We start from the raw sequence: 57671 nt of genomic DNA, 5'->3' as shown, positions 1-57671 counted from the left end.
GAACGCATGAGCGGCAAGCTGATCCTGGTCCGGCACGGACAGACCGAGGCCAACGTCGATCGGCGCCTCGACACCCGACTGCCCGGTGCCCGGTTGACCGCACTCGGCCGGACCCAGGCCCGCACCCTCGGCGAGCGGATGGCGCTGCACCCGCCGACGGCACTCGTGTCGTCGCAGGCGCTGCGGGCCCGGGAGACCGGCGGATTCGTCGAGACCGCGTCGGGGATCGCACTGCAGGTCCGCGAGGGGTTGCACGAGGCGCAGGCCGGGGAACTCGAGGACCGCTCCGATCTCGAATCGCACAAGATGTTCGCGAAGGTGTTCCATACGTGGCACACCGGCGACCTGTCGGCGCGCATGCCCGGCGGTGAGTCCGGCATCGACATCGTCGAACGCTATGTGCCGGTACTGGATTCGCTGCGTGCCGAATACCTGGACGGTGGTGTCGGCGGGGACGTCGTGGTCGTCAGCCACGGGGCCGCGATCCGACTCGTCGGCGCATATCTCGGGGGAGTGCCCGGCGCGTTCGCCGCGGACCGGCACCTCGAGAACACGTCCACCGTCGAGTTGGTGCCCACCGACACCGGATGGCGGTGTGTGCAGTGGGGCGTCTACGCGCCGCCGTTCGACGTCACCCCGCAGCGGCCGTGGTTCGAGGCCGAGGCGGGCGGGGCCGCCGACGACCCGATGGGCTGAGCCGTCACCCCGCCGCGACTCACCCTGCCGCGTCGAGAAGATCGAGCAGGACCCGACGTAGCCGCCCCGGGGCACCGGGCGTCAGCGACGTCCATCGGACACCGTCCGCGGCGAGGCTCGTGCTGCCGACGATCCGCCCGAATGCGGTGTCGAACACCGTCACCGGGCCGTGGATCTGCGGTACATCGCCGTGCCCGTGGGTGAGGCCGACGATCTCGGTGACCGTCGGACGGTCGGCGAGCGCCGGCCCGACGACGGCCGCGTCCGCGCCCCGCACCCCGACCGCGGTCAGGGCGTCGACGGCCCGTCGTGGATCGGTGGCCCGGTCGAGAGCGGCGGCCAGATCCGATGTGGGGCAGTTGATCCCGCTGAACGGTAGGGGTGCGGAGGCGTCGAGCAGATGGGCGAGCGACCCCGCCGGGTCGTCGCCGAGCGCGCGGAGCGTGACCGTGTCGTCGCTGCGGGAGACCAGGACGTCACCGTCGTCGTCGCGGGCCAGGCACGCGCGGTACACCGGCCCGGTGCCGTGCCGGCGCAGCGCGATCTCGCAGCGCGGCCGCGCGAGCGTGCGCACCTGCCGGGCGAGGTCGGGATGCACGGCGGCGCCGTCGACCAACCCGGCGGCGGTGAGGCCGGTGCGGGCGTCGGCGAACACCGCGTCCCGCGCGGCCGGGGAGTCGAAGCGGGGGCCGGTGTCGAGCACGACCGGCAGCACGTCCACGTCCAGGAGATGGACGAGCAGGTCGAGTTCGTCGATGTGCAGTGTCGTCGTCGGCAGCGTCGCCCCGACCGGTCCGATACCCAAGTCGATCACCGCCCGTCCCAGGCCGGATCGCCGCCGATGACCGACGGGATCACGGTCCGGCCGTCCTCGAAATGTTCGAAGCTGCGCAGATAGCCGGGCGTCGCGTGTTCCGTCTCGTCGGAATCGGTGGCACCGCGGTGGGCGCCGATCGGGGCACCACCCACCGGCCCGGTGCCGCGGGTGCCGGTGGCGGCGTCGACGCGGGCGACGTCCGTCGTCGGGCCGGTGGGTGCGGTGGTGCCGGCTCCCGGCCCGGTCCCGATGCCGGGCCGGGACGCGGCATCGGCAGTGCCGGGCGGCGTCGCACCCGCGGCACCACCGGGGGCGGATCCGCCGCCGACACCCGCGGCCCGTGCCGCGACGGACCCGAGCACGCCGCCCGCCGCGACGACCCGTCCCGCCGTCGACCGTGTTGCCGGTGCGGGTGCCGGCGCCCCCGAGCGGCCCCCGAGGACCGGGGCACTCGCCCCGATTCCACCGAGTACGGCCCCACCGAGGTTCGCGGCCGCCGACGTGGCGTGGCCGACGGAGGTCGCGACGGAACCGGCCTGCGACACCGCGGCCGTCACCGCGGGATTCTGCGCGAACGCGGCGGCCGTCGCGGCGACGGTGCGGACCGGGTCGCCGCGGAAATCGTTCTCGAGGCTGCGGGCGGTGACGGCGTCGCCGCCGTTCGGGGCGGCCCCCGAGACGCCGGTGGTGAGCGGGGGCGGCGGCGTGAACGTCGCCGGGGTCGCGACGATGTTCGACGCCACCTCGTACGTTTCCATCACCATCCCGGCCCTGATGTCGAGGGCCCGGTCCGCGGCCTCCGCGACGGCCGCCGACCCGTTGACCGCGCCGCCGGCGGTGTAGGCGGCGGTCTTGGCGGCCTTGACCGCGGTGATCTCGGGCAGGCTCGGCATGGTCAGGGCCGCGGTCGTGTACGCGCTCGCCTCGGTGGACGCCTTGACGGCGGTGTCGGCGGCCAACGCCGCGGTCTGCTGCGCCCACGTCGTGAACGGGGCGATCCGGGTGAGGGCGGCATCGGCGGCCACCCCCTCCCACGCGGCACGCAACTCCTCGCTCACCCGGGTCAGGGTTGCGACGGCGTCGGTGAAGGATTCCGCGAGCGCGGCCCACGCGGGACTCGCCGCGGTCAGCGGGACCGGTCCGGCACCTGCCGTGAGGGTGGTCGAGTTGACGGTTGCGCCGCGCGGTAGCCAGACGACGCCGGTGACACCGAGGGTCATGACGATGCTCTCCGTTTCGGTGGGGTGGTCTACATGCCGGCCGCGAGCGCGGCACCGAGCGTGTGGTCGCCGTCCCGGTAGGCGGCGGCCTGTGCGCGCAACGTCGCCGCGGCGGCCGTCAACTCCTCGATACCGCGGGCCGCGGCGGGGCCGAACGATTCCGTGAGCCGGTTGAAATAGGTCGCGGCCAGCACCGACACCTCCTCGGATCCGGACGGTGGCACGGTCAGGGCGGGGGAGGCGGCGGCCAGCGTGGCCTGCAGGCGGGCGGCGAGCGCATCCATCTCGGCGGCGGCGACGACGAGGGCGTCCGGGTCGACGAACACGTGATCCGGCATGGGGCGGTGACTCCTCGCATCGGGGACGGCTACCGAGGAACGGTCGGGTTCCTCGATTGGTTGGACGCCGGAGGAGGCCGGTCGGTTCCACGTGGAACCGACAAAATTTCGGGGCGGGAAGATCAGCCCCAGCCGAGCTCGTGCAACCGATCCTCTTCGATACCGAAGTAGTGGGCCACCTCGTGGATCACCGTCACCATCACCTCGTGCACCACCTGGTCCTCGGTGTCGCACACGTCTAGCAGCGCGTCCCGATAGATCGAGATGGTGTCGGGCAGCGAACCGCCGTAGTGGCTGTCGCGTTCGGTCAACGCGATGCCCTGGTACAGGCCGAGCAGTGTCGGTTCCTCGTCGTTGTGGGGTTCGACCAGCACGACGACGTTGTCGATCGCCGCCGCGAGCTGCGGCGGGATGAGATCGAGGGCGTCGGACACCAGTTCCTCGAAACGGGCGTCGGACATCGTCACCGGCACGTCAGCCGCCGGCCGGGGGCAGGGGTGCGGCACCGGGCAGCGGCGTCGGCACCGACCGGCCGTCCGGGGCTGCCGGCGGCGGCACGGGAGCCTGACCGTTGATCAGGATGTCGCCCTTCGCGGTGCCGACGATCGTCGCGAAGCCGTTGCCGTCGACCTCCTTGCCGATCGAGCAGTTGATCTTGCGGCTGCCGACCAGCCAGCTGTCGAGATCCAGGTTGTCCCAGAACAGGGTGAGGGTCTTGTCGCGGAGCACGTCGGGCGACCCGAGATAGGCGTTGCTCGCGTCCGTGCACGCCTGCTCGAGGAACTTGTCCTGATCCTCGACCGAGGGCATGCCGCCGGGGAACTGGCTGGCCAGATCGACGACGCCGACCACCTCGAACGCGTGCGGCTGCGCGCAGTCCACCGGATCGGACGGCACGTTCTGGTTGATACCGATGCAGGTGCCCACGGTCCACACCTTCGACTGGTCCTGCTCGGCGACACGGCCCTGGATCGGCAGCAGCGCGCCGGTGACACCGGAGAACTGCAGGCCGCAGCGGATGGTGCGCTCACCGGCCGCCCACCCGGCCTCACCCGGATTGATCAGTCCGACGCTGAACTTGCCCTTCGGGTCGAAGCGCCCGGCCAGATAAGTGTCGACGGCGGGCGCGCACTGCTCGTCACGCAACTCGGAGAACCGCAGCACCCCGGGGAACTTGGATCCGGGTCCGAACTCGATACCGGGATACAGGCTCAGATCGATGTCGGTGGCCACCTCGAACAGGTGCGGCTGCCCGCAGTCGACCTTCTCCAGATCGCTCGCATCGGCCTTCGTCCACGTCAGGCAGTCGCCGGTGGTGGCGGTGCCGAACGCCTCCCCGGCGACGGCGCCGGTGGGCTGCGGCCCGGCCACCGGACTCGGTGCGGGCAGATTGTCGCCGCGGTCGAAACCACCCGACAGGAAGATCGTGGTGATCGCGGCCAGGACCGCACCGATCGCGACCAGCGCGAGGGCGCGTCTGGTGACCGGCGCGGACAGGTGACGGCTCCGCACCGGCGTCTGACCCGACCCGGCGGTCGGCTCCGGCTTCGACTCGAACTCTTCCTCGGACATCTCGTCCATAATGCCTGCAACCGACGCGGACACCGAAGTTTCCGGCTAGGTTCGTCCCACATGAGTGAGGAACATCCCGCCGAATTCGCCGCCGACGTGCAGGAGTTGGCCGGCCGACTGTTCGACATGGCGCGGTCGGGGGAGACGTCGACACTGGCCCGGTACGTCGACGCCGGGGTGCCGGTGAACCTGACGAACGGCAGCGGCGACACCCTCGTCATGCTCGCCGCCTACCACGGACACACCGACACCGTCCGGGCGCTCACCGAGCGCGGCGCCGACGTGAACCGACCCAACGACCGCGGCCAGACGCCGCTGGCCGGGGCCGTCTTCAAGGGGGAGGACGCCGTCGTGGCCGCACTCGTCGACGCCGGCGCCGACCCGGCCGCCGGGCAACCGTCCGCACTCGACGCCGCCCGCATGTTCGGACGCGACGATCATCTGCGGAAATTCGAACAGGGACATTCGGGCAGCACCCGGACCGGGCGGGACGTCACCAAGTAGGGTTTGTGGTCGTGATTGACCTCAAGTTCCTTCGCGAGAACCCCGACGCCGTCCGCACCTCGCAGCGCACCCGCGGTGAAGACCCCGGTCTGGTCGACGCGCTGCTCGAGGCCGACGCATCCCGCCGCGCCGCGGTCCTCGCCGGCGACACGCTGCGCGCCGAGCAGAAGGCGTTCGGCAAGAAGGTGGGGCAGGCGTCCCCCGAGGAGCGTCCGGCACTGCTCGCGGGTTCCAAGGAACTGGCCCAGAAGGTGAAGGACGCTGCTGCGGCGGAGTCCGAGGCCGACGAGGCCCTCGAGGCCGCCCACCGAGCGATCTCCAACATCGTGCAGGACGGCGCCCCCGCCGGCGGCGAGGACGACTTCATCACCCTCGAGACCGTCGGCGAGATCCCCACGTTCGACTTCGAACCCAAGGACCACCTCGAACTCGGCGAGGCCCTCGGCCTGATCGACATGGAACGCGGCGCCAAGGTGTCCGGCTCGCGGTTCTACTTCCTCACCGGCTTCGGCGCCATGCTGCAGCTCGGCATGCTGCAGCTCGCCGCGCAGAAGGCGATGGCCAACGGGTTCACCATGATGATCCCGCCCGTGCTGGTGCGCCCCGAGATCATGCAGGGCACCGGCTTCCTCGGCCAGCACGCCGACGAGATCTACCACCTCGCCGACGACGACCTCTACCTCGTCGGCACCTCCGAGGTCCCCCTCGCCGGCTACCACTCCGGCGAAATCCTCGACCTCACCGGCGGCCCCAAGCGGTACGCCGGCTGGTCGTCCTGCTTCCGCCGCGAAGCCGGCAGCTACGGCAAGGACACCCGCGGCATCATCCGCGTCCACCAGTTCGACAAGGTGGAAATGTTCACCTACTGCAAGCCCGAAGACGCCGACGCCGAACACCAGCGGTTGCTGGCGTGGGAACGCGACATGCTCGACGCGATGGGCCTCCCGTACCGCGTCATCGACGTCGCCGGCGGCGACCTCGGCTCCTCCGCCGCCCGCAAATTCGACTGCGAGGCATGGGTTCCCACCCAGCAGGCCTACCGCGAACTGACCTCCACCTCGAACTGCACCACCTACCAGGCCCGCCGCCTCAGCGTCCGCTACCGCGACGACAACGGCAAACCCCAGACCGCAGCCACGTTGAACGGCACCCTCGCCACCACCCGCTGGCTCGTCGCCATCCTCGAAAACCACCAGCAGGCAGACGGATCCGTCCGCGTCCCCGCCGCACTCGTGCCCTTCGTCGGACGGGAAGTGCTGACGGCGGGGTAGCGGGAGCACGCGGGCTCCGAGGGCTCGCGCACCTTTTCAGCTGAAGGGACCCTTTGTGCGCTCACAGCGCACAAAGGGTCCCTTCAGCTGTTTGTGGGGGAGTTGCGGTCAGCGCAGAATCAGGCAGGTGGTCGACGCCGTCGCGAGGAGTCGGCCGGCGTCGTCGCGGACCTCGGCGCGGGCGGTGGCGGTGGTGCGTCCGGTGTGTTCCGAGAAGCCGTGCACGCGAATGTGTCCCGCGCCTTCCTTGATGCCACGCAGGTAGCGGACGGTGATGTCGAGGGTGGTGTAGCCGACGCCGGCGGGCAGGGTGCTGGCCACCGAGAAGCCCATCGCGGTGTCGATCATGGTGGCGATGACGCCGCCGTGCACGCTGCCCACCGCGTTGTAGTGCCATTCCTGCGGTTCGGCCGTGATCTCGACGAACCCTTCCTTCGCGTCGGTGACGCGGAACCCGAGCGTGCTCGCCGTCGGATGGTGCGGCACGGTGCCGTCGACGAGACCGCGGACGAACTCGAGTCCGCTGAGGTTCCGGTTGGCCTCTGCGATCGGGGCCGGATCGTTCCAGGTGTAGGTGCGCTGACGTTCGTGTGACACCCCGGGGACGGTACCGGGACGGGGTCGGGCGCGACGAGACGCGCGTACCGCGACTGGTGGCAGACGTCGCGAATCGGACTGCTGACCTGCGTAAACATTGCTCGTTAGTGCCGCCAACAAACATTGGACAACTGTCTTGGACAGTTGTTCGACAAAACCGATACACGGACGTGACCGCGTCGTTATGGTGTAGCGGCTCGAGCGGATTTCCTCCCCCTCATCCGCAACTTCTCACCAGGAAGTGGTGCATGCGCAATCCACTACTCCGGCGATACGCCGCGCCCGTCACCGGTGCCGCGCTCGTCGCCGGGACACTGTTGGTCGTCGCGCCGGCAACGGCATCGGCTGCCGATGCCCCGGTCACGACGACGACCAACTTCAAGACCACCTGCAAGGCGAACAACTCGATCAAACAGGTCGTCAAGACGACCGACTCGTCCGTGACGGTCACCGCTCCGACGAAGGTGGAACCCGGTGAGACGTTCACCTACCGCATTCAGCTCGGTCCGTCGTCATACCCGAACTCCGACTCCGGCGCGACGACGACCAACATCTCCCGCATCAAGTTCGACTTCATGATCCCGGACAACGCGACGTTCGTGAGTGCCTCCGTTGCCGGGTCGGGCACCAACCTGGACAACGTGGCACCGGGCGTCCTCCGGATCGACGAATCCGGCAGCCCTTCCGCGACAGGAAAGATCCTCCGCCTGTCCGGGAACAACGAAGTGATCGGCAACGCCCCGTCCGGGAAGACGAACACCGGTGACGAGGGCGGTATCCGAGCCCCCAAGCTGAAGAAGAACCTGAACGGAACGAACAGCAGCAACGGCGACAGCTGGTTCCAGCTTCCGGCTGTCAACGTGACTGTCGTCGCCGGAGCTGCCGGCACGTCGATCCAACCGAAGGTTCGTACTGGCGGTGCGGCGGGCAACTTCAACGCCTTCGAGAATTTCAACACCACACTGCCGAAAGCATCGCTGCTCGGAACTCAATGGGCCAACACCCGATGCACGCCTCGCAACACGGAAGGCGCCGCCCTCAACACCGGCGCCGGCCCGCTGGCGACGATCAATGTCGTTGCCCCGCAGGTGTCGACGACGACGGAGCTGTCGGCCCCGGCCACGGCGGAGACCGGGACCGCGGTGGCGTTGACGGCGACCGTGGCTCCGGCGGGTGCGACGGGTTCGGTGCAGTTCAAGGACAACGGCACCGATATCGGCTCGGCGGTTGCTGTTGCGAACGGCAAGGCGACGCTGAACCATGCGTTCGCGGCGGCCGGCGCACACAAGATCACCGCAGTGTTCACGGCGACCGGGAACTTCACCGGGTCGACGTCGAGTGAGCGCACCGTGACGGTGTCCGATCCGGCTCCCGTCGACGTGGCAACTACGCTCGGCCTGGCGGTGCCGAAGAACGCGGAGACCGGTACCCCCGTCGACCTGACTGCGACGGTCACACCTGCGAACGCGCAGGGTGCCGTCCAGTTCAAGGACAACGGCACCGACCTCGGTACTGCTGTCGCGGTGGCGAACGGTAAGGCGACGCTGAACCACGCGTTCGGGGCGTCCGGTGCGCACGCGATCACCGCGGAATTCATTGCGGGACCAGGCTTCACCGGATCGACTGCGGGTGCAAAGACGGTGACGGTGTCCGATCCGGCTCCCGTCGACGTCGCGACCACGCTCGGCCTGTCGGTGCCGCAGAACGCGGAAACCGATGCTTCCGTGAACCTCACGGCCGCGGTGACGCCGTCGAATGCGCAGGGCGCGGTGCAGTTCAAGGACAACGGCACCGATATCGGTAGCCCGGTGACGGTATCGAACGGGTCTGCGACGCTGCAGCATTCGTTCGCAGCCTCGGGATCGCACAATATCACCGCCACCTTCACCGGCGGCACCGGCTTTGCCGGCTCCACGGCGTCGGCACAGACTGTGACGGTGACCAACCCGCAGGTCCCGGATGCCCAGACCGCCACGGCACTGGCAGCACCGGCGACGGCCGAAGCGGGACAGCAGGTGAACCTGTCCGCGACCGTGGCGCCGGTGCCGACCGGTGGATCGGTCCAGTTCAAGATCGCCGGTAGCCCGGTGGGCGCACCGGTTGCGGTGGACGGCAGCGGCAAGGCCGCCATGCCGTACACGTTCAATGCGGCCGGCTCGTTCGGTGTGTCCGCGGAGTACCTGGGCACCAACGGATTCGCACCGTCGACAGCGTCGTCGCGGACCGTGACGGTGACCGCACCGACGCCGGTCGACGTCGACACGTCGCTGGCACTGCAGGTTCCGGCCACGCTGACCGCGGGTACGTCGGGTGATCTCCGGGCGACGGTGACGCCGTCGAACGCGCAGGGCACGGTCCAGTTCCGGATCGGTGGTACGCCCGTGGGCGCGCCGGTCACGGTGTCGGGCGGCACCGCGACGTTGCCGCACGTGTTCGATGCGGCCGGCAGTTACACGGTGACCGCGGTGTTCACCGGTGGTACCGGCTTCACCGGTTCGGAGGCGGCGGCGCAGGCCGTGACCGTCACCGATCCCACCCCGGTCGACGCGGCCACCACGACGCTGCTGAGCGTGCCGGGCAACGCCAAGACCGGTGAACCGGAGAAGCTGTACGCCACCGTGTATGCCACGGGCACCTCGGACGTTCTGTCGAGTGTCGGCACCGTCGAGTTCTTCGACGGCGGATCGTCGATCGGCACCGCACCGGTGACCGACGGCGTCGCCACCCTGACCCACACGTTCACCGTCACCGGTACTCGCACGATCACGGCGGCGTTCAGTGGCGGAACCGGATTCACCGAGTCGTCGGCTGCCGCGAAGCAGGTGCAGGTGACCGCTCCGACGGTGGCCGATGTGCAGACCGCCACCGTCCTCACCGTCCCCGTGACGGCGGCAACCGGTGCAGCCGTGCAACTCTCGGCTCAGGTGACCGGTGTGGGCAATGCGCCGGTCAACGGCACCGTCCAGTTCTTCGACGGCGACAAGCCGATCGGTGACGCGATCACCGTCGTCGACGGCAAGGCCGTACTGAACCACGCCTTCACCGCGGCGGGAACCCGCACCATCCGCGTCGTCTTCAGCGGCGGCCAGGGCGTCGCGGACTCGACGTCGAGCACTCAGACGATTCAGGTGACCGGCAGCACCCCCGGCGGCTTCGGCAGCCTCGGTGATCTGCTCGGCGGCCTGAACTTCGGGTCGTAGGTACCAACAGAGTTCCAGGCGAGGCCCCGACCTCCGGGTCGGGGCCTCGCCTGAGGGCCTTCCGCACACGAGACGTGGGCGGCAGGTCGGATGCGCTTCATGGTCGGGATGGCGTGCGTCCAGCGGCGACGAGAGTCGCCACCGAGATCAGCACGACAGAAAGGAAAACGAATGTCTCGATCAAGGATGCGAACACTTGTATCGACCGTGGCTGCGGGAGCAATGACCGTGGCGGCGGTCGGTGTAGGGCAGTTGGCGCTGGGCGGAGCTGTCGCATCGGCGGCTCCGACCTCCGCGACGGTCGCGAACAGCAATATCCGGGCCACCAAGACGGTCGAGCCTGCTGTTGCCCAGCCGGGTGACACCGTCACGACGACGATCACGTTCAAGTCGACAGACGGTGGAACTTGGGGTCTGGCCAGTTCCCCTGACCGTTACCTCGAGGACTTCACCGACTACCCGCCGGCGGGCTATGTGCTGCAAGGGGTTACCGCCAGTGTGCCGCGTGGCACGGGTGGCAGCGTCAACAACCCTGCCCCGTACTCGGGGACCCCGACACAGAATGCGTCCAACGGGTCGGTGAAGTTGTCGTGGACGACTCCGTCGCTCACTCTCGCCAAGATCGGCGGAAATGCGAGCAACACCAACCCCACGCTGACCTTCACGTACAAGGTGGCCGAGGATGCTGCCCCGGGTTCGCGTAGCTCCGGAATGTCTTTCAGTGTCAGCACGTTCAGCAACAACCCGCAGACGTTCAACCCGACGAGTGGGCTCGAGGTATCGGTCGAGGCGAAGCCGTCGACCACGACGGTCACCGTGCCCGACAATGCATCGGCGGGTACTTTGGTGAGTTTGACGGCGAATATTTCCCCCGTATGGGCCACGGGAACTGTTCAGTTCAAGGCCGACGGAGCGGATATCGGTGCACCGGTTGCGGTATCGAATGGCGTGGCGACGCTGTCCCATGCGTTCACGGCGTCCGGTGCACATCCGATCACCGCAGTGTTCACACCGAGCGGACCGAGTGTTACCGGCTCGACTGCGCCCGCGCAGACGATCACCGTCGCCGATGTGACCACCGCTCTGTCACTCTCCGCCCCTGCGACCGCAGTGTCCGGCACCGAGGTCGCGCTCACTGCCGACGTCACGCCGGCGAATGCGGCGGGCACGGTGCGGTTCGAGGACAACGGCACGGCGATCGGTTCGCCGGTGACGGTGTCGAACGGTAAAGCCGTTCTGCCGCACACCTTCACGTCGTCCGGTGCGCACAGCATCACCGCCGACTTCGTCGGAGCCACCGGCTTCACGAACGCGTCGGCGTCGGCACAGAGCATCACCGTCGCGGCTGCCGACGTGACCACCACGACGACCCTGACTGCCCCGCAGTCCGCCGTCACCGGCACCCCGGCCACGCTGTCGGCCACCGTGTCCCCGGCACCGACCGCCGGTACCGTCCAGTTCAAGAACGGCGTCGACACCATCGACGGACCGGTGGCTGTCGTGAACGGTGTGGCCACGCTCGAGCACACGTTCGTGACCGCCGGCTCCGCGTCGATCACCGCCGAATACAGCGGTGCCGCCGGATTCCTCACGTCCGCGTCGACCCCGAAGTCGGTGTCGATCACCGATCCTGACGTGGCCACCACTCTGGCGGTGACCGGTTCGAGCACCGCCACCACAGGTGAGGCCACCTCCCTGTCGGCGACGGTCACCCCGTCCACCGCGCAGGGCGCCGTCCAGTTCACGATCGACGGCACCCCTGTGGGCGCCCCGGTCACCGTCTCGAACGGCACCGCCACCGCGCCGCACACCTTCGGTGCCGCCGGCACGTTCGACGTCGCAGCTGCGTTCACCGGTGCCACCGGGTTCGGGAACGCCACCGCGCAGGCGCAGTCCGTGACCGTCTCGAACCCGGTTGTGCCGGACGCGGACACCACCACCACGGTGACCGTGCCGACGACTGCCACGACGGGTGTGACGGCGACGCTGTCCGCTTCGGTGACGCCCGTCCCCGCGGGTGGCACGGTGCAGTTCACGGTCGCCGGCGTCAACGTCGGCACCCCGGTGTCGGTGGACGCCTCGGGACATGCGAGCCTGCCGTACACGTTCAACGCCTCCGGTGAGTTCGCGGTGGCGGCGAAGTACTCGGGCGCAACCGGATTCACCGGATCGGCCGCGCAGTCGAAGACCGTCACCGTGACCGACCCGGCACCGGTCGACGTCGACACCTCCACGCTCGTCGGCGTTCCCGGTACCGCGACCACCGGTGCCGACACCACCCTGTCGGTGACCGTGCAGGCCAAGACCGGCACCGCGGTGCCGTCCGGCTCGGTGCAGTTCCGTGACAACGGCAGCCCCCTCGGCAGCCCCGTGACCCTCGACAACGGTTCGGCGTCGCTGATCCACGCCTTCACGACCGCGGGTACCCACCAGATCTCCGCGGTGTACACCCCGGCCGCCGGGTTCGTGGGGTCGACGTCGACGCAGCGCCCGGTCGTCGTGTCGGCGCCGAACCCGACCGACGTCGATTCGTCGGTCGTGATCACGTCGACGCAGCCGGCGACGGTCGGCACCGCGTTCACGGTGAAGGCTCAGGTCATCGGCGCGGACACCCTGCCGGGCACCGTGCAGTTCTTCGACGGTGCCGTCGAGATCGGGCAGCCCGTCGCAGTCGTGAACGGCATCGCCGAGCTCACCCACATCTTCACGGCGAGCGGGCCGCACCAGATCCACGCGGTGTACTCGGGTGGCCCCGGTGTCGCCGGCTCCACCTCGCCGGTGCAGGTCGTCGATGTCACCGCATCCGGCGGTGGCGACAGTAACGGTGACGGTGCGGGCACCGGATCGCTCGGCAGCCTGAGCGGACTCCGCTTCGGTTCCTGATCGGCACTGACTTCCGGTGATATGGCCCCTGCCGTACGGCAGGGGCCATGTCACGTCTCGCCAACTGTCCTGTATCGATTCCGTGACAATCTTGGACGTACGTCCTATAGAGTGATCGTCGTCTCGAAGTCCCGTGGGGTACGGGCGTTCGAAACATGGCGGCCGACCGGATTGTTCCGGTGCCGTCGAGTCCGTGCTCTGAGGGGAGGAAGGGTGGATCGGACAGCACTCCGGATCGGCAGGCTCACTGCGATTCTCGGTCCCGACGTCCCGAATCGGTCGACGAGCAAACATTCGGATAACAATCCCGGATCGGGCGGCGATGTCCTGCTCGACACACCACACGTTGCGGCGCCCGGACCGGACGCCGAGCAGGTTCTCTCCGAGAGGAAATGCATGTCTGACAAGAATGTTCGCCGGGTCGTCGGCGGGTTGAGTGCGTTCGCCATCGCCGCGGGCTTCGCCGTGACGGCGGGTGTCGGGGCGGCGAATGCCGAGTCCAAGTCCGTGCCGTGGGACGACGCCGGCCGCCACTTCACCCGGACGATCAGCAACGTGACGCCGACCGTGGGCGAGACGATTACCTCGACGACCAGGCTCGAACGGACACGCTCGGTCGAGAACGTGTACGCGATGAAGGACGTGCACCCGACCTGCCTCGAGTACGTGCCGGGTTCGGCGAAGGTGAACGGACAGGCCCGGACCCCGGAGAGCACCGGTGCAGATTTCGTGCGGGTCGAGGGCGGCCTCACCGAATGGCCGGTGCAGCCGCGCGGCGGTGCACTCAACCCGAAGTCGTGGACCCTCGAGGTGTCGTACGTGGTCGGCGAGGGCTGCGATCGTGGCACCGCGCTGATGACGACCGCGCACATGGGCGGCGGCCTCGGCGACGGCACCTACCAGGACAAGGGCCCGACCATCTCTGTCGCCAAGAGCAACACCACCACGAGCCTCGGCGCAGTGTCGGGCGCGAAGGTCGGTGAGGTGACGAAGCTCAGCGCCACCGTCGCCGGCGGTATCAAGGGCGATCCGGTCGACTTCTACGTCGGCAACAACAAGGTCGGTTCGGGCACGCTGAACGCGCAGCGCACCGCCACCTTCGACTGGACACCGTCCATCAAGGGCACCGTGTCGGTGCAGGCCAAGTTCGCGGGCACCGCGAAGTCGAACGCCTCCGAGTCAGCGGCGCAGAACGTGAACGTCACGCAGGCCAACGTCGCCTCGTCGACGACCCTCGCCGCGGTGTCCGGGGCCAAGGTCGGTCAAGGGTCGGCGCTGACGGCCACCGTGACCCCCGCAGGCGCGGGCGGCACCGTCGAGTTCAAGGACGGCTCGACGAGCCTCGCCAAGGTCTCGGTGGATGCCGACGGCAAGGCCACCTACCAGTGGACTCCCACCACGGTCGGCAGCCACACCATCACCGCGGAGTTCTCCGGCCGTGACGGCGTGAACGCCTCCACCGCCACCGGTATCGTCGTCGAGGTCGCCGAGAAGCCGGCCGAGAACGCGGACTCAAAGACCGAGGTGACCGCCGGTGGCGGCAAGGTCGGTGTGGCACAGACTCTCTCGGCCAAGGTGGCCGGCGCTGCGGGCGGCATCGTGACCTTCAAGGTCGGTGACCGGGTCGTCGGCACCGCGAACGTCGGCAACGACGGCAACGCCTCGATTTCGTGGACCCCTGCGGCGGCGGGCGACTTCATCGTCACCGCCGAGTACTCCGGCACCAACACGGTCAACTCCTCGTCCGACACCGCCTCGGTCGTCATCGCCCAGGCCGACAACGGTGGTGACGGCGGCACCGACGGTGGCGACACCGGCACCGGCAGCCTCGGCTCGCTCGGCAACATCTTCGGATCGCTCACCGGAATCTTCGGCTCGCTCGGACGCTGATCGCGCCGAGTTCGCCGGCTCTACCTCGGCCCGAGGGGATTTCGATCCCCTCGGGCCGGTTTCACGCTCGGGGCCACCGAACGGTAGCCCGCTGGAAGGAAATACATGCTCGACAACAACGCCCGCCGGATCGTCGGCGGGCTCAGTGCATTCGCGGTCGCCGCAGGATTTGCCGTGACGGCCGGGGTAGGTGCGGCGAACGCGGAGTCGAAGTCCGTGTCCTGGGACGACGGCGGCCGCCACTTCACCCGGACGATCAGTAACGTGACGCCGGCCGTGGGGGAGACGATCACGTCGACCACCAGGTTCACCCGCTCGGGCGGCGTCGAATACCTGTACGCGATGAAGGACGTACACCCCACCTGCCTGGAGTACGTCCCGGGTTCGGCGAAGGTGAACGGCAAGACTCGGACCCCATCACCTGCTCCGGATGCGGCCTCGGTGCGTGTCGAAGGCGGCAAGCTCGACTGGCCGGTGTATCCGAATGCCTCCCCGGACTCGTGGACCCTCGAGGTTTCGTACATGGTCGGCGAGGGTTGTGACCGCGGCACTCCACTGATGACGACCGCACACATGGGTGGCAGTTCGGGCAAGGACGGCACCTACCAGGACAAGGGTCCCACCCTCACTGTCGCCAAGGACGCCACGACCACGACGCTGGCCGCGATCCCGTCGGCCCGTGTCGGCGAGCCGGTGTCGCTGTCGGCGACGGTGTCCGGTGCGGCGGAGGGTGATTCGGTCGAGTTCTTCGACGGCGAGACGAAGCTCGGCTCGGTGAAGTTGGATGCGTCGGGCACGGCCACGTTCTCGTGGACTCCGGCGACGAACGGCACGCACGAGATCCAGGCTCGCTATGTGGGTTCGGCGACGGCGAATCCGTCGCAGGCGCAGGCACAGTCGGTGTCGGTGGTGTCGCCGACGAGTACGACGGTGTCGGGTCCGGCGGATGCGACGACGGGAACCCCGGTGACGTTCACCGCGTCGGTCACCCCGGCGGGCGCGCAGGGGCGGGTCCAGTTCTCGGACGGTCGCGAGAACATCGGCGGCCCTGTCGATGTCGTGAACGGCACCGCGACTCTCGCGCACACGTTCACCACTGCCGGTGGCCGCAGTATCTCGGCCGAGTTCCTGGCCGGTTCGGGCTACGTGAACTCGACCAGCGCTCAGGCACATTCGGTGACTGTCACCGATCCGATCGTCGCCACCACGATGACACTGGATGGTCCCGCGACCGCGGAGACCGGCACCGAGATCGACCTCACTGCGACTGTCGACCCGGCCGACGCGCAGGGCGCCGTCCAGTTCACCGACAACGATGTCCCGATCGGCGCTCCCGTCACCGTCCGTGACGGCAAGGCCGTTCTGCCGCACACCTTCACTGCGGCGGGCGCGCACACGATCGGTGCGACGTTCACGGCCGCGGCCGGTTACCGGGATGCGTCCGCCGAGACCCGCACCGTGCAGGTGTCGACTCCGGTCGCCCCGGACGTCGACTCCACGACCGTCGTCACCGTCCCCGTGACCGGCACGATCGGTACGTCGGTGACCCTGTCCGCGACGGTCGCCCCGGTCGACGCGCAGGGCACCGTCCGGTTCTACGACGGCGACACCCCGATCGGTGACGCCGTCCCCGTCGTGGACGGCACCGTCACCGTGCAGCACACCTTCACCACTGCCGGTGAGCACGTGATCATCGCGCGCTACAGCGGCGGCGAGGGTGTGGAGCCGTCGACGTCCACCCCGCAGTCGATCCAGGTGACCGCAGCCGGCGACAACGGCAACGGTGACAACGGCGGCAATGACACCGACAACGGCGGCAACGACAAGGACAACGGTGGCGGCAACACCGGCAGCCTCGGTTCGCTCGGCAACATCTTCGGTTCGCTGAGCGGCATCTTCGGCGCGCTGTTCGGGGGCTCCACCCGCTGACCCGACCACGCGCACGATGTGAGGCCTCCGACCCCGGTCGGGGGCCTCGCTCGTGTCCGGAACCGGCTACGCTGCACCCTGTGGAACCCTTCTACCGAACGATCATCGGAGTTGCCCGCGCGATTTTCGCAGGCCAGGGACTGAAGTTCACCGTCTCCGGTGAGCAGCACTTTCCGGCGACGGGAGGTGCGGTGGTGGCGATCAACCACACCGGGTACATGGATTTCACGTATGCCGGTCTGCCGGCCCGCCGGGTCAAGCGGTACGTCCGGTTCATGGCGAAGAACGAGGTGTTCGTCAACAAGATCTCGGGCCCGATGATGCGCGCCATGAAGCACATTCCCGTGGATCGGGCCGCCGGATCGGATTCCTATCGGGCAGCGGTGCAGGCGTTGCGTGACGGTGAACTGGTGGGGGTGTTCCCGGAGGCGACGATCAGCCGCAGCTTCGAACTCAAGGAGTTCAAGTCCGGTGCGGCGCGCATGGCGATCGAGTCGGGCACCCCGGTGATCCCGATGGTGATCTGGGGTTCGCAGCGGGTGTGGACCAAGGGATTCCCGAAGCGGCTGGGCCGCACCAACACTCCCATCACGATCGCCGTCGGCGATCCGATCGCCCCGTTCGAGCCGGTGTCGGAGATGACGGCACTGCTGCACACCCGCATGGAGGAGATGCTGCTCGGGGTGCAGGCGCACTACGAGCATCCGGCCGGCGAGTACTGGGTGCCGGCCCGACTCGGTGGTGGCGCCCCGACTCTCGAGGAAGCGAACGAGATGGATGCCGCGGAGGCGGCCACGAAGGCTGCCCGGCGCAGCAAGGAGACCGAGGGGAACTGAAGGCAGTGGATCGTCCCACGGATCGTCCCACCCTCGTCGCCAGCGACGTCGACGGCACCCTGATCGACGACGACGAACGCGTCACCCCCCGCACCCGCACGGCGGTGGCCGCCGTCGTCGCATCCGGGACGCCGTTCGTGCTGGCGACCGGCCGTCCGCCCCGCTGGCTCGGACCCGTCGTCGACGGTCTCGGTTTCGCACCACTCGCGGTGTGCGCCAACGGCGCCGTCCTCTACGACGCCGAGCACGACCGGGTCCTCGGCGCGTCGACCCTGCCGGTCGAGACCCTCGCCTGGATCGCCGACCTCGTCGAGTACGAACTTCCGGGTGCCGGACTGGCCGCAGAACGCATCGGCGCCACCGCCCACGACACCGCGACACCGCAGTTCGTCAGCGCCCCCGGATACGAGCACGCCTGGCTCAACCCCGAGCACACCGAGATGGCGCCGGAGGACATGCTGTCGTCCCCGGCGATCAAGATGCTCATCCGCATCCCCGGGGCGGACAGCGCCGCGATGGCCGCGATCCTGCGTCCCCTGGTGGGGGAGCGGGCCGACCTGACCTACTCGACGAACAACGGACTCGTCGAGGTGTCCGCGCCTGGTGTCACCAAGGCGTCCGGGCTGCAACTTGCGGCGGATCGTCTCGGCGTCGACGCGTCCGGCCTCGTCGCGTTCGGCGACATGCCCAACGACATCCCCATGCTCGAGATGGCCGAGCGTGGTGTCGCGATGGGGAACGCGCACCCCGAGGTGAAAGCCGCCGCCGACGAGGTGACCCTCGCCAACACCCGCGACGGTGTCGCACGCGTCCTCGAACGACTCTGGGGGCACTAGCCGAACGGTACGCGAAAAAGACTCGGCCCCTCCATCGGAAAATGAAGGGGCCGAGTCTTTTTCGTGTGAGGGCGTCAGTTGATCTGCACCGGCGCCTCGGACGCCACGTCGGCTGCGGGAGCCGGGGCGGCCGGGGCAGCACCCGGGGTGTTGAAGACCGTGGTGACCTGACCGGTGGCCTCGTCGAAGATCATCGAACCGCGCTCGAAGTCGCTGCGGAAACCACCGTCGACCCGGTACTCGTCGCTGATCGGCAGGCCGATGTCGCCGAGGACGCCGCCGGCCGACTGCCACGACTGGAAGATCTTGCCGATCACCGTCATCACGCCGCCGAGCGGGGACGTGACGAGCGCACCGTTCTGGAAGAACGCGTAGACCTGGCCGGTCGCGGTGGTCAGCAGTCCGGTCAGAGCGTCACCGAGCATGCCGCGGTTACCACCGAGGGAGAGCCACTGCCGCGCAATCGGATTGGAGTCGGCCATCGACAGGATGCTGTTCACGATCTGAGGGATCTGCTGACTCGGATCCGCCGAGCCGGCACCCGGCTGCGGCGCCGGATTGTTGCCACCCGAACTCGGGTTCGTCGGCGGGGTGCTGCCGCCGAGGTTGCCGCCGGTGTTGCCACCGTAGTTGGCGGCCGCGATGTCGCGGATCTGGTCCATCTGCGCGTACGCCGCGCCGCCCGGGCATTCGGTGTAGCCGACATCGCGGTGCGCGAAGATGGTCGGCAGCTGGACCTTCGTACCGATCGGGTACTTCGTGAACGACGTGCCCTCCGAGTACATGGTGACCTGGCCCTTGGGGTTCAGGCCCGCAAGCTTCAGACGCCATCCCAGGTACTTGCCGACGGACTGGATCGTCGCGGCCGGGGCCGGCTCGTTCACGAAGTTGCCCATCATCGCGATACCGACGGTGTTCTCGTTGAAGCCACCGGCGTGCGCGCCCTGGACCGGACGGTCGAGCCCACCGAAGCGGCCCTCGAAGATCTGGCCGTAGCGGTCGACGAGCACGTTGTAGCCGATGTCGCACCAGCCGAGGGTCTGCGCGTGGTACGCGTAGATGCCGCGCACGATGCCCACGGACTGCTCACGCGTGTAGTTGTTGTTCTCGGCCGTGTGGTGCACCGTCGCGCCGCCCGTCGAGTCGTCGTAGACCGGGGCCTGGCAGCGGATGCGTTCGTCGGCGCCCCACGCGGAACGCGAGATGACACTGATGCCGTTCACCGACGTCGGTGTCGCGATGTCCGAGATGCTCGAATCCTGCGGTCCCGTACCGGGATTGATGAGGACGGCGGTGATGTCCTCCGCGGTCGGGGTGGCGGCGTGCAGCGGCTTCGACACCGCAGCCGGCGTGTATCCGAGCGGCTGGCCGGCGGCCGGGTCGACAGCGGGCGCAGCCTCGGGAGTCGGCACAACCTCGGGAGCGGCGGCCGGAACGTCGGCGGCAGCCGGCGCCGTAGCAGCGGCGGTGGGCGTCACCAGGATCTGCACGGTGTCGGTCTCGCCGACGAACACCGGATCGGTGCCCTGCTTGCCGTCCGCGGTCGCCATCTGGGCGCTGCCGCGGTCGATGACATCGGGGCTGAACCACTGGCCCCACGATCCGTCGGCCAGCTTGGCGCGGATCTTCGTGACCGTCGCATCGAGGTTCGCGGCGGTGAGCGCCACCATCGAGAACGGTTCGTCGCGGGTGATCTCCTTGACCGTCGCACCGAGCTGCTGCGCCGGATCGGGGACGACGGAGTCGGGTGCCGGTGTCGGCTCGGCGATGTCGCTCGGTGCGGTGGGCGCAGTCAGCGACGGAAGTTCGAGCGAGCCGCCGCCGGGCAGGGGAATCTCGGTGGGAATCGGTAGGTCGCGCAGCCGGATGTCGGGGATGTCGAGTCCGGTGAGTTCCTTGACCGGGATCACGATGTCCGGCACGGCCGCGAGCACGATCTCCGAGATCTGCGTGGGGACCACCTGGGTGGCATCGCTCGCGGACCGCACGTCCGACGTGTCGCTGCCGAGTGCCTGGACGGCGAACGGTGTGGCAACAGCCACGGCGGCCACTGCGGCCAGAACGATGGAGTTCTTGGGACGACGGTGCGGCAAGGCGAATTCTCCTCGTGTTGGTGCGCGGGGTGTCTTCGTGCGCTGCGAGCGACCTTTCGGCCGATCCGATCCCGAAGGGGCCGGGGTCCGGACTGAATCCTGGGGGCTGCCCGGGAGGGCGTCCACAGATCACCCGAGGATGTCTGCAACTTGTGATGCTTATGTTACCGATGTGATTGCCGTTACATGTGTGGCTGATGTTGCCAACATCGGCCACTGTTGCCACACTAGTCGCAACTTCCCTAACGCTCAACCTTAACTTGAGCCTTTGGGTCCCCCGAGTCTCCGCCCTGAATCGAGGAGTGGCGCATGACCGAATCCCGACTTCGCACGATCTTCGACCGTGGTGTCCGCACCCGCCGGAGACGGGGGACGTCCCCCGCTCTCGGCCGGGCCGTCGCCCTCGGCCTCGCACCGGCCCTCGCGGTCGGCCTCGCCGTCGCGGTGATCGCGAACCGTGACGCCGACGCCGAGATCGTGCCCGTCGTCGCCGCCGACACCCCCATCACGCTCAACGGTCACGGTTACGGCCACGGCCGCGGCATGGGACAGTACGGCGCCTACGGGTACGCGAAGAACCACGGCTGGTCCGCCGAACGGATCGTCGACCACTACTACGGCAACACCAACCGCGGCCAACTGAACGATCCGTGGGTCACCGTCCGGCTCCTCGGCCGCGACGACAAGCGTCTCGACGTGTACGCGCAGGCCGGACTCAACGTCGCCGGCCGGTACTTCGGGCCGAACGCGGCCGCCCACGTCACCCCCACTCATGGCGGCGCCGACGTCACCGTCACCGACGGCTGCAACGGCCGCGAACTCTGGCGCGGCTCCACCGGTCACCCGTGGGTCGACCCGGTCAACCCTGGCGGCAACCGCCCACAGAACGAACACCTGCGCCTGTGCGACGGCAACGTCCCCTACCGCGGCGCGATGGGCGCCGTCCGCGACGGTGGCGGCGCCTGGCGCACCGTCAACCGCGTGCAGATGCAGGACTACCTGTACGGCGTCGTGCCCGCCGAGTCGATCCCGTCGTGGGCCGATTCCGGCGGCATGCAGGCGCTGCGCGCCCAGGCCATCGCTGCCCGCTCGTACGCCGCCGCCGAGAACCGCTACGGCTACGCGCAGACCTGCGACACCCAGTCCTGCCAGGTGTACAGCGGCTCCAACCGGGAGGACGGGCGCACCACCAACGCTGTCGACACCACCGCCGGCACCGTCGTCATGCGCAGCGGCCGCGTCATCGCCACCGAGTTCTCGTCGTCGTCCGGCGGCTTCACCGCCGGCGGCGTGTTCCCGGCCGTCGTCGACGACGGCGACACCGTCTCACCCAACCGCAACTGGTCGCAGACCGTCACCGCCGGCCGGATCGCGGATGCGTTCGGGGTGGGGGAGCTGATCTCCTTCGAGGTGATCGGACGCAACAATCTCGGCGCCGACGGCGGCCGCGTCACCAAGGTCCGCGTCGTCGGGACGAACCGCACCGTCGACGCATCCGGCGACGATGCCCGCTGGAAGCTCGGCCTCAAGTCGGACTGGTTCACCGTCGGTGGCGCACCCGCACCCGGCCTGCCGAACATCCCGGGCCTGCCGCCGCTGCCGGAACTGCCGCTCGGCTCCCTCGAGTCGATTCCGCTCCCGCAGCTGCCGCAGATCCCGGGCCTGCCGCCGCTGCCGCCGATCACCGCCGAATCCCTCGAGTCGATCCCGCTGCCGCAGATCCCCGGCCTGCCGGTGCTGCCGATCGCGGAGGTTACCGACGGCGGTGCCGTCACATCGGCTACCGACGTGACCGCCGACGGGCCGAACGACCTGGCCGCCGTCGCCGGCGAGTCCCCGATCGATGCCAAGTACCGGGAACTCGGCGGACCTCGGAGCGTGCTGGGGGAGTCGACGGGCCCGGAACTGATGCTCGTCGACGAATCCGGCACGTTCCGCTCCTACGTCGGCGGCACGATCGTGTGGACGCCGACGCTCGGGGCGCGGGTCGTCGACGACAGCGTCGTCGTGCAGCAGATTCCGCAGGACGCCCCCGCCTGATCGACCCGTCACGCCGTCTCCTCCTCGCCGTCTTGACATTGACGCAGCGTCAACCGACACGCTGGGTCGTACCGACGAGGACCGAGACGGACAGGGAGGAGACGGCGTGACGGACGAATGGCCCATCCAGGACCTGGCCCGGATCACCGGGGCCACCAGTCGGACACTGCGCCACTACGACAGTGTCGGCCTGCTCGCCCCCAGCAGGATCGGGGCCAACGGCTACCGGTACTACGACCGGGCCGGCCTGCTGCGGCTGCAGCGGATCCTGCTGCTGCGCGATCTGGGGCTGGGGTTGGCCGCGATCGCCGACGTCCTTGCCGGCGGCACCGACACCGTGGCCGCCCTCGGCACGCACCTCGATCTGCTCGAGCAGGAACAGGAGCGGCTGCAGCGCCGGATCGCGTCGGTGCGCACCACGCTGGAGAAGACGAGGAGAGGCGAGCCGCTGATGGCCGACGAAATGTTCGACGGGTTCGATCACACCCGGTACGAGGACGAAGTGATCGAAAAGTGGGGCGAACAGGCGTACCGGGACAGCAACGCCTGGTACCGGTCCCTGTCCGACGACGACCGCGCCGGGTTCCGGCAGCGGCAGCAGGACATCGCCGCCGACTACGGTCGCGCCCACGCCGCGGGCCTCGCCCCCGACAGCCGAGAGGTGCGGGAGATCACCCGCCGCCACTACGACTGGGTGACCGAGGGCTGGCAGGGACGCCGGCCCGGCGCCGATGCGTTCGCCGGGCTCGGTGACATGTACGTCGCCGACGGGCGGTTCGCGGCCGTGTACGACCGGCACGGCACCGGGACTGCCGCATTTGTCCGTGATGCGATGATCGCGTTCGCGGTCGACATGTAGTGCTGTGCGCCTTTCTGGTAGTCCCGGCCACCAGAAAGGCGCACAAGCGGCGAAGTCGCCTACCCTGTCTGTCGTGACTGCCGCCAGTACTTCCGCGAAGACTTCCCCGAACGAGTCCCAGTACGACCTCATCGTCGTCGGATCCGGTTTCTTCGGTCTGACCGTCGCCGAGCGGGCGGCGACGCAGCTCGGTAAGCGGGTGCTCGTCGTCGAGCGTCGACACCATCTGGGCGGCAACGCGTACTCGGAGGCCGAACCCGAGACCGGCATCGAGATCCACAAGTACGGTGCGCACCTGTTCCACACGTCGAACAAGCGGGTGTGGGAGTACGTCAACCAGTTCACCGACTTCACCGGCTACCAGCACCGCGTGTTCGCGATGCACAAGGGGCAGGCCTACCAGTTCCCGATGGGCCTGGGCCTGGTCTCGCAGTTCTTCGGCAAGTACTTCTCGCCCGACGAGGCGCGTGCGCTCATCGCCGAGCAGGCCGCCGAGTTCGAGACGAAGGATGCGTCGAACCTCGAGGAGAAGGCGATCTCGCTGATCGGCCGCCCCCTGTACGAGGCGTTCGTCCGCGACTACACCGCCAAGCAGTGGCAGACCGACCCGAAGAACCTGCCCGCCGGCAACATCACCCGACTGCCCGTCCGGTACACGTTCGACAACCGCTACTTCAACGACACGTACGAGGGTCTGCCCGTCGACGGCTACACCGCGTGGCTCGAGAACATGGCGAAGGACGAGCGGATCGATGTCCGCCTGGACACCGACTGGTTCGACGTCCGCGACGACGTCCGCGCCGCGAGCCCCGACGCCCCCGTCGTGTACACCGGCCCGCTGGACCGCTACTTCGACTACGCCGAGGGCGAGCTGGGCTGGCGCACCCTCGACTTCGAGACCGAGGTGCTGACCGACTGCGGTGATTTCCAGGGCACCCCGGTCATGAACTACAACGACGCCGACGTGCCGTTCACCCGCATCCACGAGTTCCGCCACTTCCATCCGGAGCGGGACTACCCCACGGACAAGACGGTCGTCATGCGCGAGTTCTCCCGCTTCGCGGAGAACGGCGACGAGCCGTACTACCCGATCAACACCCCCGAGGACCGCGCCAAGCTCGAGGCGTACCGCTCGCTGGCCAAGACTGAGGCGGCGTCGTCGAAGGTTCTTTTCGGTGGCCGTCTGGGCACCTACCAGTACCTCGACATGCACATGGCGATCGCCAGCGCGCTGTCGATGTTCGACAACACGCTGCGCCCGCACCTCGAGTCGGGTGAGGCGCTCGCCGGGGACCTTGCGTGACCGCGCTGCTGCAGCGGGTACTGCTGCCCCGCTCCGGTGAACCCCTCGACGTCCGCAGCCTCTACCTCGACGAGTCCGGCCGCAACGCTCACCGCACGCACGCCACGTCGCGGACGTCCGCGACGATCGGCGCCGAGTCCGAGGTGTCGTTCTGCAGCTACTTCAACGCCTTCCCGGCCAGCTACTGGCGGCGGTGGAGCATCCTCGACTCGGTGCTGCTGCGCCTCGACCTGACCGGTCACGGCCGCGTCGACGTCTACCGCTCCAAGGCCGACGGCTCCCGAATCCATGTGGAGGGCAAGGAATTCCGGGACGGTGACGTCGAGTTCGCGGTCGACCTCGGCCCGTTCGAGGACGGCGGCTGGATCTGGTTCGACATCACCACCGACGCCGCCGTCGACCTGCGCAGCGCCGGCTGGCACGCCCCGATCGACGCCCCCGGTGAGGGGCGCGTCGCCGTCGGCATCCCCACCTTCAACCGCCCCACCGACGCCGTCAAGGCGCTCGCCGCGCTGGCGTCCGATCCGCTCGTGTCCGACGCGATCGACGCCGTCATCATGCCCGACCAGGGCACCCGCAAGGTGCGCGACGAACCCGGCTTCGACGCGGCCGCCGCCGCACTCGGCGACAAGCTCACCATCCACGATCAGGGCAACCTCGGCGGCTCCGGCGGCTACAGCCGCATCATGTACGAGGCGCTGAAGACCACCACCAGCCCCTACATCCTGTTCATGGACGACGACATCGAGATCGAACCCGACTCGGTCCTGCGGGCGCTGGCGATGTCACGGTTCGCGAAGTCCCCGATCCTCGTCGGCGGACAGATGCTCAACCTGCAGGAACGTAGCCACCTGCACACGATGGGCGAGGTCGTCGACCGGTCCGTCTTCATGTGGTCTGCGGCCCCCAACGTCGAGTACGACCACGACTTCTCCAGCCGTCCGCTCAGCGACCGGGACACCTCGAAGCTGCTGCACCGCCGCATCGACGTCGACTTCAACGGCTGGTGGATGTGCATGATCCCGCGCGTCGTCGCGGAGGAGATCGGCCAGCCCCTGCCCCTGTTCATCAAGTGGGACGACGCCGAATACGGGCTGCGGGCCCGCAAGGCCGGCTACCCGACGGTGACGATGCCCGGTGCCGCGATCTGGCACATGGCCTGGTCCGACAAGGACGACGCCATCGACTGGCAGGCCTACTTCCACCTGCGGAACCGGCTCGTCGTCGCCGCGCTGCACATGGACGGGGACGCCCGCAGGCTGATCGCCGACACCGTCAAGGCCACCGCCAAGCACCTGCTGTGCCTCGAATACTCGACCGTCGCGATCCAGAACCTCGCGATCCAGGACTTCCTGGCCGGCCCCGAACACGTCGCCGAGCTGCTGCCGACCGCGCTCGGCACCGTCCACGCCCTCCGCAAGGAGTACCCGGACGCCGTCGTGGTGCCGTCGTCGACGAGCCTGCCGATGTCGTCCGGGGCCGACGTCGGTGCGGTGGGGGAGCCCGCCAACCCGCTCGCGAAGGTCGTGCGGCTCGGCCGGGGACTGCTGCACAGCGTGAAGAAGGTCAAGCCCGAGCACCACGAGACGCCGCAACTCAACGTCCCGACGCTCGACGCCCGCTGGTTCCTGCTGTCGCAGGTCGACGGCGTCACCGTCACCACCGCCGACGGCCGCGGCGTCGTCTACCGCAAGCGGGACCCCCGCGTCGCCGCCCGCCTGTTCAAGGAATCGCTGCGCCTGCGCCGCGAACTCGCCGACCGGTTCCCGGACCTGCAGCGCGAGTACCGGGCCGCCGCACCGGAGCTGATCAGCAAGGAGAGGTGGGAACGTGTCTTCGGCATCTGAGGTGAAGATCCTGCAGGCCGTGCAGGGCACGATCGGGGCCCGGCCGGCCGTCGTCACAGCGGCCCGCGGCCTGTCGCACTTCGGGGAACACGCCCTCGGCTGGGTCGCGGTCGCCGGTGTCGGTGCCGCCCTCGACAAGCCCCGCCGCCGGCAGTGGGCCGGGGCCGCGGTCGGCGCCGTCGGCGCGCACGCCGCCTCCATCGTCATCAAGCGCATCGTGCGCCGGCCCCGCCCGAACGACCCGTCCGTGCAGGTCAACGTGTCGACGCCGAGCAAGCTGAGCTTCCCGTCGTCGCACGCCACGTCCACGACGGCTGCCGCGGTACTGCTCGGACGGCTCACCGGGCTACCCTTGCCCGCGGTGCTCGTGCCCCCGATGCTGCTGTCGCGGCTCGTGCTGGGCGTGCACTACCCGACCGACGTGCTCGCCGGGTCCGCCCTGGGAGCAGCCTCGGCCGCAGTGGTGCTGCGTGCCGAGCGGAAGTTTGGAGAGAGATGAGCGAGCACCCGACCGAGGTCGCCGGACCGCCCAAGTCGTTGCCGGCCGGCATCGTCAAGGCCGTCCGCCCGCGGCAGTGGGTCAAGAACGTGCTCGTGCTCGCGGCACCGCTCGCAGCCGGGTCCGTCACCGACCCCTCCGTCCTCCTGCCGGTCGCACTCGCGTTCGTAGTGTTCTGCATGGCGGCGTCGGGCATCTATCTCGTCAACGACGCGATGGACGTCGAGGCCGACCGGGCGCATCCGACCAAGCGGTTCCGGCCCATCGCGGCCGGTGTGCTGCCCGTCAACCTGGCGTACGGCATGGCCGTCGTCCTGCTGGCCGGGTCGATCGGGTTGTCGTTCCTCGCGAACTGGCAGCTCGCGGTCGTCATGGCCGTCTACATCGCGATCCAGCTCGCGTACTGCTTCGGCCTCAAGCATCAGGCCGTCCTCGACATCTGCATCGTCTCGTCCGGCTTCCTGATCCGCGCGATCGCCGGCGGTGTCGCCGCCTCGATCCCACTGTCGCAGTGGTTCCTGCTGATCATGGCGTTCGGGTCGCTGTTCATGGCGGCCGGTAAGCGGTACGCCGAACTGCAGCTCGCCGAACGCACCGGCGCGAAGATCCGCAAGTCGCTCGAGTACTACACCGGCACCTACCTGCGGTTCGTGTGGACGCTGTCCGCGACGGCCGTCGTGCTCTGCTACGGCCTGTGGGCGTTCGAGCAGGACCGGGCGAACGACACCAACATGTTCGCGATCTCGATGGTGCCGTTCACGATCGCGATCCTGCGGTACGCGGTCGACGTCGACGGTGGTGAGGCGGGGGAGCCGGAAGAAATCGCACTGGGCGACCGGGTGCTCCAGTTCCTCGCGATCGCCTGGATCGGAGTAGTAGGTGTCGCTGTCTACCTCGTCTGAGCCGACCCGCACAGCCGACGAACCCGCAGCACAGCCGCGTCACCGCGACGCCGGGCTGCCGCGCGCGGTGTTCGTCGGCGGTGTGGTGTTCACGGCCCTGCTGTTCGCGTGGGGTGCGTGGCAGCGCCGCTGGATCGCCGACGACGGACTGATCGTCCTGCGCACGGTCCGCAACCTGCTCGCCGGCAACGGCCCGGTGTTCAACGCGGGCGAACGGGTGGAGTCGAACACCAGCACCCTGTGGACGTACCTCGTGTACGCGCTGGGTCGGCTCACGCAGGCCCGCCTCGAATACGTCGTGCTGGGACTCGCGCTCGCCCTGTCCGTCGCCGCGCTCGTACTGGCGATGATCGTCGCGAAACGCCTGTACACACCGATGCTCGGGACGTCCGGCACCACGCTGCTGCTGCCCGCGGGCATGCTCGTCTACATCGCGATCGCCCCGGCCCGCGACTTCGCGACGTCCGGCCTCGAAACGTGCCTGGTCCTGTTCTGGATCGCACTGCTGGTCCTGCTGCTGCTGCGGTGGGCGCAGACGGAGCGGCCGTCGACGGCGTCGATCCTGGTGCTCGCATTCGTCGCGGGCCTGTCCCCGCTGGTGCGACCGGAGATGACGATCCTCGGTGCGGCCGCGCTCGGCATGCTGGTCCTGTCGACCGGCATCGACCGGCGGGTACGGATCGGGATCGTCGTGGCCGCCGGGCTGCTGCCGGTGGCCTACCAGGTCTTCCGGATGGGCTACTACGGCCTGCCGTACCCCAACACCGCGGTGACGAAGGAAGCCGCCGGCGCCAAGTGGGGGCAGGGTTTCGCCTACCTGTGGAACCTCGTCGGCCCGTACGCGCTGTGGCTGCCGCTGCTGCTCCTCGTGACCGCCGCCGCGTTGTGGCGACTGCGCGACGCGCGCCCCGCCCAGGAATCGCCCGGCGGCGACCTCTCTCGAATCCACCGCTTCCGCACGTGGCTGCGCACCCCGTCGGCGGTCGTGGTGTTCGTGCTCGGTGGGGGATTCGTGCTCGCCACGTACACGATCCGCGTCGGCGGCGACTTCATGCACGGTCGTACCCTGCTGCCCGCCCTGTTCTGCCTGCTCCTCCCGGTCGCCGTCGTCCCGGTGCGGTTGCCGAACCGCGGGGACCGCGGGGACCGCCGCGTGACACTCGTCGCCGCGGTCTCGTCCGGCACGTGGCTGGTGCTCGTCGGCTGGGCGCTGTGGTCCGCGACCGTGCCCGGCATGCCGAACGGCACCGTCGTCGGGCGCAGCGGCATCGTCGACGAGCGCGCGTTCTATTCGCTCGAGACCGGTCGCACGCATCCGATCCGTGCCGAGGACTACCTCGACTTCCCGCGGGTGCGGGCCATCGCGAAGGCTGTCGGCGACACCCCCGACGGCGGTCTGATCGTGTCCGCCGGCGCCCACGACATGATGTTCGTGGTGCCGCCGCCGAATCCGATCCCCGATGGTGGTGCCGGGCACACCGTGTTCTTCCCGATGCTCGGGATGGCGTCGATGAACACGTCGCTCGACGTCCGTGTGCTCGACAACATCGGTCTGTCGAATCCCATCGCGGCGCACACCGACCGACTGCCCGACGGGCGCATCGGACACGACAAGAACCTGCCGGCGGACTGGGTGGTCGCCGACACGGGGATGGTCCCGGTGCATCCGTGGCTGCCGCCGTTCATGGACGAACGCTGGGTGGCGGACGCGCGTACCGCGCTGTCGTGCCCGCAGACGCAGGACCTGCTCACGTCGTACCGGTCGGAGTTGACGTGGGCGCGGTTCAAGCAGAATCTGCGTCAGGCGTTCGAGTTCGCCGACTACCGCATCGACCGGGTGCCGGCCTACGAGATCCAGCGGTGTGATCTGGGGGAACCACTGTCCTGACCGGGCCCGTCCGGGCGTGTCGTGACGGTCTCCGTCGTGTAACGCTCGGCTCCGGTTGTGCGATGAACACGCGGATCGACCGGTGTTCCCGACGAGTCCGCGTTGCCGTATCGAGGGCATTTGTCTGTATGCACCGTGTGACATAAAGTCCACCGAACGCTGTGTGACCTGAAACAGGATCGTCATCGCCTCCGGTAGGGAGGCGCCCCCGGGTCCTCGTTCCCCGACGGAATCCAGTCGGCGTGCTCCCCGGAGCGGTGCCGCAGACGAAGACGAAAAGAGAGCAGTATCCATGCGTTTTGATCGACCGAAGCTGATGCAGCGCCTCAAGCGTCGCCTGCTCGGCGTGTCCGCTGTCGCGCTCGTCCTTCCGGTGGTGGCCGGCGTCGTCGGCGCCTCCGTGGCATCGGCTGCCCCCGTCGCCCATCGGGCGCCCGCCGGTGGCTACGAAGAGGTCTTCGTCCCGTCGACGATGGGCCAGATCAAGGTTCAGATCCAGTGGGCGTCCCGCGGCGGTGACGCGGCCCTCTACCTGCTCGACGGCCTGCGCGCCCGTGACGACGCGAACGCCTGGAGCTTCGAGACCAACGCGTTCGACCAGTACCGTCTCGACAACGTCAGCCTCGTGATGCCGGTCGGCGGCCAGTCCAGCTTCTACACCGACTGGTACGCGCCGAGTAACTTCAACGGCCAGGAGATCACGTACAAGTGGGAGACGTTCCTGACGCAGGAACTGCCCGCCTACCTCGAGACCCGCGGCGTCTCGCGCCACAACAACGGCGTCCTCGGTCTGTCGATGGGTGGCTCGGCGGCCCTGACCCTCGCCGCGTACCACCGTGACCAGTTCAAGTTCGCCGGTTCGTTCTCGGGCTACCTGCACATCTCGGCCCCCGGCATGCGTGAGGCCATCCGCGTCGCGATGCTCGATGCCGGTCGCTTCAACGTCGACTCGATGTGGGGCCCGCCGTGGAGCCCGAGCTGGCTGCGCAACGACCCGTTCGTCTTCGCGCCGAAGCTCGAGGGCCTGTCGATGTACATCTCGGCCGCGAGCGGTCTGCCGGGCAAGTACGACAACCCGAAGAAGCCGGTCGAGTACTTCAACGCCGCGACCGCGATCGGCCTGGAAGCACTCGCCCTGGTCAACACCCGCGTGTTCCAGCTCAAACTGAATTCGCTGAACATCCCGGCGACCTACAGCTTCCCGGCGACCGGCACCCATGCGTGGGGCTACTGGTCCGACGAACTGTGGAAGGCGCGCCCGCAGATCCTCGACGCGCTGAACGCCTGGTGATCACACCTGTGACATGACACGACACGCCTCCTCCCGCACCGATGGTGACCGGGAGGAGGCGTTTCGCGTTCGGGTGGAATCCCGTTCCGCCCGGTTCGACCGGAAAAATTCATCTACTGCCCCCGCGGGGCAACCCGGATTCGCCGCCTTCTCCGTGTAGTAAGGATGCGACGATCCCGGCCTCGCGGAGGGGCCCGCCACGAAGGAGAGTTGTCCCGATGCGATCAGGTCTCGAGCGGTCGCCGTACCGCGCTGGTGCCGGAGGTAGATGGCGTAGACGGGCGCTCGGCGTTGCCGCGGCCGCGCTCGTCATGCCGGTGGCCGCCGGTCTGACAACGGTCGGGACCGCCGGTGCGCAGTCCTTCGGCACCCCGGGTGCCCCGTCGACCGTGCAGGTCGGCGGCGAGCCCACCGTCAGCCGGGTCGACTGGCTCACCGACCGCCGCGTCGCGCTGTGGGTGAACTCCCCGTCGATGGGGGTTCCGATCCAGGTGCAGATGCTGCTCGCGCGGGACTGGAACGCCAAGTCCGGTGAGAAGTTCCCGGCGGTCTTCATGCTCGACGGCATGCGCGCCCGCGACGACGAGAACGGCTGGACGCTCGACACCGACGCCGAATCGTTCTTCGCCGACAAGAACGTCAACGTGGTGCTGCCGATCGGTGGTAACTCCAGCTTCTACTCGGACTGGATCGACCAGAACAACGGCCAGAACTACAAGTGGGAGACGTTCCTGACCAAGGAACTCCCGCCGATCCTCGAGGGCCAGTGGCGGACCACGCAGGACCGCGGTGTCGTCGGCCTGTCGATGGGCGGCACGTCCGCGATGGCGCTCACGGCCCGCAACCAGGGCTTCTTCAAGTTCGCGGGCTCACTGTCGGGCATCCTCACGACCACGACGCTCGGTATGCCGCAGGCCATCGCATACGCGATGCAGGACGCCGGCGGTTTCGACGCCGACGCGATGTGGGGCAACCCCGGCAGTGATGCGTGGGACGCGCACGACCCGTACGTGCTGGCCGAGAAGCTCAAGGGTGTCAGCCTCTACGTCTCGAGCGGCAGCGGCACCACCGGACCGTACGATCAGCCGTCCGGCATCCCGGGTATCAGCACCAACTATGCGGGCATGGGCCTCGAGATCCTGTCGCGGCTGACGTCGCAGACGTTCACCACCAAGCTGCGCAAGCTGAACATTCCGGCCACCGTCAACTACCGCCCGTCGGGCACGCACTCGTGGCCGTACTGGGAGTTCGAGCTGCATCAGCTGTGGCCGCAGCTCGCGAACACGCTCGGTGTCGCGGTCGACAAGCCGGCGTGCAGCGTGGGCGGGGCCATCGGCCCGGTCGCGAACGGCGGCACCTGGATCGGTGACTGCCTCACCGGCGAGTACTCGGTGCCCGGCGGTGTCGCACAGGACTTCCGCTTCGGTCGGATCTTCGCCGGTAACGACGGTGCGCACGCCGTCGCGGGCCGGATCGGCGGCGCCTTCCAGGGTGCGGGCGGTTCGGGCGGTGTGCTCGGGATGCCGACCACCGGTGAGCACGGCACTCCCGACGGCCGTGGCCGCTTCAACCACTTCCAGAAGGGGTCGATCTACTGGTCGCCGCAGTCCGGCGCGCATCCGGTGACCGGTGCGATCAAGGACGAATGGTCGAAGCAGGGATGGGAGGGCGGCCCACTCGGCTACCCGAACGCCGACCAGAAGAAGATCCAGGGCGGGGACGGGGTGACGCAGGGCTTCGAGGCCGGTGCGATGTACTCGAGCCCGCAGACCGGCACCAACGCGGTGCAGGGCCTGATCATGGACAAGTACGGTGCCCTCGGCTACGAGGCCGGCTGGCTGGGCCTCCCGGAGACCAGCGAGAACAAGATCAAGGACAACGGCCGGTTCAACCGTTTCCAGAACGGCAACATCTACTGGAGTCCCGCGTCCGGTGCCTGGTCGGTGAAGAACGGTCCGATCTTCGAGGCATGGGCGGCCGAGAACTACGAGAACGGACGCCTCGGCTACCCGATCTCCGACCAGTTCGAGATCCCCGGTGGAATCCAGCAGAACTTCAAGCACGGCGTGATCACCGTCAAGGACGGCAAAGCCTCCATCGGTTGATCGTGAACTGACCAACGTGCGGGCGGTGACCGGATTCACGATCCGGTCACCGCCCGCACGCCATCTGTAGCCTGTTCGAGGAGTCGGGCACCTGCCGGTATGTCCGGCACGGGCGTCGATACGACTCCGACACGACGCAGCAACCTCGAGGACTGATATGTCGAACTTCACCCGTAATCGTTCCGTGCCGTCCGTCGTGGCCCGCACCGTGGCCGCCGGTGCGCTGAGCCTCGTGGCCGGCGGCCTGCTCGTCGCCTGCGGCGGCGACGACTCGTCGGCGACGGGAAGCCCGACGACCACCACGGTCGTGGCGCCGAGTCCGTCGAAGGCGCCCGCGAAGAGCGAATCGGTGCAGCAGTCGTCTGCCGCCCCGGCCCCGGCGGCCACGTCGCAGGCCGAGAGCGAGCCCGCAGAGCAGCCGCAGGCCGTGCCGAGCGACTTCCCCGGCCCCACCTCCCTGCCGATCTCCTCCCGCGGACAGAACTTCCTCGACGCACTGAAGAAGGAAGGCGTCACGCCCGGCACGGACGGGGTCATCGCGATCTCGACGGCCGACTACATCTGCGCGGCCGAGCAGGCCGGTAGTTCGGAGGACGAGATCACGACGTTCGTCACCGCGGCCGTCGGCAGCGAAGCGAGCGCATCCGGTCAGGAGATGAGCCAGGACCAGGCGACCAAGAACGCGAAGGTCTACATCCGGGTCGCGCAGGCGTCGTACTGCGGCAAGTGACGAACGGCAAGTAACGGCGGGTGAGTGTGAGCGGTGAGGAGCGGCAGACGGTGAGTGGACGGCGGGGACGGAAACGGTCGGGGTTCGTCGTACTGGCGATCCTGGTTCTGCTCGTCGTGCTGCTGGCGGTCTGGTATCTGCTGGCCGGACGGGTGCCGACCCCGGCCCCGCCGACCCCGCCGACCCCGCCGGGGCCGACGCCGCCGGCCGCGCAGCCCGCGGACTGTCCGGACGTCCAGGTGATCGCGGTGCCGGGCACGTGGGAGTCCAGTGCCACCGACGACCCGTACGCCCCGACGGCGAATCCGGCGTCGCTCATGCTCAACGTCACCCGGCCGCTGCAGGACCAGTTCTCGCCGCAGCGAGCCGACGTGTACACCGTCCCGTACGTCGCGCAGTTCTCCAATCCGATCGCGTTGCCGCCGGACGGCCAGGAGTCGTACAACAACTCGCGGGCGGCGGGGACGGCGGCGACGCTCGACCTGATCGAACGTCGGCACGCCGAATGCGCGTTGACGACGTACCTGCTCACCGGGTTCTCGCAGGGCGCGGTCATCGCCGGTGACGTCGCGGCCCGTATCGGTGCCGGTGACGGCCCGGTGTCGCCGGACCTGGTGCTCGGGACCGGTCTGATCGCGGACGGCCGCCGTGATCCGGCGGCCGCGCCGACGATCGGTCCGCCGGTCGCCGGGGTCGGTGCGGAACTGTCCCTCGCGGGCTTGAAGATCCCGGGGATCACGATGACCGGGGCACGCCCGGGCGGTTTCGGTGCGCTCGGTGACCGGGTTGTCCAGATCTGCGCTCCCGGCGACGGCATCTGTGATGCTCCGGTGGAGGCGCTCAAGCTCGGGAACTGGCTCAGCAGTGCGGCTCGGCTCGCCGAGTACCACAACAATCCGGTGCATGCGCAGTACAACTCGTTCGTCGTCGACGGGAACGGGACGACCGCGACGCAGTGGATCACGACCTGGGCGAGTGAGTTGATCGATGCGGCCCCGAAGCCCGCGCACGAGTAGCGAGTTCGCCGGGTTTCCGCGTGTCTGCCCGACTCTGCCCGAACCGGTCACTCGAGGGCCGTGTGGGCGGTAGTGTCCGTCCTCGCGGCCCGATGACGGGTATGCAGGCGTGTGACGAGGAAGAAGGCATCGATGGGGGCCACCGACGGCACGGGTCCGTAACGTGCGGGCGACGACGTCGATGTCACAAGTGGGGTTGTTCCCGACTCGGGTGGACGTGTTCGTGCCGGTCATCCCCTCGCTCCGACACGAGTGGGCCAGTGCACATCTGTAACATGTTTCTGGTTTCGAGCCGATGGGTCTACCCCGTAGGTGGGTCGCCTGTGTCCGGGTTGCCGCGAGTCGCTACAACTGGAAGAAGTAGGGATGAGCAGTGGAAACCGGCAGGCGGCGCCGATGTGTACCGACCAGTACGACAACATAGTGACAAGTACCGAAAAGTACCGACAAGTAGTGACCATGCGAATGAATCCGCGCGGCGAAGGAAGTCTGGGGCGCAACCATGTCGATTGACGGTTGTGTGATCGCTTCGACAGGAGAAGGAATGAACGCGATGTTCGACGACTACCTCGACGAACAGGGGCAGATCCGGCTCGAGCCGGATCACACGCTGATCGACTACGTCGACGAGCACACGCGCAACAACGCAGGCGAGTTGGTGTACCGGTACATCGATTACTCGCGTGAGCGTGACGGTGAGGCCCACGAGATCACGTGGGGCCAGTTCGGTCTGCGTCTGCGTGCGGTCGCTGCCCGCCTGCAGCAGGTGACCCAACCGGGGGACCGGGTCGCGATCCTCGCGCCGCAGGGCCTCGACTACGTCGCGTCGTTCTTCGCCGCCATCCACGCCGGACGCATCGCGGTGCCGCTGTTCGATCCGGACGAGCCCGGCCACACCGACCGTCTGCACGCGGTCCTCGGTGACTGCGAGCCCGCCGCGATCCTGACCGCGACGTCGTCCGCCGCCGGTGTGCGCCAGTTCTTCCGTGCCCTGCCCGCTGCGAAGCGTCCCCGCATCATCGCGGTCGACGCGATCCCGGACAGTGTCGGCGAGACGTGGGTGCGTCCCGAGGTCGGCCTCGACGACATCGCGTACCTGCAGTACACGTCCGGGTCCACCCGCACCCCGGCCGGTGTGGAGATCACGCACCGCGGTGTCGCGACGAACGTGCTGCAGATGGCCGATTCGCTCGGCCTGAGCCGCGAGTCGCGGGGCGTCACCTGGCTGCCGCTGTACCACGACATGGGTCTGCTGACGGTGATCCTGCCCGCGCTCGGCGGCCAATACATCACGATCATGAGCCCGCGTGCGTTCGTGCAGCGCCCGTACCGCTGGATCAAGGAACTCGCCGCGGTCTCCGACGGTGCCGGCACGTACGCGGCCGCCCCGAACTTCGCGTTCGAGCACGCCGCCGTGCGGGGTCTGCCGAAGGACGGCGAGCACCTCGACCTGAGCAACGTCCTCGGCCTCATCAACGGCAGCGAGCCGGTGACGGTCGCGTCGATGCGCAAGTTCAACGAGGCGTTCGCGCCGTACGGTCTGCCGAAGACCGCGATCAAGCCGTCGTACGGCATGGCCGAGGCGACGCTGTTCGTCTCCACCACCCACCCGGACGACGAGGCCAAGGTCGTGTACGTCGACCGGAACGAACTCAACGCCGGCCGCATGGTGTGCGTCGACCAGGACGCGCCCGGCGCCGTCGCGCAGGTCGCGTGCGGTGCGGTGTCGCGCAGCCAGTGGGCGACGATCGTCGACGCGGAGACCGGCACCGAACGTCCCGACGGGCACGTCGGTGAGATCTGGCTGCACGGCGACAACATCGGTCAGGGCTACTGGGGACGGGAGCGGGAGACCGCGGACACGTTCCACAACAAGCTGCTGCAGCGGCTGGCGGACGGTTCGCACGCCGAGGGCACCCCGGAGGACGCCGACTGGCTGCGCACCGGCGACTACGGCGTGTTCGTCGACGGCGAGCTGTACATCACCGGCCGCGTCAAGGACCTGGTGATCGTCGACGGCCGCAACCACTACCCGCAGGATCTCGAGTACTCGGCGCAGGAGGCCAGCTCCGCGCTGCGCCCCGGGTTCGTCGCCGCGTTCGCGGTGCCGGCCAACCAGCTGCCGCCGCAGGTGTTCGAGAACTCGCATTCGGGTCTGCAGTTCGACGTGGACGACGCCTCCGAGCAACTCGTCGTCGTCGCCGAACGCGCCCCCGGCGCCGGCAAGGCCGACCCGCAGCCGATCGCGGACGCGGTCCGGGCGGCGGTGTCGTCGCGGCACGGTGTGACCGCCCGCGATGTCCTGCTGGTGCCGGCCGGATCGATTCCCCGTACCTCGAGTGGCAAGCTGGCTCGTCGGGCGTGCAAGGCCGCGTACATCGAGGGGACGCTGCGTGGCGGTCACCTGCAGACCGCTTTCCCGGACGCGGTTTCGGAATAGTCCCTTCCTGACGGATATCCTGGTGAGTTGATGGCTGAACACGAGATGACGGTCGCGCAGCTGCGCGAATGGCTGCGCAACTGGATCGCGGAGGCCACCGGGCAACCGGTGTCGGCGATATCCGACGACCGGCCGATGGAGGAGTTCGGTCTCTCCTCCCGCGACGCGGTCGCGTTGTCGGGTGAGATCGAGGATCTGGTGGGCATCACGCTCGCGGCCACGGTCGCGTACCAGCATCCGACCATCGCGTCGCTGGCCACCCGGATCATCGAGGGTGAGCCGGACGTCCCCGAGGACACAGATGCGTACTACGCCGGTGGTGTTCCCGCGGGGCAGTCGCACGACATCGCGATCGTCGGTGTGGCATCCCGGTTCCCGGGCACGGGCCACACGCCGCAGGAGATGTGGCGGCTGCTCATCGAGGGCCGGGACGCGGTCACCGACCTGCCCGAGGACCGTTGGACCGAGTTCACCGCCGACCCGTACGTGGCGGCGGCCGTCGAGAAGGCCGCCACCAAGGGCGGCTACCTCGACGACGTGGCCGGGTTCGATGCCGAGTTCTTCGCGATGTCGCCGCTCGAGGTGCAGAACGTCGACCCGCAGCAGCGGCTCGCTCTCGAACTGGCCTGGGAGGCGCTCGAGCATGCGCACATCCCGGCCAACGAGCTCAAGGGCCGGAACGTCGGTGTCTTCCTCGGCTCGTCGGCCAACGACTACCAGTTGCTCGCGGTGAGCGATCCGGCGTCGGCGCACCCGTACGCGTTGACCGGTACGTCCACGGCGATCGTCGCGAACCGCGTCTCGTACTTCTACGACTTCCGCGGCCCGTCGATCGCTCTGGACACGGCGTGCTCGTCGTCGCTCGTCGCGGTCCATCAGGCGGTCCGCAGCCTGCGGTCGGGCGAGTCGGAGATCGCGCTCGCCGGTGGCATCAACATGCTCCTCGCGCCGCCCGCGACCCTCGGGTTCGACGAGGGCGGTGTCCTCACCGCGGACGGCAAGATCAAGGCGTTCTCGTCGGATGCGAGCGGCATCGTCCGCGCCGAGGGCGGCGGTGTCGTCGTCCTCAAGCGTCTCGAGGACGCCGAACGGGACGGCGACACGATCCTCGCGGTCGTCGCCGGATCCGCCGTCAACCAGGACGGTCGCTCCAACGGCCTGCTCGCCCCCAACCCGGACGCGCAGGCCGACTGCCTCCGTCACGCCTACCGGGACGCGGGCATCGCCCCGTCCGGTGTCGACTACATCGAGGCGCACGGCACCGGCACGATCCTCGGCGACCCGATCGAGGCGGACGCCCTCGGTCGCGTCGTGGGCCGCGGCCGGGACGCCGAGAAGCCGGCACTGCTCGGTTCCGCGAAGACCAACTTCGGGCATCTCGAGGCCGCCGCGGGCGCCGCGGGCCTCATCAAGGTCGTCCTCGCGATGCAGGAGGACGTCATCCCGGCGTCCCTCAACTACGCGGGCCCCAACCCGTACATCCCGTTCGACACGGCGCACCTGCAGGTCACTGCGGAGCCGACGGCGTGGCCGCGCTACACCGGCACGGCCGTCGCGGGCGTCTCCGGATTCGGTTTCGGCGGCACCAACGCGCACATCGTCGTCCGCGAGTATGTGAAGACCCCGGTGTCGGCGGATGTTCCGGCGGACCTCGACCACGAGACCACCACGATCGAGGCCGAGGCCGAGCGGATGCTCACCGAGGCCGCCGACTCCGTCGGACTCGACGAATCGACGGCGCCCACCGCGGTGCTGCTGCCGGTGTCGGCGTCGATGCCGTCGCGTCGCCGCCGGGCCGCCGAGGACCTGGCGAACTGGCTCGAGACCGAGGCGGGCAGCCGCACGCCGCTCGCCGACGTCGCCCGCACCCTCGCCAAGCGCAACCACGGCCGCTCCCGCGCCGTCGTCGTCGCCAAGGATCATGCGGAGGCCGTCACGGGTCTGCGCGCCGTCGCCGCCGGTAAGCCGGCCCCCGGCGTCCTCACCGCCGACGCGCCCGCCACGAAGGGCCCGGTGTGGGTGTTCTCGGGCTACGGGTCGCAGCACCGCAAGATGGCCAAGCAGCTGTACCTGGAGAACCCGGTGTTCGCGGCCGCCGTCGACGAGATCGACGCGCTGATCGAGGACGAGGCCGGCTACTCCATGCGGGAGAAGTTCCTCGACGACGCACTCGACTACGACGTCGAGACGTCGCAGGTCGGCATCTTCACCATCCAGGTGGCGCTCGCGCAGACGCTGCGGCACCACGGTGCCGACGCGTCCGCGCTGGTCGGGCACTCGATGGGGGAGGCCGCGGCCGCGTACGTCGCCGGTGGTCTGTCGCTCGAGGACGCCGTCCGCGTCATCTGCTCCCGCTCGCGGCTCATGGGCGAGGCCGAGGGCCTGCTCGAGGGCGACGACATCCGTCTCATGGCGCTCGTCGAATACAGCGCCGCCGAGATCGAGAACGTCCTGCCGGACTTCCCGCACCTCGAGGTGTGCGTCTACGCGGCCCCCACCCACACCGTCATCGGCGGCCCCGAGCCCGAGGTCAACGCGATCGTCGCGCGCGCCGAGGCCGAGGAGAAACTGGCCCGGGTCCTCAAGACCAAGGGCGCGAGCCACACGTCGCAGGTCGACCCGCTGCTCGGGGAACTGGCCGCCGAGCTGGCCGGCATCGAACCGCATCCGCTGACCGTCGGCCTCTACTCGTCCGTCGACCAGGACACCTTCTACCCGGCCGGGCACGCCCCCGTCCACCCGGTCGAGTACTGGACCAAGGGCCTGCGGCACAGCGTCTACTTCACCAACGGGGTGCGCGGTGCCATCGACGCCGGTCACACCACGTTCGTCGAACTCGCCCCCAACCCGGTCACCCTCATGTCCGTCGCCGCGACCGCGTGGGACGCCGGTGTCGCCGACGTCCAGCTGATCCAGACCCTCAAGCGCAAGGAGGACGAGCCGCTCGGTGTGCTCACCGCCCTCGCGCAGCTGTACGTCCACGGGCACGCCGTCGACCTGCCGTCGCTGCTGCCCGCCGGGACGTTCGCCGATCTGCCGCGCACCGCGTTCCTGCGCAAGCGGCACTGGATCGACGCGCGGGTGTCGTCGTCCGGCAACACCCGGGTGCCGGGCGCGCACGTCGCACTGCCCGACGGCCGGCACGCGTGGGAGGTGCAGGCGTCCGCCGTCACCGATCCGAACGCGCTCGTCGTCGCGGCCGCATCCCAGCTGTTCGCGGACGTCGCGCTGACCGGTGCCGTCGCACACGGTGAGGTTCCGGCGTCCGGCACCCTGACCACTACCCTCGTCCCGCATCTGGGTGGGGCGTCGGTGCAGGTGCACGCCAAGACGACCGCCGGATTCACGCTGCTGCTCGACGCCGTCGTGTCGTCGGGTGAGGTGCTGCCCGAACCGGTGCTCGCCGCTGCCGCGCAGCCGAGCGTCTCCGACGAGATCGCGACCGAGACCGTCGAGTCCTTTGGGGACCGCTGGGATCCGGAGAGCTCGCAGACCCTCGACGACCGGCTGACGCTCATCGTCGCCGAGTCGATGGGGTACGCACCCGAGGATCTGCCGGGTGAGATCCCGCTGATCGAGCTGGGCCTGGACTCGCTGATGGCCGTCCGGATCAAGAACCGCGTCGAGTACGAGTTCGACATCCCGCAGCTGCAGTTGGCCGCCGTCAAGGACGCGAGCCTGCACGACGTCGCCAAGTACCTGCGGTACGCGGTGGAGAACCGTGACGAGGTCGAGGCGCTCGCAGAGCAGCAGCAGGCCGAGAAGGACGCCGGTGAGACGGTGTCGGCCCCGGAGCTTCCGGAGTCCACCGAGCCTGCCGACGTTCCGGCGGCGACCGGGGAGATCGACGTCCCGCCGCGTGACGCCGCCGAACGCCTGACGTTCGCGTCGTGGGCGGTGGTGACCGGCAAGTCGGCGAAGGGCATCTTCGGGGCCCTGCCGGCCGTCGACGACGAGACCGTCGCGAAGCTGGCGGCCCGGCTCACCGAGCGGGCGGGCGGCGAGGTCACCGTCGACGAGGTGCGCGGCGCCGGCACCATCGAGCAGCTCGCCGAGACGGTGCGGCAGCACCTCGAGGACGGGCTCAAGATCGACGGCCTGGTCCGCACGCTGCGCCCCCGCCCCGAGGGATCCGACGCCGTCCCGGTGTTCGTGTTCCATCCGGCCGGCGGATCCACGGTCGCGTACGAGCCGCTGCTCAAGCGGCTGCCCGCGCACACCCCGATGTACGGTCTCGAGCGGGTCGAGGGCCCGATCGACGAGCGTGCCGCCGCCTACGTGCCGTTGCTGCGTGAGATCCAGGGCGACGGCCCGTACGTGCTGGCCGGCTGGTCCCTCGGTGGCGTCCTCGCCTACGCGGTAGCCCGCCAGCTCCACGACCAGGGTGCCGACGTCCGGATCGTCGGCCTCATCGACACCGTCATGGCCGGTGAGAAGGTCGAGGACACCCCCGACGAGATCCGGGCCCGCTGGGACCGGTACGCGAAGTTCGCGAAGAAGACGTACGGCGTCGACGCACCCCTGCCGCTCGACCTGCTGGCGCAGGCCGGCAGCGACGAGGAACAGATCCAGCTGTTGATGGATCTGCTCAAGTTCAGCGGCGCGCAGATCCCCGGCGGCATCATCGAGCACCAGCGCACGTCGTGGCTCGACAACCGCGCCATCCAGACAGCGGACCTGCAGCCGTACGACGGCAACGTCGTGCTGTACATGGCGGACACCTACCACGAGGACGCGATCAATCTCGAGCCCTCGTTCGGGACGCGTCAGCCGGACGGCGGCTGGGGCGAGTCGGCGAAGAACCTGGAGGTCGTCTACATCGGCGGCGACCACATCCAGATCGTCGACGAACCGTACATCGGCAAGGTCGGCGCGGATCTGTCCGACAAGCTCGCCGAGATCGAGAAGCGGAGCAACTGAGTGAGCACCACCACCGCAGCCAAGCTTGCGGAACTGTACGAGAAGCTCGAGCAGTCGAAGGCCCCGGGCAACCCGAAGGCGATCCAGAAGCGCAAGGACAAGGGCCTGCCGACGCCGCGGGAGCGGATCGACATGCTGCTCGACCCGGGCACGTTCGTCGAACTCGGGCAGCTCGCCCGGCAGCCCGGTGACGCGTCCAACCCGTACGGGGACGGCGTCGTCACCGGTCACGGACTGGTCGACGGCCGCCCGGTTGCGGTGTTTGCACACGACCAGACCGTGTTCGGCGGCGCTGCGGGCGAGATCTTCGGCCGCAAGGTCGCGGCCGTCATGGACTTCGCCATCAAGATCGGCTGCCCGGTCGTCGGTATCAACGAGTCCGCCGGCGCCCGCATCCAGGACGCCGTCACCTCGCTCGCCTGGTATGCGGAGATGGGTAAGCGGCAGGAGCCGCTGTCGGGCATGTGCCCGCAGATCTCGATCATCCTCGGCAAGTGCGCCGGCGGTGCCGTGTACGCGCCGATCAACACCGACATCGTGATCGCGACCGAAGAGTCGTACATGTTCGTCACCGGCCCGGACGTCATCAAGTCCGTCACCGGTGAGGACGTCAGTCTCGACGAGCTCGGTGGCGCCCGCAACCAGGCACAGTACGGCAACATCCACCACGTCGCCGCCGATGAGAAGGCCGCATTCGAGTACGCCCGCCAGTACCTGAGCTACATGCCGTCGAGCTGCACCGAGCAGCCCCCGATCGTCAACCCGGGCCTCGAACCGGAGACCACCCCCGACGACCTCGAGCTGGACTCGTTCATGCCCGACGCCGACAACGCCGGCTACGACATGCACGACATCCTCATCAAGATCTTCGACGACGGCGAATTCCTCGAGGTCCGCGCCGAATCCGCGCAGAATGTCATCACCGGTTACGCCCGCGTCGACGGCCGCCCGGTCGGTGTGGTCGCGAACCAGCCGATGCACCTGTCGGGTGCACTCGACGCCGACGCATCGGACAAGGCCGCGCACTTCGTGCGGGTGTGCAACGCCTACGACATCCCGCTGGTGTTCGTCGTCGACACCCCCGGCTTCCTCGTCGGTGTCGAACAGGAAAAGGTGGGCGTCATCAAACGCGGCGGCCGCTTCCTGTTCTCGTACGTCGAGGCGTCGGTGCCCAAGGTGACCGTCGTGGTCCGCAAGTCGTACGGCGGCGGCTACGCAGTCATGGGCTCCAAGCAACTCGGTGCCGACGTCAACTTCGCGTGGCCCACCGCTCGCATCGCCGTGATGGGCGCCGAGGGCGCCGTCAACATCATCGGCCGCCGGCAGCTCGAAGCCGCCGGGGACGGCGCACCCGCCCTGCGCGCACAGCTCGTCAACTACTACAACGAGCACGTCGCGACGCCGTACATCGCCGCCGAGCGCGGCTACATCGACGCCGTCATCGAACCGTCCACGACCCGCCTCGAAATCCGCAAAGCACTCACACTGCTGCGCGGCAAGAAGGTGTTCAAGAATCCGCGCAAGCATCATCTGCTGCCGTTCTGACCTGCGTTTTCAGCTGAAGGGACCCTTTGTGCGCCTGGAGCGCACAAAGGGTCCCTTCAGTGTCGGGGGTGTCCCGTTCGGGCCGCATCCGGACCGGTGGCCGCGGCCGGGAGCGCGCCAGTTCGTAGTGGGCACGCAGATCGGACAGTGCGCGTTCGGGTGCGTCCCGGAGCTGTCGCGGGATCACCGCCAGGACGATGATGCCGGCGCTCTGCATGCGCGCGTGTCGGGCCACGGTGGCGTCGTAGTCGTCGGGGGAGAGATGCCAGTCGAGGGAGTCCACCTCCCAGGCGAGGGCGACGTCGTCGATCCATCCGTCGGGTTGGGCGATGAACTCCCCGGCGTCGGATTCGATCACTCGATTGAAGTGCATGTCCGGCAGGCCGCTGCGGAGCCAGAGCGCACGAGCGTCGGACTCGGCGACGGAGCGGACGCCGGCGCTGACTTCTTTCAGAATCTTGCGCGGAAGCCCGGACCCACGGTTGCTGCCTGCTTCGAGTTCGCGGGCGAGGATCGCCGGCGTGGTGTCGCCGCGCTGCACGACCTCGGCGATCAGGGCGCGTGCCGCTGGAGTGGTGGTGCATCGGCGGGCTGCATCGAGGACCGCGCGGGACAGCGGACTGCATGCCAGTTTGCCGCGCATCGTCGGTCGAGGCAGTCGGATGGTCCGTTCCACGACCAAGTACCCCGTCGACTGGACGCGCCGGGTGTGAGGGATCAGGACGTGGACGTCGGAGATGTGCTCGGAGGTGCGATAGCCGTGTTCGGCGAGGGCCGCCCGGCCCGTCAACATGGCTCCGGTACCGCAGTAGATCAGCGCGGCGGTGCGTCGCTGCAGTTGAGTCGGGGTCCCGTTGTGGAGCAGCACGAGTCCGGGCAGAATCCGCTGCCACGGTCCTTCGGGCCGACAGCGGAAGCTGATCGACGACCCGGATATCCCCGTTGCGAGTAGGTCACGCACACGCACGATGTCGTGGACGGACAGTTGCCGAAGCTCGTCGATGCTCATGTTCCAGTACCGGATCCCCATGGCGTCATCATGCTGGCCGGTCGGCCCGGAGAACGCCGGAGAAGGCTGCCCGCGAGTTTCTCTGTGGATGAACGAACAGCTGTGGATAAACAAGCTGAAGGGTCCCTTTGTGTGCTCCAGGCGAACAAAGGGACCCTTCAGCTGAAAAGAGGACGCGATCTACGGTTCGTAGACGCGCATGGTGCCGGGCGACCAGAGTCCGCTTCGGGTGATTTCGGTGGTGTCGATGTGGGCGGGGCGGGCGTGGGGGTACCAGCGGTCGTAGCGTTCGAGGCTGCCCCAGTCGCGGGCCCAGTTGTTTTTCAGGTAGGTGGGGATGGCGGTGGCGCCGGCGAGCATTTCGGTCCAGCCGAGGGGTCCGCCGTTTTCGAGGGATTGCCAGGTGTCGGTGGAGCTGACGGCGAGGGGGCGGTCGGGGAGGATCCGGTATTCGGGCATTTCGGCGATGCCGTAGCGGTGGTCGAAGGGGCGTTGGCAGGGGAATTGGAGGCCGACGGCCCAGTCGAGGAGGACGGGGTGTTCGGTGCCGACGACGTCGCTCAACGAGTGCAGGGTGGGGACGCGCGGCGGGGTGAAGGCGAGCCATTGGTCGCCGGTGAGGTTGGGGTCGCTGGCGTTGATGCGGATGACGTCGGTGTCTGTGGGGAGGGCGTCGAGGGGGATGCGCAGGTTACGCCAGGAGGGTGCGGGGCCGATGTCGTGGGGTTGGTAGGCACCCTGGAGTTCGACGGTGCCGTCGGGGAGACGTTTGCCGTATTCGAGGGTGAGGTTCTGGCCGTAGTTGGTCTGTCCGGTGATCTGGTCGACGGAGTGGATGCGTCCGGCGGCGGAGACGACGACGAGGGGTGTGTCGTCGCTGCGGTCGGGGAGTGCGTACCAGCTGGAGACGACGGCCGCGGGTTGTTGGATGCCGTCCTGGTAGGAGCCGAGGACGGGGGTGCGGGCGGGGTCGAGTCCGTAGGGCAGTTTGACGGTGCTGCCGTTGATGCCTTGGGTGCCGATGCCGCCGGTGGTGCCGGCGCCGGCGCCGGTCTGGAAGTTGCCGCCGATGCTCTGGCTGTCGGTGTTGCCCATGCCGGCTTTGACTTCGACGAAGTCGGCGGTGAGGTCGGCGGGGACGCCGTTCGGGGTGAAGCCGACGGGTTTGCTGCCGGCGAGCGGGTCGGCGGGGTCGGCGAGGGGGTTGTTCGGGTCGGCGACGGGGGTGAGGGCGCCGGCGTTGGGGTCTTCTTCGACGAGGACGTCGTCGGCGAGTCCGCAGGTGCGTCCGGCGACGGCGTCGATGTTGGAGCGGGCCAGCGAGTACGCGGGGTATTGGGAGACGGCGCCCTTGAGCATGGATGTCACTTCGAACAGCACCATGATGCCGGCGACGACGGTCAGGGGTGCGGCCGCGAATTTACGGATGCGGCGACCCTTGGGGCTGGATGCTTTTTCGGGTGGCGGCGCGTAGCCTTCGCGCAGGTACTGCCAGGCGACGAGGGCGATGGACAGTCCGAAGAGGACGAGGAACAGGGTGCTGGATTCGCGGCCGTCGAATTGGACGGTCTTGTCGAACCAGGGGACGCCGTACGCGGAGACGTACCAGTAGCCGTTGATGCCGGAGAACGACAGTGCGAGCACGAACAGCAGTCCGGCGAGGAACACGGTCCGGTTGCGTCGCGATCGTAGGGCGCTGGCGGAGACGACGACGGCGGTGAGTGCGGCCAGGGATCCGGCGATGCCCGCGTAGGCCCCGAAGTGGTGGGTCCACTTGGTGGGGTTGAACATCATGAAGAAGATGGTGCCGAACACGATGCCCATGAGCCGCCAGGACGGTCCGGCGGCGATGCCGGGGATCCGCTTGCGGCGCAGGAACACGAACAGGGTCGTGAACAGGCACAGCAGCAGGGTCAGGAACGCGAAGCGGCGGGCCAGTGAGCCGTCGGTGGTCTGGACGAACAGGAAGTAGTAGCGCTGGTAGTCCTGGAACCATTCGAGGCTGGGTCCGATGATGGTGCGGACGCGGGTGGCTTCCATGACGGCGGCCCAGGTTTGGTCGGCGAAGACGACGGTGAGGACGAGGGTGCCGGCCGCGGCGAGCGGCAGTAGTTGCGACAGGGTGCCGATGTGCTGGCGGCGGCGGACGATGAGGCGGGTCAGCGGGCGCACCCCGGCGAGCAGTGCGGCGACGCACATGAGGCCGGTGGGGGCGGCGGCGAGGGTGAAGGCGCCGACGAGTGCGGCGACCGCGGCGGGCAGCAGGCGTCCGGTGGCGATGGCCCGTTCGATGGAGCACCAGGTCAGCAGGGCGCCGACGGCGACGATCGGTTCGGGGCGCAGGCCGTTGTTGTAGGGCAGCCAGAAGGCGAGGAACACGAGGCCGCCGGTCCACAGGGCGACGGTGTTGGTGCGGACGGCGCGGCCGAGGCGCGGCACGACTTCGCGGCTGATCACCATCCAGCACACGACGGCGGCGATCAGGGCGGGCAGGCGCATCCAGGGGCTGGCGGTGGAGATCTTCGCCATGGCGGCGAGGACGTCGTAGTACCAGCCGAAGGGGGCTTCGGGGACGCCGAACCAGCGGAAGTAGTTGGCCATGTAGCCGGCGTGTTCGGATGCGCGGGCCATGGTGAGGAGGTAGCCGTCGTCGGAGGTGTTGGCGCCGAAGAAGTGCCAGCCGACGAGGGTGCCGACGACGACCGCGTCGACGCCGGTGAACTTCCACCAGCGGGCGGGCAGGAAGCGGCGGGCGTGGCGGCCGTCGACGCTGTCGAGTCGGTGCAGTGCGACGAGGGAGATGATCGTGGACAGCACGGCGACGATCATCGCGACGAGCTTGATCAGGGTGGGTGTGGACGAGAACCGGGAGTCGACGTCCATCGTGAAGTTCAGGCCGGGGACGGTCCGGCCGGTGAGGTCGGAGAAGACGCCGACGACCTGTGGGCGGTAGTCGAACGGCATTTCACCGACGAGGGGTTCCCCGGAGTCGGTGGTGAGGCCGACGAACTGGGCGGTGGTGCCGGTGACGTCGGAGGCGATCGCGATTTCGCGGCACTGTCCGGATTCGACGTCGCTGCGGGGGGCGGAGGCGACGATGACGTTGCGGTTGAGCACGTCGACGGTGTCCTGTGACACGCGCACGAACATCGCGTTGACGGCGGCCTTCTCGCCCTGCGCCGGTGCGGTGGACAGCAGGATGCCGCCGGTGTCGGGGAGTTCGGTGACGGCGCGGCACGGGATGGTCGCCTTCAGGGACACCGGCACCTGCGACATCAGGGGTGCTTCGATGTCGGTGACGGCGCCGTTCTGCGGCCACGACACGGTCGCGGCGGTCTGGGTGACCGGTAGGAACGGGGTGGCCAGCGCCAGTAGGACCCCGACGAGGCCGGTGACGACGGCGATCAGTCGCGCTCGGCGGACGTCCGTGTCACGGGTCGGCGAAGCCGGGGGTGGAGCGCTGGCTTCGGGACCGGGCGCGGGGGCTGTCACTACGTCGGGCACGGTTGTCGATCGTAGGCGAGATCGTTCCGTTACCCGAAAACGGTGGATGTGCTCTCAGTTTGTTCACAGCCTGGTCAGGCGGGTGGTGTGTTCCGGATCGGGCCCGGTGACCACAGGCCGGAGCGGGTGGTCTGTTCGACGGTGACGGTGGCCGGTTGCGTCGACGGGTCGATCGGGGTGAACCGTTCGAGCGAGCCCCAGTCGCGGCGCCAGTCGTCGTCGAGGTAGGTGGGGATCGTTTCGGTGTGCAGGAGCAGTGGGGTCCAGCCGAGGGGGCCGCCGCCGATCGCGTCCTGCCACGCGTTGGTGGCTTGGGCGCCGACGCGGTCGGGCAGGATCCGGTAGTCGGGGATCTCGGCGACGCCGTCGTGGTGGTCGAACGGCCGCTGGCAGGGGAATGCCAGGCCGACGGACCAGTCCAGTAGGACGGGTGCGGCGCTGCCGACGACGGTCTGCAGGGTCTGCAGGTGCGGGACGCGGGGCGGGGTGACGGCGAGCCACTGGTCGGGGGCGAGGCCGGTGTCGGAGGCGACGAGGCGGACGGCGTTCGCGTCGGCGGGTAGCTGGTCGAGGGGGACTCGCAGGTTCCGCCACGACGGGGCGGGGCCGATGTCGATGGGGGCGATGCGGCCGCGGGGGTCGACGCGGCCGTCGGCGCCGCGGGTGCCGTACTCGACTTCGAGCAGTGGACCGGGGGTGACGATGCCGTCGGGGTCGACGGAGTGGATGCGGCCGGCGGCGGCGATGCCGAGGATCGGGGTGGCGGTGTTGCGGTCGGGGAGTCCGTACCAGCCGGTGACGAGGTCGGCGGCTTGTTGGGTCCCGTTCTGGTGGCTGCCGAGGACGGGGGTGGTGGCCGGGTTCAGGCCGTACGGCAGGGTGACGCTGCTGCCGTTGATGCCGGCGGTGGTTTCGGTGCCGCCGCTCGTGCCGGCCTGGGTGCCGGTCTGGTCCTGGTCCTGATTCGGGGACTGGGTGCCGGTGTCGACGCTGTTGGCGCCGCCGGTGGCGACGTTCTCCTTGTCGGCGGTGAGGTCGCCGGCGACGCCGTTCGGGGTGAATCCGGTGGATTCGGTGGCCCCGAACGCGGCTGCTCCGGTGGTGTCGGTGGGACGGTTCAGCAGGGTCAGTACGCCCGCGTTCGGGTCGGTTTCGACGAGGACGTAGTCGGCGAGCGCGCACGTGTTCCCGGTCAGTGACCGCAGGTTGGATTGGGCGATCGAGTACGACGGGTACTGCGCGACGGCGCCTTTGAGTAGCGACAGCACCTCGAACAGGACGACGGCGGCCGCGGCGAGGGTGAGTGGGGCGGGTGACCAGCGTCGGATGCGGGCGAGTCGGCGCCCGTTTCCGTGCGGGCCCGCAGTCTCGTACGGTTCGCGCAGGTGGAACCAGGCGGCGAGCAGCAGTGCGAGCACGGTCAGTCCGAGGAACACGGTGGAGAAGCCCTTGCCCATGATCATCGGCGGCTTGTCCCACCAGGGGACGCCGTAGCTGGAGACGTACCACCAGCCGTTGGAGCCGGTGAACGCGAGCGCCAGGATGAACAGGACACCGGCCGCGAACAGGGTGCGGTTGCGTTTGGAGCGCAGGCTGGCGCCGGCGACGGTGACGGCGGCGAGGGCGGCGACGGATCCGGCGAGTCCGGCGTACACCCCGAAGTGGTGGGTCCACTTGGTGGGGGTGAAGCTCATCAGCAGCAGCGACGCGAAGATGATGCCGAGGATGCGGCGGGACGGTCCGGCGGAGGTGCCGGGGATGCGGCCGCCGCGGCGCAGCATCATCATCACGCACACGACCAGGCACAGCAGCATGACGAAGACGCCGAAGCGGCGGGCCAGGGAGCCGTCGGGGGAAATGTTGAGTAGTGCGTCCCAGCGGACGCGTTCGTCGAACCAGGCGACGTTGGGGCCGATGGCGGTGCGGACGCGGGTGGCCTCGAGCACGGTGGCGAGGGTCTGGTCGGCGAACACGGCGACGAGGACGACGGTGCCGGACGCGAGGACCGGTGCGAGTTGCGCGGTGATGCCGGCGGTGCGGGCGCGGCGGACGAGGACCTGCACGATCGAGCGGGCGCCGGCGATGAGTGCGGCGATCGCGATCATGCCGGACGGTCCGGCGGCCAGGGAGAACGCGGCGATCAGGACGGCGACGGCGGCGGGCAGCATGCGGCCGGTGGCGATGGCGCGTTCGATGGAGCACCAGGTGAGCAGGGCGCCGAGCGCGATGATCGGTTCGGGGCGCAGGCCGTTGTCGAACGGCATCCAGAAGGCCAGGAAGACGAGGCCACCGGTCCACAGCGCGACGGTGTTGCGGCGGACGGTTCGGCCGAGCCGCGGCAGCACCTCGCGGCTGATGATCATCCAGCAGAGGATTCCGGCGATCAGGGCGGGCAGCCGCATCCACATGCTGGCGGTGCTGACCTTGGTGAACAGCACCAGGACGTCGTAGTACCAGCCGAACGGTGCTTCGGGGACGCCGAACCAGCGGAAGTAGTTGGCCATGTAGCCGGCGTGTTCGGACACCCGGGCCATGGTCAGCAGGTAGCCGTCGTCGGAGGTGTTGGCGCCGATGACGTGCCACACGGCGAGCCCGCCGATGACGACGCCGTCGATGCCGGTGAACTTCCACCAGCGGGCGGGCAGGAAGCGGCGGGCACGGCGGCCGTCGACGCTGTCGAGGCGGTGCAGGGCGACGAGGGAGACGAGCGTCGCGAGGCCGGCGCCGATCATGGCGACGAGTTTGATCAGGGTGGGGCTCGACGAGAACCGGGAGTCCAGGTCGGCGCGCACATCGAGGCCGGCGGGCGGGGTGCCCTGCAGGTCGGTGAAGATGCCGACCATCTGCGGCCGGACGTCGCCGGTGACGGTGGTGGCCTGTTCGTCGGTCAGTCCGGTGACGGCGGCGGTGGTACCGGTGGCGTCGGAGGTCACGACGATGTCGGTGCAGCCGCGCATCTTGTCGAGGGGCAGTGACAGCAGTGCGGTGTCGCGCAGGATCGCGCGCAGCCGGGCCGGTTCGGTGTCGGATGCGGCGTCGACCTTGACGACCAGGCCGTCGGCTTCGGCGCGTGCGGCCTGCGGGGGCGCGGTCGCGACGAGCGTGCCGCCGGTGTCGGCGAGCTGTCCGACGGCGGTGCACGGGACGGTCACGTGCAGGCTGTGCGGCGTGTACGACACGAGTGGCGCGGAGGCGCTCGTGAGGGTTCCGTTCTGCGGCCAGCTGATCGACGCCGCATCCTGTTTCACGGGCAGGAACGGGGTGGCGATCGCGAGGATCGCGCCGAGGACGCCTCCGATGATCGCGACGAGCCGGGCGATCCGTACATCGCGGGTGGGGGCGGGGGCGGTCGAGACGGCGGGCACGAGGATCGACTCTAGGTGAGGGCGGTCATCGGGTCAGGTTCCGCAGGTCCCAGACCCAGACGCCGTCGATGTGGGTGCCGTCGACGCCGAGGAGTTGTTCGACGGTCGCCCGCAGTGCGCGTTCGTTCTTGCCGGGCGGCAGGACGACGACGTCGGCGTTCCAGAACGTCAGGTCGGCGCGGGCGGCGGCGCGGGTGGCGTCGTCGATCGGCGGGACCTGTCCGGTCTCCCGTGCCTGGGCGAGGAGGAGTGCGGTGGGGCGGTCGTCGGGGCCGTACTTGCCGGTGTCGTCGGGGCCGGCGGGTCCGACGAAGTAGCCGCCGGCGATGGGGTAGCCGAAGTTCTGCCGCACCTGCCATTGCAGTGCGGTGGCGTCCTCGGGCCGCGGGAGGGGGACGGTGACGACGGAGCCGTCGGTGACGTAGGACCGCCAGGTGCCGTCGGCGAAGAACGCGGGTGCCGGGGTGCGGTGCGCGACGTCGGCGGGGGTGGGGGCGAGGGGTAGGAGTGCGACTGCGAGCCAGCCGAGCCACAGCAGTGTCGTCGAGCGTTGCCCGTCGCGTCCGGCGGCGACGGCCCGGTCGGTGCCGACGGCGAGCAGGATCGCGATGGCGGGGATGGCGCCCATCGCGAAGCGGGATTCGAGGACGGATTCGAGGAGCGGCAGTTTCGCGACCAGCGCCCAGGGCAGGGTGATGCCGGTGTCGGTGTGGGCGATCGACAGTTCGACGCCCATCGAGATGACGGACATGACGGCGGCGGTGACGGCGGCGGCCCGGGTGATCGGGATGCGGCGCAGCCACACGGCGGTCATGGTGGCGAGCAGGATCAGCGGCCAGCCGAAGAAGGCGTTCTCCTCGGTGGCGTTCATGGACAGTCCGGCGGCGGAGCCGGGGTCGCCGGCGAGGGACTGGGTGGGGAAGCGGGTGAAGGCGTTGGCGTCGTTGCCGACGGGTCCGTGTTCGATGGAGTGGTAGCTCTGCGGGCCGAGGAACTGCCACCACAGCGGGAACGCGACGATGACGAGGGCGACGACGCCGCCGATGCACAGGCCTGGGAGGCCGCGGCGGGCCGCGGCGATCGCCGCACCGGGCTGTGACGCCCCGTAGGCGAGCCCGAAGACGGCGAACGCGATCGCGTAGATGAGCAGCGGTTCTTCGCCGAGGAAGATCTGGTAGGCGACGGCCAGGCCGAGGAGCACGCCGTGGCGGATCGGGTGTGTGCCGCTGCCGAGGCGGATCACGAGCAGGGCGATGACGGGCAGCAGGAACAGGGCCACGAAGTTGGGGTGGCCGTTGGTGTGGGAGATCATCGCGGGCGCGAATCCGCAGAAGACGCCGCCGACGGCGGCCGCGAACCGGGATGTGACGACGTGCCGGGACAGCAGCCGGTACCAGGCGGTGGCGGTGCCGGACAGGCCGAGCGTGAGCGCGAGGGTGAAGGTGACGGCGGGACCGAACAGCAGCGTGACGGGGGCGAGCGGGATGCTGACGCCGAACATGGCGGTGTTGGCCATGAGGTTCACGCCGAGCGGATAGTTCTGCAGTGTGCTGGCGAGCGGGTTCTCGAGGTTCGCGAGCGAGTGGGCGGTGACCGCGAAGAACCATTCCCACATCGTCTGGTCCTGGCCGCTCGACGCCAGGTAGCCGTCGCCGAGATGCCGCCACTGCCGCCACAGCACGAACACCGCGAGGGCGACGAACGAGAGTGTGGCCGCGGCGTCGGCGACGGTGATCCGTCGTCGACGGGTCCGTTCGGGTGCGACGGTCGTGGTGGTTGCGGCAGTGGTGTCGCGGGGATGCCCCTCGATCAGGCCCAGGGTCTCGCTCACGCATCGCCCCCTTCCGGTTCACGTGACGGTGGGGCGTGGTGCCGCCCCTCCGTCGGTCGGCCGGACGCGAGATTACCGCAGCAGGCTGGGGGTTATCTGTGGGAAGTGATCGTCCTGGAATGAGGGACGGACATAGCGGTCGGCAGGGTGGGGAGTTTCCGGACGACGGCGTCGAACCGGCCGGGTCTAGGGTGGCTCGTATGCCGGTGGGGTCCCCGATGTCGGACGTGTTGCGTCGCGCCGGGGTGCGTGATGTCCGCGACGACGGTACGACGCGGGCACTGTATTCGTCGGATGCGTCGTTGTATCGGGTGCCGCCGCGGGTGGTGGTGTTTCCTCGGGCGGTGGACGAGGTGGCGGCGGTGTTGGACGTGTGCCGCATCGAGGGTGTGCCGGTGACGGTGCGCGGGGCGGGGACGTCGATCACGGGTAATGCGGTGGGGTCCGGGGTGGTGCTCGATTTCAGCCGGTATCTGAACCGGGTGCTCGACATCGACCCGGATGCGCGGACGGCGGTCGTGGAGCCGGGTGTGGTGCAGGCGAGTCTGCAGCGGGCCGCGGCGCCGCACGGGTTGCGGTTCGGGCCGGATCCGTCGTCGCAGAACCGGTGCACGATCGGCGGGATGATCGGCAACAATGCGTGCGGGACGCGGGCTCTGGGTTACGGGCGCACGTCCGACAACATCGCCGGATTGGACGTGCTCACCGGGTCCGGTGTCGAACTGTCGCTGCCCACACGGCATTCGCCGATCCTCGACGAACTGCGTGATGTCACCCGTACCGGTCTGGCCACGATCCGGACGGAGTTCGGCCGGTTCGGCCGTCAGGTGTCCGGGTATGCGCTGGAACATCTGTTGCCGGAGAACGGGTTCGACGTCGCCCGGTTCCTCGTCGGCAGCGAGGGCACGCTCGGTGTCGTCACGCGGGCGACGGTGCGGCTCGTGCACGATCCGTCGCATCGGGTGCTGGTGGCGCTCGGCTACGACGACATCGCGTCCGCCGGCGACGACGTCATGGTGGTGCGCGGGTTCGCGCCGACGGCGTGCGAGGGCATCGATTCGCGACTGGTCGATGTGGTGCGGGAACGTCGGGGTCCGCAGGCGGTGCCGCCGCTGCCGCGGGGTGCGGCGTGGTTGTTCGTGGAGATCGCGGGCGACGAGCGCGGCGAGGTGCTCGCCCGGGCGGGCGGCCTGGCGACCGGTTCCGCGGCGGTCGATGCGCTCGTCGTGGAGGATCCGGACCGGATTGCGGCGTTGTGGCGGATCCGCGCGGACGGGGCCGGGCTGTCGGCGCGCAGTCCGGCGGGCCGGCCCGCGCATGCGGGTTGGGAGGACGCCGCGGTCCCGCCGGAGCGGATGGGCGACTATCTGCGCGAGTTCGACGCCCTGCTGACCGAGTTCGCGATCACGGGCCTGCCGTACGGGCATTTCGCGGACGGCTGCCTGCACATCCGGCTCGATCTGCCGTTGGACCGTCCCGGCGGCACCGACGTGTTCCGACGTTTCCTCACCTCGGCCGCCGAGTTGGTGGCCCGCTACGGGGGGTCGCTGTCGGGGGAGCACGGTGACGGCCGGGCCCGCAGCGCGCTGCTGCCGATCATGTATTCGCCGGACGCGTTGCGTCTGTTCGGGGCCGTCAAACATGTCTTCGACCCCGACAATCTCCTGAACCCGGGGGTGCTGGTGGATCCGCGGCCGGTGGACGCCGATCTGCGTATCCCGCAGACGTCGCCGCTGCGCCGCGATCTCGCGCTCGCGTATCGCGGCGACGACGGCGACTTCGCGCAGGCCGTGCACCGCTGCACGGGGGTGGGGAAGTGCCGCGCCGACAACACCGGTGCCGGTGGCGTCATGTGTCCTTCTTATGCGGCGACGCGGGAGGAGAAGGATTCGACGCGGGGCCGCGCCCGCATCCTGCAGGAGATGGTCAACGGTTCCCTGGTGGACGGCGGCTGGCGGTCCCCGGAGGTGCACGAGGCCCTCGACCTGTGCCTGTCGTGCAAGGGGTGTGCCTCGGATTGTCCGACGGGTGTGGACATGGCCTCCTACAAGTCGGAGGTGCTGCACCAGAGTTATCGGGGCCGGTTGCGTCCGATTTCGCACTATTCCCTGGGGTGGCTGCCGCGGTGGGCGGCGGTGGCCGGTCGGGTTCCGCGTCTGGTGAATGCGGTGACCCGCCTTCCGGGTGTCGCGTCGGCCGCGTTGACGCTCGGTGGGGCGGATCGACGACGCCACATCCCACAGTTCGCGCCCGTTTCTTTCCGACGCTGGTTCGACGCGACCGCCTCCGAGCGCCGCACGACGGGTGATCCGGTCGTCCTGTTCGTCGACACGTTCACCGACCGTTTCGCCCCGGAGATCGGGATGGCGACGGTCCGGGTTCTCGAGGACGCCGGTTTCCGGCCCCGGCTGACGGCGACGCGGCAGTGCTGCGGTCTGACGTGGATCACCACCGGTCAACTCGACGCCGCGCGTCGCATCTTGGGCCGCACCGTGTCCGTCCTCGCCGACGAGGGTGTGCCGATCGTCGGGATGGAACCGTCGTGCACGGCGGTGCTGCGATCCGACGCCCTCGAACTGCTGGGTACCCCCGCGGCGCGCGCGGTCGCGGAGTCCACGCACACGCTCGCGGAGCTGCTGACCGGCCGGGACGGCTGGGAGCCGCCGGACCTGTCGGGGACGACGGTCGTCGCGCAACCGCACTGTCACCATCACGCGGTGATGGGGTGGAGCGCGGACGCCGACCTGCTCCGTCGGGCGGGCGCCCGGGTGGATCGGCTCGGCGGGTGCTGCGGGCTGGCCGGCAACTTCGGGGTGGAGAGGGGGCACTACGACGTGTCCGCCACGATCGCCGGGCAACGGCTGGTCCCGGCCGTCGACGCGGCCGCCGACGACACGGTGGTGCTGGCCGACGGCTATTCGTGCCGCACCCAGATCGCGGATCTCACCCGGCGGACGGGCGTTCACCTGGCAGAACTCCTGGACGACCGCCGCCGCTGAGGCACAATCCAGGCATGCTCTCGACTCCGGTGATCGTCACGATCGTCTCCGTCTGTATCGGCTTCGTCCTGTTCGTCCTGGCGGCGAGTGGTGCCCGGGGGAAGTGGGACAAGCGTGTCGTGATCGGTCTGCTGGTCGCGGCGGTCCTCTGTCTGACGGCCGTCCCCCTGTCTGTCGCGTTGAGCGCCGGGGTGGCGGGATGACGGGGACCTGGCCCGACGGCTGGCCGCGCACCGCCCGTCAGATCGCGGTCGCCACCGACGACGCGATTGCCGCGGCCCGCGGCGCCGAGCGGGAACCGTTGACCGAGGCGGTCGACGCTCTGATCGCTCTTCCCTTCGAGCAGGTGACGATCGTGCACGCCGGTGTCGTGCGGGCCCTCCTCGAGGATCTGCATCCCGACGGCTTCTCCGGCGACGACATCCAGGAGGCGCTGACGCGGGTCGCCGGCTCGGCACTCGCCTGGCTGCCCGGACTCGACGCCGGTGCCCTCGCCGCGGTTCTCACCGGATCGTTGGGGCTGACGGAGATGAGCGACGACGCCCAGCGGATCGGTCCGGTCGACTATCTCCGCAGCGCGGTTCTCGTCATGGCGGACCTACTGACTGCGGCGAGCACCTCGCCGGCCCCCTACCTCCGGGCCGCGATCGGGGAAATTGCGCGCGCCGAGACCATCGAAATGCCCTGAAACCCCGATTCGACGCGGAAAGTTCATCGCAAATACCCGTTTTATGGTCGTTGACCTGGCGATTTGGTGTTTGTCGGATGGTTCGCGTAACTTATTCCAGGTCAGAGCGACACGGACACCGACCCGGACGCGATCTTCACAGGTCAGCGAGGGAAAACGAGGTTGTACGGGGAGCGCCTGACGGTCTCCGAGTTTGACTGGTGTTCAC

Annotated in this window: 38 protein-coding genes (1 of these 38 running past the window's edge); 27 read left to right on the top strand and 11 right to left on the bottom strand. The window is 69.1% G+C overall.

Going from position 1 to position 57671, the window contains the following annotated elements:
• Together pheA and E0497_RS00185 are read left to right on the top strand one after the other, a co-directional pair.
• Nucleotides 1-10, top strand: the 3' end of a protein-coding gene (gene pheA, locus E0497_RS00190) for a prephenate dehydratase (RefSeq protein WP_137722769.1). The gene continues 905 nt to the left of window position 1, outside the view; the window shows 10 of its 915 coding nt (coding positions 906-915); the start codon falls outside the window, past its left edge; its stop codon occupies nt 8-10.
• Entirely contained in the window at nt 7-696 is a 690-nt protein-coding gene (locus E0497_RS00185; protein WP_137722768.1) for a histidine phosphatase family protein, read from the top strand. The genes pheA and E0497_RS00185 overlap by 4 nt, the downstream gene beginning before the upstream one ends.
• Nucleotides 697-715: 19 nt before the next feature.
• Here E0497_RS00185 and E0497_RS00180 read toward each other — a convergent pair whose 3' ends face one another.
• The 5 genes from E0497_RS00180 to E0497_RS00160 form a co-directional block, all read right to left on the bottom strand.
• The gene (locus tag E0497_RS00180) at nt 716-1510 is read right to left on the bottom strand and encodes an ESX secretion-associated protein EspG (RefSeq protein WP_137722767.1); all 795 of its coding nucleotides are present in this window, start codon (nt 1508-1510) and stop codon (nt 716-718) included.
• Nucleotides 1507-2733 carry a PPE domain-containing protein gene (locus E0497_RS00175; protein WP_137722766.1) on the bottom strand — a complete coding sequence of 409 codons (1227 nt, stop codon included), beginning with the start codon at nt 2731-2733 and terminating at the stop codon, nt 1507-1509. The genes E0497_RS00180 and E0497_RS00175 overlap by 4 nt, the downstream gene beginning before the upstream one ends.
• A 29-nt stretch (nt 2734-2762) precedes the next feature.
• A complete protein-coding gene (locus E0497_RS00170) occupies nt 2763-3071 on the bottom strand; it encodes a PE family protein (protein WP_137722765.1) in 309 nt (102 codons plus the stop codon).
• A gap of 122 nt (nt 3072-3193) precedes the next feature.
• Complete coding sequence (locus E0497_RS00165; RefSeq protein ID WP_421958293.1) at nt 3194-3532, bottom strand: metallopeptidase family protein; 339 nt, start codon at nt 3530-3532, stop codon at nt 3194-3196.
• 13 nt (nt 3533-3545) lie between these two features.
• Complete coding sequence (locus tag E0497_RS00160; protein ID WP_421958292.1) at nt 3546-4652, bottom strand: septum formation family protein; 1107 nt, start codon at nt 4650-4652, stop codon at nt 3546-3548.
• A gap of 51 nt (nt 4653-4703) precedes the next feature.
• Here E0497_RS00160 and E0497_RS00155 point away from each other — a divergent pair, with 51 nt between their 5' ends.
• Both E0497_RS00155 and serS read left to right on the top strand, forming a co-directional pair.
• Nucleotides 4704-5147: an ankyrin repeat domain-containing protein gene (locus E0497_RS00155; RefSeq protein WP_137722762.1), complete on the top strand. Its 444-nt coding sequence runs from the start codon at nt 4704-4706 to the stop codon at nt 5145-5147.
• An 11-nt stretch (nt 5148-5158) separates the two neighbouring features.
• Nucleotides 5159-6418 carry a serine--tRNA ligase gene (gene serS, locus E0497_RS00150; RefSeq protein ID WP_137722761.1) on the top strand — a complete coding sequence of 420 codons (1260 nt, stop codon included), beginning with the start codon at nt 5159-5161 and terminating at the stop codon, nt 6416-6418.
• A gap of 108 nt (nt 6419-6526) precedes the next feature.
• Here the strand turns inward: serS and E0497_RS00145 are convergent, their stop codons facing one another.
• Nucleotides 6527-7015 (bottom strand): PaaI family thioesterase, encoded by a 489-nt coding sequence (locus tag E0497_RS00145; protein WP_137722760.1) that lies wholly within the window; start codon nt 7013-7015, stop codon nt 6527-6529.
• A 248-nt stretch (nt 7016-7263) separates the two neighbouring features.
• On the opposite strand from E0497_RS00145, the gene E0497_RS00140 reads away from it, so the two are divergent.
• From E0497_RS00140 to E0497_RS00115, 6 genes are all read left to right on the top strand, one after another.
• The gene (locus tag E0497_RS00140; protein ID WP_137722759.1) at nt 7264-10215 is read left to right on the top strand and encodes a beta strand repeat-containing protein; all 2952 of its coding nucleotides are present in this window, start codon (nt 7264-7266) and stop codon (nt 10213-10215) included.
• Between the two features lie 207 nt (nt 10216-10422).
• Nucleotides 10423-13098: a beta strand repeat-containing protein gene (locus E0497_RS00135; RefSeq protein ID WP_241665633.1), complete on the top strand. Its 2676-nt coding sequence runs from the start codon at nt 10423-10425 to the stop codon at nt 13096-13098.
• A gap of 396 nt (nt 13099-13494) precedes the next feature.
• Nucleotides 13495-14988 carry an Ig-like domain-containing protein gene (locus E0497_RS00130; RefSeq protein ID WP_137722757.1) on the top strand — a complete coding sequence of 498 codons (1494 nt, stop codon included), beginning with the start codon at nt 13495-13497 and terminating at the stop codon, nt 14986-14988.
• A 105-nt stretch (nt 14989-15093) separates the two neighbouring features.
• Nucleotides 15094-16917 (top strand): Ig-like domain-containing protein, encoded by a 1824-nt coding sequence (locus E0497_RS00125; RefSeq protein WP_137722756.1) that lies wholly within the window; start codon nt 15094-15096, stop codon nt 16915-16917.
• Between the two features lie 80 nt (nt 16918-16997).
• Nucleotides 16998-17753 carry a lysophospholipid acyltransferase family protein gene (locus E0497_RS00120; protein ID WP_137722755.1) on the top strand — a complete coding sequence of 252 codons (756 nt, stop codon included), beginning with the start codon at nt 16998-17000 and terminating at the stop codon, nt 17751-17753.
• A 5-nt stretch (nt 17754-17758) separates the two neighbouring features.
• Nucleotides 17759-18589, top strand: coding sequence for an HAD family hydrolase (locus tag E0497_RS00115; protein WP_137722754.1), 831 nt, complete (start codon nt 17759-17761; stop codon nt 18587-18589).
• Between the two features lie 74 nt (nt 18590-18663).
• Here the strand turns inward: E0497_RS00115 and E0497_RS00110 are convergent, their stop codons facing one another.
• Entirely contained in the window at nt 18664-20631 is a 1968-nt protein-coding gene (locus E0497_RS00110; RefSeq protein WP_338325453.1) for an N-acetylmuramoyl-L-alanine amidase, read from the bottom strand.
• 360 nt (nt 20632-20991) lie between these two features.
• Here E0497_RS00110 and E0497_RS00105 point away from each other — a divergent pair, with 360 nt between their 5' ends.
• The 14 genes from E0497_RS00105 (at nt 20992) to E0497_RS00040 (ending at nt 44067) form a co-directional block, all read left to right on the top strand.
• A complete protein-coding gene (locus tag E0497_RS00105) occupies nt 20992-22722 on the top strand; it encodes a SpoIID/LytB domain-containing protein (protein ID WP_137722752.1) in 1731 nt (576 codons plus the stop codon).
• Nucleotides 22723-22828: 106 nt separating this feature from the next.
• Nucleotides 22829-23581 (top strand): MerR family transcriptional regulator, encoded by a 753-nt coding sequence (locus E0497_RS00100; protein WP_137722751.1) that lies wholly within the window; start codon nt 22829-22831, stop codon nt 23579-23581.
• Between the two features lie 73 nt (nt 23582-23654).
• On the top strand, nt 23655-24884 hold the full coding sequence (gene glf / locus E0497_RS00095; protein ID WP_137722750.1) for a UDP-galactopyranose mutase: 1230 nt from the start codon (nt 23655-23657) through the stop codon (nt 24882-24884).
• Complete coding sequence (locus tag E0497_RS00090; protein ID WP_137722749.1) at nt 24881-26731, top strand: glycosyltransferase; 1851 nt, start codon at nt 24881-24883, stop codon at nt 26729-26731. Before glf ends, E0497_RS00090 begins: the two co-directional genes overlap by 4 nt.
• On the top strand, nt 26715-27230 hold the full coding sequence (locus E0497_RS00085) for a phosphatase PAP2 family protein (RefSeq protein WP_137722748.1): 516 nt from the start codon (nt 26715-26717) through the stop codon (nt 27228-27230). Before E0497_RS00090 ends, E0497_RS00085 begins: the two co-directional genes overlap by 17 nt.
• Nucleotides 27227-28132, top strand: a complete 906-nt coding sequence (locus tag E0497_RS00080) for a decaprenyl-phosphate phosphoribosyltransferase (RefSeq protein ID WP_137722747.1) — start codon at nt 27227-27229, stop codon at nt 28130-28132. Before E0497_RS00085 ends, E0497_RS00080 begins: the two co-directional genes overlap by 4 nt.
• Nucleotides 28110-30020 carry an arabinofuranosyltransferase AftB family protein gene (locus E0497_RS00075; RefSeq protein WP_137722746.1) on the top strand — a complete coding sequence of 637 codons (1911 nt, stop codon included), beginning with the start codon at nt 28110-28112 and terminating at the stop codon, nt 30018-30020. The genes E0497_RS00080 and E0497_RS00075 overlap by 23 nt, the downstream gene beginning before the upstream one ends.
• Nucleotides 30021-30312: 292 nt before the next feature.
• On the top strand, nt 30313-31311 hold the full coding sequence (locus E0497_RS00070; protein ID WP_137722745.1) for an alpha/beta hydrolase: 999 nt from the start codon (nt 30313-30315) through the stop codon (nt 31309-31311).
• A 218-nt stretch (nt 31312-31529) separates the two neighbouring features.
• Nucleotides 31530-33416 carry an alpha/beta hydrolase-fold protein gene (locus tag E0497_RS00065; protein ID WP_137722744.1) on the top strand — a complete coding sequence of 629 codons (1887 nt, stop codon included), beginning with the start codon at nt 31530-31532 and terminating at the stop codon, nt 33414-33416.
• Between the two features lie 157 nt (nt 33417-33573).
• Nucleotides 33574-34146 carry a DUF732 domain-containing protein gene (locus E0497_RS00060; RefSeq protein ID WP_137722743.1) on the top strand — a complete coding sequence of 191 codons (573 nt, stop codon included), beginning with the start codon at nt 33574-33576 and terminating at the stop codon, nt 34144-34146.
• Nucleotides 34147-34196: 50 nt separating this feature from the next.
• A complete protein-coding gene (locus tag E0497_RS00055) occupies nt 34197-35162 on the top strand; it encodes a cutinase family protein (protein ID WP_241665632.1) in 966 nt (321 codons plus the stop codon).
• A 544-nt stretch (nt 35163-35706) separates the two neighbouring features.
• Nucleotides 35707-37602: a long-chain-fatty-acid--AMP ligase FadD32 gene (gene fadD32, locus E0497_RS00050; protein WP_137722742.1), complete on the top strand. Its 1896-nt coding sequence runs from the start codon at nt 35707-35709 to the stop codon at nt 37600-37602.
• Nucleotides 37603-37647: 45 nt separating this feature from the next.
• Complete coding sequence (gene pks13 / locus E0497_RS00045) at nt 37648-42522, top strand: polyketide synthase Pks13 (RefSeq protein WP_137723131.1); 4875 nt, start codon at nt 37648-37650, stop codon at nt 42520-42522.
• The gene (locus E0497_RS00040; RefSeq protein ID WP_137722741.1) at nt 42523-44067 is read left to right on the top strand and encodes an acyl-CoA carboxylase subunit beta; all 1545 of its coding nucleotides are present in this window, start codon (nt 42523-42525) and stop codon (nt 44065-44067) included.
• On the opposite strand, the gene E0497_RS00035 is transcribed toward E0497_RS00040, so the two are convergent.
• The 4 genes from E0497_RS00035 to E0497_RS00020 all read right to left on the bottom strand — a co-directional run bounded on the left by E0497_RS00035 (nt 44030) and on the right by E0497_RS00020 (nt 53776).
• Nucleotides 44030-45097: a hypothetical protein gene (locus E0497_RS00035; RefSeq protein WP_241665630.1), complete on the bottom strand. Its 1068-nt coding sequence runs from the start codon at nt 45095-45097 to the stop codon at nt 44030-44032. The two genes, E0497_RS00040 and E0497_RS00035, sit on opposite strands and share 38 nt — an antisense overlap.
• A 159-nt stretch (nt 45098-45256) precedes the next feature.
• Nucleotides 45257-48580 carry an arabinosyltransferase domain-containing protein gene (locus tag E0497_RS00030; protein ID WP_137722740.1) on the bottom strand — a complete coding sequence of 1108 codons (3324 nt, stop codon included), beginning with the start codon at nt 48578-48580 and terminating at the stop codon, nt 45257-45259.
• Between the two features lie 74 nt (nt 48581-48654).
• On the bottom strand, nt 48655-51945 hold the full coding sequence (locus E0497_RS00025) for an arabinosyltransferase domain-containing protein (protein WP_170312821.1): 3291 nt from the start codon (nt 51943-51945) through the stop codon (nt 48655-48657).
• A 25-nt stretch (nt 51946-51970) separates the two neighbouring features.
• The gene (locus E0497_RS00020) at nt 51971-53776 is read right to left on the bottom strand and encodes a glycosyltransferase family protein (protein ID WP_137722738.1); all 1806 of its coding nucleotides are present in this window, start codon (nt 53774-53776) and stop codon (nt 51971-51973) included.
• A 200-nt stretch (nt 53777-53976) separates the two neighbouring features.
• Between E0497_RS00020 and E0497_RS00015 the strand changes: the two genes are divergently transcribed.
• The 3 genes from E0497_RS00015 to E0497_RS00005 are packed head-to-tail and all read left to right on the top strand — an operon-like array spanning nt 53977 to nt 57463.
• Nucleotides 53977-56775, top strand: a complete 2799-nt coding sequence (locus E0497_RS00015; RefSeq protein ID WP_137722737.1) for an FAD-binding and (Fe-S)-binding domain-containing protein — start codon at nt 53977-53979, stop codon at nt 56773-56775.
• 14 nt (nt 56776-56789) lie between these two features.
• Nucleotides 56790-56978, top strand: coding sequence for a hypothetical protein (locus tag E0497_RS00010; RefSeq protein ID WP_137722736.1), 189 nt, complete (start codon nt 56790-56792; stop codon nt 56976-56978).
• Complete coding sequence (locus E0497_RS00005; RefSeq protein ID WP_137722735.1) at nt 56975-57463, top strand: class-II aminoacyl-tRNA synthetase family protein; 489 nt, start codon at nt 56975-56977, stop codon at nt 57461-57463. The genes E0497_RS00010 and E0497_RS00005 overlap by 4 nt, the downstream gene beginning before the upstream one ends.
• Nucleotides 57464-57671: the final 208 nt, after the last annotated feature.

The sequence above is a fragment of the Prescottella subtropica genome, from assembly GCF_005434945.1.
In the GTDB taxonomy this organism is placed as follows: Bacteria; Actinomycetota; Actinomycetes; order Mycobacteriales; family Mycobacteriaceae; genus Prescottella; species Prescottella subtropica.
Note: the sequence above shows the minus strand (reverse complement) of the source record. Positions and strands in the feature narration are given on the sequence as shown.

Bases quoted from the DNA above. Each gene is read 5' to 3' on its own strand.
- E0497_RS00080 (WP_137722747.1), top strand. From the start codon at position 27,227: ATGAGCGAGCACCCGACCGAGGTCGCCGGACCGCCCAAGTCGTTGCCG.
- E0497_RS00070 (WP_137722745.1), top strand. From the start codon at position 30,313: ATGCGTTTTGATCGACCGAAGCTGATGCAGCGCCTCAAGCGTCGCCTG.
- E0497_RS00160 (WP_421958292.1), bottom strand. From the start codon at position 4,652: ATGGACGAGATGTCCGAGGAAGAGTTCGAGTCGAAGCCGGAGCCGACC.
- E0497_RS00105 (WP_137722752.1), top strand. From the start codon at position 20,992: ATGACCGAATCCCGACTTCGCACGATCTTCGACCGTGGTGTCCGCACC.
- fadD32 (WP_137722742.1), top strand. From the start codon at position 35,707: ATGAACGCGATGTTCGACGACTACCTCGACGAACAGGGGCAGATCCGG.
- E0497_RS00185 (WP_137722768.1), top strand. From the start codon at position 7: ATGAGCGGCAAGCTGATCCTGGTCCGGCACGGACAGACCGAGGCCAAC.
- E0497_RS00125 (WP_137722756.1), top strand. From the start codon at position 15,094: ATGCTCGACAACAACGCCCGCCGGATCGTCGGCGGGCTCAGTGCATTC.
- E0497_RS00065 (WP_137722744.1), top strand. From the start codon at position 31,530: ATGCGATCAGGTCTCGAGCGGTCGCCGTACCGCGCTGGTGCCGGAGGT.
- E0497_RS00035 (WP_241665630.1), bottom strand. From the start codon at position 45,097: ATGGGGATCCGGTACTGGAACATGAGCATCGACGAGCTTCGGCAACTG.
- E0497_RS00155 (WP_137722762.1), top strand. From the start codon at position 4,704: ATGAGTGAGGAACATCCCGCCGAATTCGCCGCCGACGTGCAGGAGTTG.
- E0497_RS00015 (WP_137722737.1), top strand. From the start codon at position 53,977: ATGCCGGTGGGGTCCCCGATGTCGGACGTGTTGCGTCGCGCCGGGGTG.
- E0497_RS00165 (WP_421958293.1), bottom strand. From the start codon at position 3,532: ATGTCCGACGCCCGTTTCGAGGAACTGGTGTCCGACGCCCTCGATCTC.
- E0497_RS00140 (WP_137722759.1), top strand. From the start codon at position 7,264: ATGCGCAATCCACTACTCCGGCGATACGCCGCGCCCGTCACCGGTGCC.
- pks13 (WP_137723131.1), top strand. From the start codon at position 37,648: ATGACGGTCGCGCAGCTGCGCGAATGGCTGCGCAACTGGATCGCGGAG.
- E0497_RS00005 (WP_137722735.1), top strand. From the start codon at position 56,975: ATGACGGGGACCTGGCCCGACGGCTGGCCGCGCACCGCCCGTCAGATC.
- E0497_RS00010 (WP_137722736.1), top strand. From the start codon at position 56,790: ATGCTCTCGACTCCGGTGATCGTCACGATCGTCTCCGTCTGTATCGGC.
- E0497_RS00175 (WP_137722766.1), bottom strand. From the start codon at position 2,733: ATGACCCTCGGTGTCACCGGCGTCGTCTGGCTACCGCGCGGCGCAACC.
- E0497_RS00130 (WP_137722757.1), top strand. From the start codon at position 13,495: ATGTCTGACAAGAATGTTCGCCGGGTCGTCGGCGGGTTGAGTGCGTTC.
- E0497_RS00060 (WP_137722743.1), top strand. From the start codon at position 33,574: ATGTCGAACTTCACCCGTAATCGTTCCGTGCCGTCCGTCGTGGCCCGC.
- E0497_RS00170 (WP_137722765.1), bottom strand. From the start codon at position 3,071: ATGCCGGATCACGTGTTCGTCGACCCGGACGCCCTCGTCGTCGCCGCC.